The organism is Candidatus Thermoplasmatota archaeon (assembly GCA_038884455.1).
Taxonomy (GTDB): Archaea; Thermoplasmatota; E2; order DHVEG-1; family DHVEG-1; genus JAWABU01.
This window is the reverse complement of sequence record JAWABU010000006.1, coordinates 1-55,814: the sequence shown is the minus strand read 5'-3', so window position 1 is coordinate 55,814 and position 55,814 is coordinate 1. Positions and strand designations below refer to the sequence as shown.

The following is a 55,814-nucleotide window of genomic DNA, read 5'->3' as shown; positions in this document are numbered from 1 at the left end:
AAATATACTACTTATCGATCTTTTTGTAATTTTTTTCGGTATTTGCATAGTCTCTTTCCTCCATAAAATGTTAAGGCGACTGAGTATATAGCTTGATATATATAAAAATTTTCAATAATATAAATTTTTATTTTTTATATAAAAATGGAATGAATAATTTATATAACTAATTTTATCTATATTTATTCACAATAAATAAATTTTTTATATGTCAAATAAAATGAAATTATGTTGTGTATTGAATGAAACAACTTGCCACGATTCTCCCGTGATGTCACTATTTTTGTTGCATAATTTCAGTATGTCGGAGAGGTCACATTGATTTATTTTATCAAACCTTTCTCTCGCATACTTATATATTTTTCTTTTCCAATAATAACATGATCAAGAACATTGATACCAATCAACTTGCCAGATTCAGAAAGCATGTTAGTTATTTCAATATCTGCACTGGAAGGTTCACATTCACCACTTGGATGATTATGAACTAAGATGATTGCATGAGCGCTTGCTTTGATGGCGGGATTAAAAACCTCTCGAGGATGAATTAAACTTGCATTTAAGATACCTATTGAAACCAACACTTCTTCAATAATTCGATTCTTCGCATCTAAAAGAAGAGCATAGAAAAACTCTTTTTTCTTATCGCTGAGGTTATCCATAAAAAATCGATGCACGTCTTCTGCATTCTGTATCTTAGTGGCATATCCATGATGATTCAGACGATTAGTTCGTCGAAAAATTTCAAACATTGCCTGCATTTTCAATGCTTTAACAGGATTACGAAATTCTTTTTCAAGTTCAGCGAAAGAAAGCTGTGCAAGTTTATTAAAATTATATCGTGCAAGCACTCTGTTTGACAAATCAACCGCATTTTCTGTGTAATCACCCCTGCCAAGTACAATTGCAAGGAGTTCAGCATCTGAGAGAACTGAGGCGCCTTTTTTTCTCAGCCGAACACCGGGTTGATTGTACCATGGTATCTCTTTGAGTCTCATAAAATAATATTATAAACATTTGTTTATATAATTTATTCATTAATTTAATATATCAATACAACAGAAAGCATATGCAACCAGAACAACAAACTACAGAACGATCTATGTAGAAATCTGAAATTTTGCATGAGATTTAACTTTTGATCTTAGTGCAATATACCTTTCTCAGTTATATCAACCGCTAGTTTTACCTAGATGACTCAAGATACAAAAAAGTTGTGTTTGTATCATCTTTTCAAAAAAGGTCACGTTTTTGTATTCTGAAAGATACCAAATTCATTATTTCAAACCGTCTCACAAGCCTATTTTTTAAGGTATTTTAGAAAATTCAACGATATTTTTTGCACGAAGTGTTACATTCGTTTTTTTCTGATTCTTGAGAGTATCAAACGGTTTGTCTCCATAGTCATGACCTGGATATACAATAATAGTATCAGAAAGTTTTTTTATCCGTTGTAACGAATCAAACATTTGTTTCAAACTTCCGCCAGGAAGATCGGTTCGGCCGCAATTCCCGATGAACAATGTATCCCCAGTTAATAGAAATTTCTGATCGACTAGAATACATATACTTCCTTGTGTGTGACCTGGGGTAATAAAGAATTGTAGTTCAATTGTACCAACTTTTAAGTGTTCGTCATCCCCAACGAAAATATCAACAGAACCTGGTAAAAGTTTTCCATCGTCAACAGATGCAATAAGTGCTGCTTTTGGAAAGTGCTTCTTTAATGTCTCGATCTCTGAGGTGTGGTCATGATGATAATGTGTTGCGATAATATATCTTACGTCAAGATTAAATGATTCTAGGAACAGTAGGGTTGGCGTCAAATCAAAACTAGGATCGATAACTGCTGCGATGTGTTCTTGCTCATCATAGACAACGTAACAAAAATTATCTACTCCAACTCGAATCTGTTCTAACCCCATAGATGTCCAGAAAAACATATATGATGGTATTTTATAAATAGATATCATCCTCATAACTAATGAGGTTTTGTCATCAGAGGTTACTGAAACATCAAAGATTATATAGCAAACATTTTATCCTCTGTTTAAATCAATCTAGAAAAAAGTAGCCCCGTAGTGTAGCGGTTAGCACCAGAGACTCTGGATCTCTTGACGCCAGTTCGAATCTGGCCGGGGCTGTCTAAAATTAAAAAAATGAGGAGGAAATATTTATGGATGAAGCAACCTCACAAACCAAAGATTTTATTCGAGAAATCATTGATCATGATTTGAAAACAAAGAAATACAACGGCCGAGTGCATACTAGATTTCCTCCTGAACCAAATGGTTACCTTCACATTGGTCATGCAAAATCGATATGTCTTAATTTTGGTATTGCTGAAGAATATCACGGATTGTGTAATCTACGGTTTGATGATACAAATCCTGCAAAAGAGGAAAAAGAATACGTACAATCAATTATTGACAATGTGAAATGGCTTGGCTTTGACTGGGGTGATCGGCTCTTTTTTGCATCTGATTATTTCGACCAAATGTATGACTATGCAGTTGATCTGATAAAAAAAGGTAAAGCATACGTTGATGATCTTACTGCAGAGCAAATCGCAGAGTATCGTGGGACGCTAACAAAACCAGGAAAAAACAGTCCGTATCGTGATCGTACTGTTGAAGAGAACCTGGATCTCTTCAGACGAATGAAAAACGGTGAATTTAAAGACGGAGAAAAGGTTCTCAGAGCAAAAATCGATATGGCACATCCAAATCTCAATATGCGAGATCCCGTGATGTATCGGATACTACATGCTCGTCATCATCGAACAAAGGATAAATGGTGTATCTATCCGATGTATGACTGGGCTCATGGTCTTGAAGATTCAATAGAAAAAATTACACATTCAATATGTACTTTAGAATTCGAAAATCATCGTCCTCTCTACGACTGGTTTCTTGATCAGCTTGGTATTTATCATCCACAGCAAATTGAATTCGCACGGTTGAACCTGACGTATACCGTGATGAGTAAACGATTGCTGTTGCAACTTGTCGAGGGAAACTATGTTGACGGTTGGGATGACCCAAGATTACCCACGATTAGTGGGATGCGGCGGAGAGGATATTCTCCATCAGGAATCAGATTGTTCTGTAAACGAATCGGTGTTGCAAAAGTCAACAGTACCGTTGATTTTGAGTTCCTTGAACATTGCATTCGGGAGGACCTTAATAAAACCGCTCCTCGTTATCTAGGCATTCTAAAACCACTCAAAGTGATCATTGACAATTACCCTAAAGATACAATTGAAGAACTTGAGGCGGTTAATAACCCAGAAGATCCAAATATGGGGACAAGAAAAATACCATTCTCAAATACATTATTTATTGAGCAAGATGATTTCATGGAAGAACCGACGAATAAATTCTACCGACTTGCACCCGGAAGAGAAGTACGTCTTCGCTACGCATATTTCATCAAATGCGTTGATGTTGTGAAAAAAAACGGAAAAATCACAGAGATACATTGTACGTACGATCCCGCAACAAAAGGTGGATATGCTCCAGATGGCCGTAAAGTAAAATCCACCATACACTGGGTGTGTGCACGTCACGCTGTCGATGCAACGATACGACTTTTTAATCGATTATTTACTGTTTCAGATCCGTTAGATCAACAGGGGGAAGATTTTAAAAAATTCCTTAATCCAAACTCTTGTGAGATACGTAAGAACTGTAAAGTTGAACCGATTGTAAAAAAGTTAAAACCCTTCGATCGATTTCAGTTTGAACGTCTTGGGTACTTCTGTATCGATCCTGACACCACAAGGGATCATCTTATTATCAATAGAAGTGTCGAGCTCCGTGGAACTTGGAAGCAGATAGAAGACAAAACTAAATAAAATACAACTAACATTTCCCCCCTCAAACAGTAGATATTACTAAAGAAGTAGCCCCGTGGTGTAGCGGCAACATTTTGGCCTTTGGAGCCAACGTCGGCGGTTCAAATCCGCCCGGGGCTGTTTCCTTTGTAGAGAAAAAATTATAATATGCTGGTATCTTTTCTCATAAAAATAGAACGTATCAAAATAGGCTGCTCCGGAAAAAGCTGTTCACAGGATTTTTGGTGAACAAAACAAAAAAACGAGATTAGTGTTTCGAACCAAACATAGAATTAAAAGAGTTAACTGTATGAAACAGCATAGTTTATATCTCTCGTGGTACACCAACCAAAAAAACCTTGTTTATGATCTTCGATCAAGTGGTATCACTACATGCCCAATCAACCTACAACATCTTTCTTTTGATTTGGGGGTCAATTATCATCATGGAAATCCTGAAACTCTTAAAATTTTATCAAAACGATATCATACAAATCCAAGAAATATTTTTTTAAGTAGTGACGGAACTTCAGGTCAAAATACACGTATCATCCGATATCTTGCTGAGAAATACCCAAAAAAAAATGAAGCGATTATCGAATATCCGATGTATGAGCCACTGTTACGACTTCTCCAAGAATACTATCCAACAGTTCATCAAATTCGACGTGTACCTGATGAAAATTATCGTCTTGATCTTGATGAGTTGGAAAAAAAGATATCAAAAAAGACAGGGTTACTGGTCTTGACCAATCCCCATGCACCAAGTGCTGCAGTTTTTTCAAAAAATGAAATCAGAAAAATTATGACCCTCGCAGGTTCATACAATTTTTATGTTCTCTGTGATGAGATCTATGCAGAGTTTAATCGTGAAACATTTCCTACGATTTTTCTACATGATAAGGAGCATGCGATAGTGACGACAAGTTTTACCAAGGCGTATGGACTTGGTGGTTTGAAGCTTGGCATCGTGCTTGCCCATCATACTCTTGTAGATGAATTGTATCAAGATGCGTTGTTTTCTGTTGGAAACAGTTCAAACCTTGTGGAGTATCTGACTGCAGAGCTTTTTACCAAATATCATCAAAAATTAGAAAATCTGATGAAAAAATATTTTTCTTTAAAAAGAGTGGTAGAGGAATGGCTCATCGATCAAAATATGTTGTTTTATCCAAACAGGTATGGTCTAACCTATTGGATAAAAACATCGATACCTGATACGTATACGTGGGTACAAACATATGCAATTCCACGAATGCGCCTTGCAGTGGTACCAGGTTCATTTTTTCTTTTTAAAAAAGACTATACATTGTATGCAACACCAATGATCCGACTAGGTCTTGGAAAAATTAATCCAGAATCTTCAGAACTTATCAAAGCGTTACAGATGCTAGAACGAGCAGCTCATCAAAAATAAAACAAATTATTCCAGAGTTTATGCTTCTTCTTTGGTTGCTTCTTCAATCATTTTTTCAATTTCTTCATCAACGCCCTGTTCCCGGGCAATCGTCTGCATCTCTGCAATAATTTTTTCCCAGAGAACCTGCTGTGAAAGGGCATAATCCCAAAGGTCAAGCCGCTTTGCACCATCACCCTTTTTGAATTCTTCGATGAATTCTTTTTTATCCTCATCGTTCATAGAGATATCCTCTCGTTGTTATTCATCTTCGGCGAGACTTTTTTTCGGTTGTGCTGCTTGAGCAATTGCAGACATCTCACCTAGAAGTTCCTCCCAGATTGCTGCTTGTTCAACAGCATAAAACCACATATCAACCTTTCGTGCAACATCTGCCTTTTTGAAATCTTCAAGAAATCTTTTGCAATCTTCATCATTCATAGATACTACTCAAAAATCTGATATGCCATCACCCCTTTTTATGTTTATTTTTCTAGATGATGCAAAATTTTATAAAGTATGATATCTATCATATCAGCTTATATCTGGGGGATTTTTATGAAGCGGCAGATAAACGGCACAATTCAAACAATGATACTTTGTGGAATTTGTCTTTTAGTTGTTATGGGGGCCAGTGCGTCTCAAATTCAAAATCATATTCAAACAACAGCGATTTCGTATCACGATGATTTTGATCCGCTGATAAATATCGAGGTAACCGTGACTATTAAAACAATTCGATCTCTTGAAAAATATGATCAGCAAGTCCATTCAATCAAACGAATTGACTTGCTCAGTAAACCTGATTTGTATGTTAAAGTCTACATCAACAATCAAGAGTTTACAAGCCCTGTTTGGCGGAATACTCGATACATTTATACACCAGATTGGTCAGCAACACTTGATGTCCCTGATGATACAGAATGGGTGAATGTCCGTATTGAACTCTGGGATCGACAACTATTGTTTGACAAACAGTGTGACCTCAGTGGTTTAAACACTAATGAGCTACTTGATTCTCGGGGGGTCAATCTCACCTATAGTATCAAAACAGGTCATTGGTATGGAGATGACAACAACAACCCTGTTCATATAAATTGGTGGATGCTTCCTGATGAAAGCGGCTATGGACGATTGAATGGCTGCGATGATCGGAGTTTTTATCAACAGGATCTTGACTGTGAACTATGGTTTGATATAAACCAAAACGACTACGATGGCGACGGGATCCCGTATTGGGCTGAAACCATGGTTACCTTGACGGACCCAACGGTTGACAATCGAGGTATCGATGCCGATGGCGATGGTTGTCCTCTTGAATGGGAATATAAATGGGGTCATTATTTTATTCGACAGTGGCATAGTAATAATTTTTCTCATGCATGGGCATTCAATGATTCACAGTATGATGCTCATCGCAATCTTGATCCTGACCAAGATGGATTATCAAACTATGAAGAATACCTAACCAGTCAATGGGGGTCTGATCCTTTCCGAAAAGATCTTTTTGTTGAACTGGATCAGATGTTAGGGCCTGATGGCGTACCACTTGTCTTTCCTGAAGCAGCAAAAGAGTTGATCTACACCGCATTTAATCGGCGAAATATCATTTTTCATCTCGATGATGGAAGATGGGTTGGAACTGGGTCAGACAATCTTCCTTATCAAACAGAGACATCGTACCAACAATTAAATGAGTTATACCAACAATATTTCCTTCATTTTGATCAGAATAACTGGCGGAGCGGTGTCTTCCATTATGGCATTCTCGTCTACAATTGTACAATTGCTGGTGGGAATGCGTTTGGTTCGAATCGTTTTCAAATCTCTGCAAAGTTTCTTGAGGAAAAAGCAGCGTTACCGCTCTTACGTCGTGATATTGTTTATGCAAGCGCCTACATGCATGAAACCGGACATACGCTTGGCCTGGAACCACTTGGGGGGCATGATGAAAACAGTAAGTATCCCTGGCAGCTTGGCTGGTGGAAATGGCGTCCGTATAAAAGCTGCATGAACTACGGATACATGTATAGAATGGTTGATTATTCTGATGGTTCTCGCGGGAAAAACGATTTCAACGACTGGAGTTCAGATCGGATGGATCTCACTGCATTCCAACAGGGAACCTGGTAGCCTCACCGATCATTTGTTTCTTCATGACGTGACATACCAACCGCAATGAGATAACCTTTTGCTCGTTCTGCAAAACGATAGGTATGTACTTTTTCCCAAAACTGTTTTGAATGATTTGGATACATAAGATGTGCAAGTTCATGGATTAAAATATAATCTTGGACCCACGCGGGCATGGTTGCAACACGATCCGAGATCCGGATTTTTCTATTTCTCGTATCACAACAACCAAACTTTGCTGTCTGATTAGGAACGTAGCTGATGTCAAAAACTAGTTTTCCTTGAAAAAAACGTTTGTTAATCTCCTGAGCACGCTGTTGCAACGCATCATCACTATTCAGAATCTTGGAACGATGTTTCTTCTCATAACGTTCCTTCATAATTTGAACCCATTTATCCTCCTGATGCTGTGTTAAACCTGCAGGTACGTACACATAGAAAACATCGTTGACCATTTTTGCTTGAATGGTTTTTTTCCGGCGATTGCTCCGAATAACCTTGATATTTGTATCCATGTTGTATCGACACCATAATTTCTTTTTATTTGAAAAACATAATGTTATATATAAACCGATTAAAAAAACATCTATATAACCTTCAAGAAATACCCCTTTTTAATAAAACGTACAGCGAAACGGGGAGATGAGTTTTGACTCACGTTGTCATCAATCCAACCATCGAAGATGCATACCATTTCATACGGCATCATCATGTTGCAAAAACTGATAAAACCAATCTTGTACTTATTGGCGACTGTCTTATTGAATATAACGGGCGGGCTCGATCATTACTTGATTGGGGTGAACGAATCGTTCTTATCAAACAAGATGGAAATGTTATTGTTCATCGTCCAATGATGCGAGAGCCAGTCAACTGGCAGCCCGCTGGTTCAACAACGGCATTCAGCATCGACAATTCTTGGTTGATTCTTCGCTCTCGTCATACTCCACCTCCTGAAAAAATGAAGATTATCTTTCGGATGGTAAAAGTTGTTGTTGTAACAACCCTTCGTGACCAAGCAGAATTCGTCATTGCGGGAATGGAAGATGATGTTGTCAAGCAAATTGTTCTCAATCCCAACATTATCGAAGAGGGATTACGCATCTCCCAGAGAGAAAAATATGTGAAATCTGGAGCTATCGACCTTTTTGGATATGATAAAAATCACACCCCGGTCATTATCGAAGTAAAACGCAGTATTGCAACTATATCATCAGTTCATCAGCTTCGGATGTATGTCTGTGATATCAAGAGAGATAATAAAGAAGCAAAAGTTCGAGGCATCCTCTGTGCACCAAAAATACCTGATATGGTACGAAAATTACTCGTAGAGTATAACCTTGAATGGCGCGAAGTTGAACGAACCGTTGTACTACCTGATGATCTACAAAAAACCTTACAAGATTTTTAAAAGAAAGAAGAGAGATGGAGCTTTTTATGTGGTGTAGCCACCAATCATAAGACTTGGATCACCAAGTAAAATCCACTCTTGGACGGTTTTGCAATCTTCTAACTCTCTTTTAACTGGGAAGGTTGTAATGTAATTTGAGAGCGTCTGCCGGTAGATGTCACCAAGGATCAACGGTTGACTAGCATCGATTTTTTGTCCGGTGATCTTGAAAAATTGCGGGTTAATCCAACCACCTAGACCCTGAGTGCATCCAACTCCAAGATATCCATATCCAAGACCGGTACAGCCAATTGTTGCAATCGCACCTCCTTTTGATGATTGTACTGGTGCCCAGCTCCATGCTTCATAGGTTGGAACTCCATGTGTCCAATATCCAGCAATGTCACTTGCAGCAAAAGGGCCAAATTTGTCTGTGAGATTCAGTGTTTTAATCAATGAAATGTTAAACTGGCTGTTATGACAACCACCAACAAGTAAAACTGGGAGTTTGTTGCCATTGGTTAATTTACTCATTGGGAAGTAGGGTGCTTTTTTGATATCAAAACTACTCAGACCGACAATACTTGAATTTGCCCGACCACCAGGAATACCAGGGTAATGATTTGCCCAGACTCGGGGACTGCCATGTCCTGAGAAATATACAAATCCTGATCCTGCGCTTAGTGCAGAAATAACATCATCCTGACTGGTAAATTTACCATTCGATGACCATAACACTTCTTTTGTAAAATCATTAGGCATATAACTCATGGCAAGTTTTGTTTCATGTTCATCTTCGAAATACATTTCAAAACTTTTTTCTGCTTCAAACACAACAGAACCATTACTTGCCTTGATAACAACATGAAGTGTAGTAACAACCCCATCAGGTCGCGGATCATAGGATTTACCTTTTATCTCCATAACACCATTTATGTATCTTATTTTTGCCCATCGAGAACCGATGTATGCCTTTTCTGGTATTTTGTCAACATTAGTATTTCCAAGAATATCTCCTTCAGATGGAGAAGTGATTTCTGCGATGGGAAGCGCAGGATATTTATCAATTTTCAGATGATCATCTTCATTAAATGTTACTTTTGATGCAACTGATTTATCGACAGTAACGTTAATGATATCTACCGGGCCAGCAACATCATCAATATTTTTACTCTGTGCATAAATCGTGTATCGTCCCGTAGGAAGAGAATTTACATCCCAGCTTATCCCAAAATCTGCTTGATCTTGGAAGCCATCGCCAGCAATAACAACCATTTTTTTGAACCACTCCTGACCCGCAGTTTTCTTTTCATACGTTATAATTTTTTTAACAACTTGTTTTACCTCAAGTGTGTTTCGACAGGCAAGTCGACCAACTGCAACATCGGGATCAAGGTCAAGTGTATCTCTTGCAAAACCGCTTTTTCCCCATACAGCATAGGTTCTGTCCTTGTTGGTATCCCATGTTGAAAAACTTCCGTTCGCATTGTAAACATCAGCATAGTAGAGATCGCTGACATACCCTGGATCATAGACATTTGAACTGCTCGGTGGCTGATGGGAGTTATATGATTCGTATAAATTCGTATAACGAACTGGGACGTGCCATGCTTTTGTTCCGGTACTATTGTTCTCTCGGTCATTGGTAAATAGATGATTTTTCAATCCGCCGACGAGCAGAACATACCGTATACCCCAGTTTAATCCTTCTGGGCCAAGGGCATCTTTAATGAAATGTTTAATTTTCTCAGGTTTGTCAAAACCTTGATATTTCGTGTAAATCCATTCAGTTGTTTTGAATATAGTCCTCATACCCATATCGTTTTTATGTTTCACCAATGGCTGCAAGGCACGTGAGAAACGACTGGGTGCAATAATCACTAAATCATAGGTATCACCAAATAGAATTGGTGTGTTTGGTGGTGTATACGAAACCGAGATAGTCATTGTTTTTGAAGTTACTATTTTTCCAAGCAGTGGTGCATATCGAACTGGATAGGTATGAATTGCAACATGAATAACATGATTTCCTGAACCATCGAGACCTGCGGTTGTTTGATAGTCATACCAACATGATGGATATAACTCAGAACTAGTATAAACTTGCATATCTTTGATATCCTCATTTCCTACCTCAACATCAGGAAGTAACGGAAGTGGTTGTGGTGATGGGATGATTTCTTTTGTGACATACATTTCTGAAATATCTGTTGGGACGCAGCTTACTTGAATATTAGTTGATCCAAAGGGGATATCGAACACATGAACCTGTTTTGGCATCATAGGTTTGCCTGCATCTAACACATATGATGTTGTTTCTGGTAGTTCGAGTACGATATATTCACCCTTATCAACAACATTCGGTTGTGATGTGACCATAGTCACACATAAATTTTTGCTTGTTTCATCAATATTCGCACGAACACCTAGTCCTGCGAAAACTAACATTCCTACTAAGATCAATGGTAGTATCTTTTTCATATTTTTCCCCCTAAGATTTTGTATAAAAACCTTTGAGTATATATTTATTTATATTTCGAAGTATATAAATTTTTTTTGGAAAAACTTAAATAGTATTTAAAAAAACCGGTTTTTTCTGATTGTACACTCTGCAGATTCTTTATTCTTTTAATGAGCCTGATGCATGCGTTGTTATACGAGGATCCATGAACGATACTAGAAAACCAGCGAATCCAAGTAAAATTTCTGTGATTACAAAACCTAGAATGGTAAACACAAATATTTTTTCAGCAGAAATCGTAAAAAGTGTGGAAAAAAGAAACACCGCGGTGAACTCACGGGTACCCAATCCTGCAAACGTTATTGGAATAAAGCCAGCAGTATTTGCAATAGGATATAGCAAGAGAAAATACAGGTAAGGTATTTCTGCTCCAACAGCAACAGCGACAAGATACTCTTGGGTAAAAACAATAATCCAGGTAAACACACCTAGGAAACCAGGCAATAAAAGTTTTCGTATGTTAGGAAAATCGAGATAAAATGATTGGGTAAAATGAACAAACTTTTGTTGGTATTTTTTAGGTAGACTATGATGAATCAACCAAGAAAAGAATCGATCACCTCGTTCTTTTCGAATGAAGACAACGATCGAAACACTTACGATCATCAGCCACAATAGAGTAATATAGAGGAGATTTGGAAGCATACTGACGACAAGCAAGGCACCTACAATCATCATAAGGTACAAAGATATATTATGAACAATGACTTCGAGAACAACATTGACAAATAACTTTCCATAGGGTTGTTGGGTCTGCTCTCGCATGTATGGTATCCGCATAACCTGCCCAAGATATCCTGGTGTGATAATGCCGTAAAAAAAACCAATCAGTAAAATTTTCATTGATGATACAAAAGAAAGTTGGATGTTCTGTGCATCTTGGATCAAACGCCAGGCAGAAGTTCTAATACAGAGCAGAGGGATAGTTAAAAACACCGAAAAAAACAAAATAACCAGATTAATTGATGTCAACTCATTTATCACACGGTGAATGTCTAATTGACTAACCAAATACAGCAACAGAATAATACCGATGAGTGGCAAACCTTTTTTAAGATAACGCTTTCTTTGTTTAACCATTTCGTAAAATATACAATTATTTCCGTCTTTTTATGGTTTATTTAACCGCTAAAAAAGTATCATTCGATTCTAGCCATACATTGAACGCTAGTTCATTCGAATAGATATGTCCCGATGTGATTCACATGACTACGGCACAATTTTTGTATAAACAAAAAGTTGTTTTCCTTGGAGGGTTTGTTCAGGAATTGATGTTTGAGGACAGATTGCAACCAGGGTAATTTCAATAGTTCCTAATCCAAAGAACCAGGGATGTGAAATCACCTGAGATGTATTTTCTGGTAGTTGAGCGATCATACCGTTTGTTTGTTTGTGAATACGATTCAGGATACCTCCAGACACACGAATTGCCCAGTTAATATCGGTTGCTTGTGCATCACCGGTATTCATGACAACTGCAGTGATACCAAAACCACCAGTGATATTTCGTATTTCAAGAATTGGTTTTGGTTGAGGTGGATTACTCGTTACCTTCAGTGAAACAGCTGGATCACCAAATAAGTTTGTTTCATAGTACACCCACCGCATGCAGGACCGATCAATCATATATAAATTGTCTTCTTTTGAATCATGATTTACCTGTCCAAGATTTGTTTTTCCTTCATTAAAAACAGCATCCCAAAACTCACGATGGTACCGCTGGGAATCCCCATCAGTACTAAACGACCAGAAGAAACCGTACCGTGCATTCATGATTGCAGCAAAGGCACCATGTGCTGTTTTCGCAGTTAAAACCTCAGCAATACAATCATTTCCCTCAGGATTGTCAAAACCTCCTGCCATACATCCTTGGGAATAGATAAAACAAAACTGCTGATTTGTCAACGAATATACATCATTGGTATTCATTTTCATATTGTATTCATAGTACGAATGGCCAATATGATTGATCACATGAATCCCGTTATCGATCCGGTTCATTATTTCACTTTTTGGCCAGTCATGACCAGGCCAGTCACGATCGTAGAGTTTGTCAATGGTATAATTCTCAGCAGGTATTCCAACTGTTGTATATCCATCTGCTGATGATCCGTTGATCAATTGATCAAGATAATTCCCACCCCAACTTGCAACACCATAATCACCAAGATACTCACCAGCAAACGTAAATACACCAAGATAGGCCCCTGTTGATTGCATGTAGGAGACGGTTTTCTGGACAAAATAGTCAACCTCGTCAATAGTCCCAACACATGCACGCCCAACATACACATCAGCAACAAGATCAACATCTCCACCGTTTTCACCATCGGTTGTTTCACCCCATTTGTCATCACTATCAAAATTATACGGACCATCAAGACAGGCATAGTATAAGTCAGATGGCATCTCAGTACTATAGGGTGTGGTATCTTCATCAAGACCAAACACCCAGAGCTGACGTGCAGGAATCACCTCTTCATCACCTCCAAGTAAAACATACTCAACACCCCATGAGAGATACGCATCTCGAATGTAGTGACGAATATCTTCAGGATCGGTACTCCCAACATCAGTCAGTGTTTTGATAACTGTTGATATACCATCAGCGTCATGTTTGTTTTTTAACGGCAGAAAATCATCTTTAAATTCATCCGTTGTTAAAATTAGCAAATCATACTGATCAAATCCAAGATTATGTTGAACCGCATACGTGCTGATAACCCAAGGGTTGTCAATCTTTTCTTGCAATATTCTTCGATCATCAGACAATCCCCGGTACAAACTTTTCTGCTGACGTATCGGTGTAAGTTGCACGGTAACTTCCAAAGAAGAATAAAACAAGATTTCACCGGATGCAGGGATATACTGAACTGGATACAAGCGAAGCACTAATATTTGGTAACCTCGGAAAGAATACACACCAACAGTTGAAAAGAGTTCACCAGGAACTTCTTCAGTACTCGAATACGTTCCTTCAACAGGAACTGGCATGACAGGAGCATCAATCAGTGGTACAGGTTTTGGTGTTGGGACCACAGTAAATCCTTTTCCCAAACTTGTTTTTTCACCTGAAACTATAATATCTACTACCTGGGTGTTACACGGGAGAAGGATGTATGCTCCACGAACAGGAAGATACGGCTCACCAGGATGACCAAAGCATCCGAGGGATTCGATATGGATCACATCATAGCATTTTTCTCCGAGGTATATCTGAGAAATTGTTGGCGTGACGAATGAATACTGAAGCGTGATGCTATCACTGGTTAATTGTGTTCTCAACGTCGCTGAAACTTCCCCTTGAATAAACATACTTACTCCAAGAAGTATTGCTAAACTATAACAGACACGAAACCAAGAGGTATTATTCATACAGATATCCCCCATATCTAAAACTATACCTATGCAACTTTAAATAATTATCTGTTATTCTTTGGTTTTTAGGAGATTATGCTGGAGAATAATCTCAGCGGTCCATCGTGCGACATTTGCGGCAACACTTGGGCATTTGTCGACATGAGCCCCTGCTTTTTCAAAGGCTGCATATTCATCTTTATCATTGAGGTTGAAACTCCGTCCAAATAATTTCTTCTGAACATCACAACATAACGGTGAGCCATACTCTTCAATAAAACGATCGTAGAGTATTTTTGAAAAGAGAAAAACTCTTCGTTTCTTGCCCCCTGATTGAAAAATAGTATATTCGCGTCCTGCTAATGAACCAAGCGCAAGCATACCCCCTGCGAGAGCACCGCAGGTTCCTTTAGATGTTAGGGAGGTGCCACCAGCAAGTACATCAGCCGCTTGAAAGAGATACTCATCACCGATATTCAATGTTTCTTGAAGTGCGGCAAGCACACATTGAGGGCAGCTCCCACGCGTTGCCTCATAACAATACGCACGTTCGTAAGCCGCATCTAAAACTTCTTGTTCTGATGTCATCGGATCAGGTAACTCTCATTGAGGAATAAATCTTTTCATCAATGGTATCCTCTGGACGAGATGCTGCAGAAGTATGGATCGGAGTGATATAGCATCATCGGTTTTTTCAAGATGAAATGAAAACATCTGATCATCTACAATATTAACATCAAACAGCACGGTATGAAAACCGTCAGCATTAATATGAATTCGATACGTTTCGTCGTATTCTAATGCAAGGATACATTGACCATCATCATCCGTACTGCCTGCCGTGCTATGAGAGGTTGTTCTGCCAACCGCTGAAACGGTAGCATTATAAATCGGAACACATCCACAACCTTCGCCTTCATAGATGGTAAACGTAATCGTTTCATAGCCACCAAGAAGATCACTTGTTTTCTGCCACATGGTATGCGCACCGACGAGTAACGAAAACGCTGATATTCCCACAAGAGCTATACTTCCAAGCAATAATATTTTATTCATGTCTCTATCCTCTCTTTTTTCTTTGATCATAGCGAAGAGAGTGTTAGCTCATTTTTATCGAATGATGATAAACGGTCCAAAAATAAAACCATTGAATTCTTTCACGGTTGTATCAGCAGTCACGGTGATAGCAAGTTTCCCAACGCCAAACAAGGTTTTATCTGTCGAAACCTCGGTCGGTGTGTTCGGTGCAAGATTTATGAGGGTTCCTGTGGATACAATGTCGATTCGACCGAAAATCCCGCCTTTTACCGAAATACGCCACTCAACTGATGGCAAGGTACTCGCACCGGCATTAGTAATCGTTGCGGTAACTATCGATTTACCACCGGCAACCACAATATTAAACTGAGCGGGCTGTATCTGAACAGAGAGAGGTGCTGACCAACTTGTTTCATAGCCGCCGCCACCGACATCTTTTGCTTTCACTTTTACTTGATACGCCCCATCAGCAGTCCATGTGTGTTTTGCAGTTATAGGTTCTCCTGATGTTTTTGGTCCGATCCAATCAGACGACGTTCCATCACCCCAGTCAAACTTATACAAGATCTTGTCATTGTTCGGATCAGTGGTCACTGCAGTATAAGTATACTCAATATTGGAATATCCTTGTGTGGGACCGGTTGGAGCGCTTGGTGTCTCAGGAGGATTAATCATCTCATTGTTCGTAATTGTGAAATGAATCGATAAATCACCATTGCCAAGCCATGCTACTGAAACACTCAGATTGAGTTCATGAACGTTTCGTTTCCCTGAGTTTTTAATGTAATTTCGAGCGGTTGTATCACTTGATTGACCGCCGACAAGCACTTTATATCCGCCATCGAAAAACGCTGTTGGGAAACCATACAAGTTGAACTCATCGTTTCGCTGAGCTGCCTGTGTGTTTTTATCGTCTACAAGCGCAACAAAATAGTATGGATACTCACCCGATTGATAAATACTATACAATACGTCTGCCATTGAGGGACAGTAGCCACACCAGGTTGCTGTACTCTCTTCAACGAGCACCGTATGGGTGAAATTTTCTTGAATTCGGTTATACCCTGTTTGACCTGGCCGAGCACCAGCAGTTGCATCGACATAGTATGCATCAAAAGGATTCTGTGATGGCGGTCGTGCATATCCAGGGTATCGTTCTGGGTTGAAGACCGCAGCGATAACCATGATGTTATTCTCGTTTACAAGAGAGTCACCATCCCAGGTAATTGTCTGATCAAACGTTTCACCATAGTTGATTGAAATCTGATTATTATATGCAAATCCTAAGAAACCAAAATGATAGTATTCTTGATTTGCCATCTTCCACCGAGATACTGGCTCAACAATGTAAATTCGAACGCGGCCAGTATATGGAAGACTATCTGTAAGCTGCGATGATGGTGGTGGTGTACTATTTTGTTTTACTGATTGGTTTATGAATATCTTTTCAGCATTACTTGGTAATGAAAAAAGAAAACACCAAGTAATGACAACAACTCCTACAAAAGAGATGATTTGTTTGTCCTTCATATTTTTCCCCATACGTGTTATTAACGCCTGTTAAGTATTTATAATTTTCTCACGAATAAATTCGACAGTACCACAAAGAAAATCCTTCCGCTCCATCATGCTACCCAAAGCAGCATTTTTTGGAAACCTTTATTAGAGAAAAACGACTATTCATGCGCGGGGAGCAACGAACATATGGAACAAAAAGTTATTCTTTTGAAGAAAGGAGAAGAACAAAGTAAAACACATAAACCAGGGCGACTGTATCGTCTTATGGTGAAATCAAACAACATGGAGGCGATTATTGCTGAACTTGACCCGCAGGCAGAATCACGCTGGTTCCAGCATACCGGCGAGGAATTTCATCTCGTCCTCGAAGGAGAAATGGAATACATGGTGGGAGATCATACCTACAAATTAACCAAAGGAGACCTGTTGTATCATGATTCCAGCCTCAAACATAAAGCTCGAAACAACGGTAGAGAAAAAGTAGTGTACATAACAGTTGGAGTACCACCTACCTTCATGTGGAGTATGCTATAGACCATCAAGATACTCACAATCACCACTTGAAACCTTCATAATTCCATCAGGTGTTTGAACCAGGAGAAAACCAAAGTCATCCACATCAACAGCGACACCATCGATCTCAAGAGCACCGGAACGAACTACAAGATGTTTTCCGATCGTATCAGAATTCAGCTTCCATTCATAAAGAATTTCGTTATATTTCTCCTGAAGAAAAAGAGTATAATAGTGATGAAAACACTCGATAAATTCTGAGAACACGGAAACGAGAGAAACTGGCTTCTGAAGCTGCTGCAATAACGACGTTGCAGGCACCTTTAAGGTATCAGGAAACGTTGAAATATTAACGTTTATTCCAACGCCGACTATCACATAATTCACCGCATTATTTTCAACTTCAGATTCGAGAAGAATGCCTGCGATTTTTCTGCCATGGATATGCACATCGTTTGGCCATTTAATCAATGAGTGAATCTGAAACTTGAGAAGCGTCTTTACGACAGCAAGCGCGGTAAATAACGGGATCAAAGAGGTATTTTTGACTGCTGTTTTTGGACGTAACGATAAAGAACAATATAAACCACCTTTTGGGGAGAACCATACACGATCAAAACGACCACGACCGTGCGTCTGCTCTGCGGCAACTACGACGGTCCCCATAGGAAGAGTACGTCGTTTGAGTCCTTCTTTCAAAAAGACATTGGTCGATGAAACCACAGGTAAAAAAATCAATTGATGAAAAAAACCTTTGGGAAACTCGCTTGCTTTTTTTCTAAATTCAAGTTCTGTAGAATCTCCAACGTTATTCATACAAAAATTTGCTGGCAATTTTTTTAAGATTTTTTCTGACCAGATCCTTGGTTTGCAGCAAGAAGTACTGCTTGCACAGCAGCCATTGCTGCAGCTGTCCTTGGCGTCTGAGATTGAGCTTTCATCGTCTGGACATGCTGGACTACCTGTTCGAGAATATTATATCGTGGGATAAAACTTGTATTATATTCTCCCGAGACAAACTTGGGATGGTTCATCACCACCTGATGAAATGGAATGTTGTTTCGCACTCCACCGATTTGATATTCCCACAATGCACGTTTCACACGAGCAATTGCACGTGATCGATCTTCAGCCCAGACAATCAGTTTTGCAATCATTGAATCATAGAACGGAGGAATTGTAAACCCTTGATATACACCTGCATCAACACGAATCCCTGGGCCACTTGGTTCAGCATATCGAACGATTTTACCAGGTGCAGGCATAAAATTGTTTAGCGGGTCTTCTGCGTTAATTCGACATTCAATCGCATGACCTCTTGGATGAATATCTTCTTGATCGTATTCAAGTTCAAAACCTGATGCAATCCGAAGTTGTTCCCGAGCAAGATCAACTCCTGTAGTCATTTCAGTAATTGGATGTTCAACCTGCAGTCGCGTGTTCATTTCAAGGAAGAAAAACCGTCCATCTTTAAACATAAACTCGCAGGTACCTGCATTATAATAACCAGCGGTTTTTGCTGCAAGTACCGCCTGCCTGCCGATTTCCTCTCGGAGTTCTGGTGTTAATGCACAGGAGGGTGTTTCCTCAATCAGTTTCTGATGGCGACGTTGCACACTACATTCACGTTCGTAACAATGGATTAAATGACCTTTCTTGTCGCCGATAACTTGGTATTCAATATGTCGTGGGTCTTCAATGAATTTTTCAATAAAAACAGAATCATCGCCAAAAGAATTTTTTGCGAGCTGACGAACCGTTGCAAGCGCTTTCTCCATCTGTTGCTCATTGTCAACTTTTTGAATACCAATACCACCACCACCTGCAGATGCCTTCAGCATGATTGGATATCCAATTTCATGGGCAATATCTTTTGCTCGTTCATGATCAGAAATCGCTTCAACAACGCCAGGAACCACAGAAACACCTGCTTTAATCATGGATTTCTTTGAATCAATCTTTGACCCCATGAGTTTCATTGCAGAAACCGGCGGTCCGATAAATTCAATGCCGTTTTTTTTGCAGAGTTCAGCAAACTCAGCATTCTCAGCAAGAAAACCATATCCTGGATGGATCCCCTCAGCACCTGATTTCAAGGCAACATCGATGATTTTATCCTTGTTAAGATAGCTTTGACTTGCAGGACCAGGACCAATGTGATATTTTTCGTCAGCATATTTAACAAATAATGCTGATTGATCAGCATCTGAATACACAGCAACTGTTGCAATCCCGAATTCCTTACAGGCACGCATGATACGAATCGCGATTTCACCGCGATTAGCAATGAGCACTTTGTTCAACATATACTTCACCAAAATTAATCCAATAACTATTAAAGGATCTGCATCAGGAGATCACCACAGGCGACACCAGTGCCCTCTTTGATGAAGATTTCTTTAACTTCACCGTCGACCTCTGATTTGATCTCTTGTTCCATTTTCATAGCTTCAATCGTTGCGATGACATCACCTTTTTTGACTTTATCTCCTTTTTTGACTTTGACTTTCAAAATCGTTCCTTGCATCGAAGTTTTCACGCCACCCTCAACATCTTTGGGTTTTGAACATACGGTGCTCTCTCCAGCTCCGGCAACCATGAAACCGCCCGTGGGTATGACTTTCACCTCAAATGGCTCTCCGTCAACCTCAACAGTAAACTCCGTTGGGATCTGAGCAGGACCAGAACGTTTTTCAGGTGGTTCAATTTCAAGCCAAATCTGTTTATATTCAGGAAATGATTGTTTCACCATTGATCGGGTTAATGGATGATCAATCGGTAGCGGCAATGCATCTGAGGTAAACTCAGCACGCGCTTCTCCTTTTAAAAACTTCAATCCAACTTGAGGATACAAGATATACGTCAGAATGTCTTCTTCTTTTTTGATCAATGATCCTCCATCGATTTCTTGAAGTTCTTTTTTCCGCTGATGCCACAGGGGTTTCAACAGATCAGACGGACGGCAATCTATAACTTCATCTTTCCATTTCGGCCCAAGAACCTTTTTCATAATGTCTGGTTTGATATCAGCAGGTGGTTTTCCATACATCCCACGACAATAATCCTTCGTCTCATTGGTCACAACTTTATATCGACCATGCAGTACATTCATCACCGCTTGAACGCCAACAACCTGACTTGTTGGAGTAACCAATGGAGGATATCCAAGTTCTTCTCGAACCCGTGCGGTCTCCAAGAGTATCTCACGATATTTATCACGAGCTCCTTGCTCTTCTAATTGAAAGATTAAATTTGACAACATCCCCCCAGGAACTTGATGAAGGGTTACACTGGGATCGACTTTTAACGCATCAAACCGATGTAAATGTCGGTATTTCTCCCATACTTTTAAGAAATAATTCCGAATTTCAATGAGGAGTTCTAAATCATACTTCGTATCCCATTCAGTTCCTTGTAGTGCAGCAACGACACTTTCGGTTGCAGGGGCAGCAGTTCCTCCTGAAATCGGTGACATCGACGTATCAAGAATATCTGCACCTGCTTCAAGAGCACGTTGATATGCCATCCCCGTCATACCACTTGTATAATGGGAATGTAAATCCATGGGTAGTTTAATACCTGCATCTTTCACCCCCTTGATGATATCATAGGCTCGTTTTGGAGATATCATCCCTGCCATGTCTTTAATGCATAATGAATCAGCACCCATTTTCTGCAGTTTTTCAAATTTTTCAACAAAATAATCAACGGTATGTACTGGTGAAATTGTATAACTAAGACAGGCTTGAACATGACCTCCGTTTTCTTTGACTGCTTTCATCGGTATTTCCATATTTCGTAGGTCGTTCAATGCATCAAAAATCCTGAAATAATCAACGCCATTTTTCTTTGCAAAGTAAATAAATTTATTTACAACATCGTCAGGAAAATTCCAATAGGCAACAATGTTCATAGCTCGTTCAAGCATCTGCAAAGGCGTGTTTGGCATGGCTTTTTTTAACTTTTGAAGGCGAATCCATGGATCTTCATTCAAATATCGAATACAAACATCAAATGTTGCACCACCCCACACTTCTACCGAGAAAAAACCGACCTGATCTAATTTATCGGCAATTGGTAACATATCTTCTGTTCGCATCCGTGTCGCCAGTAGTGATTGATGTCCATCTCGTAAAACAAGTTCGTGTAGTTGAACCATAATTATATATCCTCCAGTATTTTTATTATTTTTTTGAACATCCTACTTTGAAAAGCCATACAAGTAGCATGTTCAAACGAAAAAGGTATCCTGTTACCCTACTTAATAATATCGGGACTCGCTTATTTAGAGTTCTTCTCGCAAACTTTAAAAAACCTAGGTATATAGTCAGCAGATAACCAGGTGAAGTACTATGAAGCTGATGAAAATCTTGATTCTTGTTCTCATTTTCCTTTTACCGAACGTAGGTTTGAACGTATCATCGATGGCGTTCCCTGCCGGTGATATCCATCGAGGGCAGATTTCTCTTGAATATCGAAATGTAACAGTGTATGCACCAGCAGTTGCGCAGACAAGTCAAGGATATGTTGGTGTTATTTCAACCATCACTGTTACCATCCAAAGTCATGGAAATGGCCGTGTCTTTGTAGATACCCTCCCATTAACACAAATTGATATGCAAGGATCTGCTCGACTTGCAGTTAAAGTTGCGTCAACACTCGTAAAAAACGATCATCGCTGCCAAGTCGACCCCACGACCTATGATTATTTTTTTGTTGTTCGGACCTCATCGCCGATTATTGGAGGTCCTTCTGCAGGAGCAGTCATGACCACAGCAGTCGTTGCACTACTTGAGAATTGGACACTGGATAGTAAAACGGTTATGACTGGAATGATTAATCCTGATGGGAGTATCGGCCCAATTGGAGGAATCATCCAAAAATGTGATGCCGCATATTCGGTGGGTGCAACACGTTTTCTCATACCAAAAGGTCAAAATGTGTATACTGAAACAATCACTGAGACAACTCAGGATGGAATGTGGACACAGATCAGAACACGACAGGTTAAGCGAAACGTCTCAGATTATGCAATGACAAAATACGGTATAGAAGTTTGTGAAGTTGAAGATATCAACGAAGCAATCCTGTATTTCACCGGATGGACGTTTACTACTTCAGAATCAAATCAAAGTATTTCAACAAAGCATTACGTTGAATCAATGCAGCCACTTGCAACACAACTCTTACAAGATGCAAAACAGGCATACCGGAATGCCAGTGCAGCGTTTAACACGACTGAAATACCAAATCGATTCCCATATTACTATAAAAACGAGATTACAGACTATCTCAACAATGCAGAACAAAACCTTAAAGAATCCCAGCAGTGGTACGATCAACAATGTTACTATACAAGTACCAGTAACTCTTTTCAATCACTTATCGACGCACAGTTTGTATCCTATGCTTGCAGGTATTTTAACACGTCAAAAAAAGATGATTTTGTTCAATCACTTCTTACTGAGGTTCAATCAATGTTTGATACGAATAGCCAACAAGCTAAAAACGCAGAGATACGAGGAACGATTTCATTACAATGTGTCGGGGCAGCACAAACCCGTGTTTCAGAGGCAGCATCATATATCACCAAAGCTCAATCGAGTTACTCATCACAAAACCATCTCACCGCATTATATCAAATTTCATTTGCACGGCAACGCATCGAGAGTATCCACTGGTGGCTTGGCATCGGAAAACCGTTCAATGATACTGGAGAAATGAGCATTGAGGATGTTCGAAATCTTGCTGAGGAGTACATCGAAGATGCTCGACAAGCAGTTGTCTATGCAGATGTTATTGTTGATGAAATGGGACAAACCTCTTCGTTTATTTCAGAAGCTGAACAACTGCTTTCATCTGCTGAAAAAAATCGAGATGATGGATATATTGCAGCAGCACTGTTCGAAGCGTTAGAAGCACTGGTGAAAGCGAATCTTGCGCTAGAAACTGTTGATGGCTCAAGTCAAGCAAAGGTTGATCGTGCTCAGGAACAAGCAAGTTCAAGCATTAGCGAAAGCAGAAAACTTGGAATCGAACCAGTACTCGCAGTAAGCTACTATGAATATGGTCAAAGTCTAGAAAATGAATCATCATATGATCTTGCCCTTGTCTATTATAAATATGCAAATCTTATCGCAGGAGCAATCCGTTTTACCAGCACCTACAGCACTCAAAATTCTCGGTACTATGGTATTCCTGAACCCCAGGAACCTTTTACGAATCGACTGCTCTATCAGAATATTGAATATGCAGTATTCTTTCTTTTTGTTGGAGGGATTGGAGGACTTGGTATTGGGTTATTAATCGTTGGTTTAATCTTAATTCGACGATCAGACCAACCTCAAAATCAACATCCTGGTCAATTAAACCATGCAGACCAAGATTTCACTGCGTATTACCGAAAACAAAAAAGCAGTGATTTTCCTGATCGTCAAATCCCCCGCAGCATCCAAGATTATTTTAAGAAACAAAAATAAGGCAGGAAACAATATTTGATTGCTATGCCGATTCATGGGATCCTCAAAAATACTAATGTTCTTGTAACAAATCCAAATGATATTGGAAGATTATACCAAAGAAGCTGTTTTGGAGTCATGAATTCATCCTCGCAGTTGAAACTTGATCTTCTTGAAGCACTTTTTCTACTTGGGGAAAAAAAAATACAAATTTATCAGCAAAACCAAGCAGTATCATTTGATGAACTTATCTCCTATGCTTTCCGGTTCATACCAGATATAGAAACCCAGTATCTCATTTTCAAAGATTTAAGAAGTAGAGGTTTGATGATCAGACCAGATCCAACACATCAGTATCACTTGCTCTATCAAAGTACTCAAAACAAAAAACACATTAAAGCATATATCTCTGTATTCTCTGAACGAGATTCTTTTCAAATTGCAACAACCCAACGCCAGTGTACAGAAGCAGAAAAAAAACATTCAGAACTATGGTATGGTATTGTCGATGAAGAAGGAGATATCACCTACTATACTATTTCAAAGATCAATCCAACTGGAGAAATAACGGAACAGCACTATAAAAAAACACAGGGCATTCTGCTTACCAACCGAGTTCTCCTTTTTGACCAAAAAGCTGCGAGAGATTTGCATCATCAGGAATTCTACGGTAAGCCATTTGAATCAGGATTGCAGCTGTCACTTATCGAAGCAATATATCTCCATCACCGCGGCATCCTCGATATCCAAACAGAACAACAGAAAAAAATCTCCTCAAAGCGTTTGATGAAGCAATTCACAATGCTGCAGCCTGACCTCCATCTTCGGCTCCCTGTTTTTATAGATTTGAAGCAACGGGGGCTTATTGTGAAAACAGGGTTCAAGTTTGGAACTCATTTCAGAGCATATACTAAACGACCTGATGCAACCCATGCTGAGTATCTCATCTTAGTTGTTCAAAATCAGTTTGAAAGCAACTTGTCTGATATCAGCAGAGCAGTTCGACTTGCGCATTCGGTTCATAAAGAAATTCTGTTTGCTGTTGTTCAACAAGATACTATTGAATATATTAGGTTTGGTCGTCTGCGGCCATAATATTTTTAAACCAAATACGTGATTCAGCTAGTCCGGGAGGAAGGTTTTTTGCTTCAAATACGATGGCATGGTCATGCCTGCTTTGAAATAACAAATGCGATCACAATTGTTACCGATCCCCATGACGGAAAATCTATCGGCATCCCAAAACCAAACGTAACTGCTGATATCGTATTAGTTTCTCATGATCATTACGATCATAATAGTGTTAAAACCGTTATGAAGGATTCTACAAAAATTGTTACTGATCCACGAAAAAGAACAATTGATAATGTACAGATTGTAGGCATTGAGGCATTCCATGATGCTGCGGGTGGGGTCAAACGCGGTAAAATCAACATGTACAAGTTTACTTATGATGATATACAGTTTTGTCATCTTGGTGATCTAGGTCATGAGCTTGACGCTAGAACAGTACAACAAATTGGACCTGTGGATATTCTTTTTATCCCTGTTGGTGGAACTTATACTCTTGATGCGGATCAAGCCTGGACTGTTGTCAATATGATCAAACCAAAAATTGTTGTCCCGATGCATTATAAAATCGAAGGATTGTCGTTACCTATTGCAAATGTTGATACGTTCCTTGAAAGAGATGCTTATAAAATCTTGAAAGTTGGCAACGAGATCGACATTGAACAAGAAGATCTCCCAAAAGAACCTGAAATCTGGGTGTTCACGCTGTAGATCTCATCTATGTAAAAACTTCAGGATTTACACAGTTTGGCGGACGAACCCCTTTTAAGCCAGCAAGCATATTTTCAGCTGCCATCACTGCCATGCGTACACGAGTTGTATAGGTTGCCGAAGCTGAATGCGGTTGAAGAACAACATTGGTTAATTTAAATAGATCGATATGAATTTTTGGTTCATGTTCATATACATCAAGACCTGCACCAAAAATAACGTTCTTTTTCAATGCATCAACTAATGCTTCTTCGTCAACAACAGGGCCTCGAGAAGTATTAATGAGTATAGCGTTTTTCTTCATCATGTTAAGTTCTTGTTTTCCAATGAGATGGTATGTGGTTTCAACGAGTGGTACATGAATTGAGATAAAATCAGAGTTTTGTAATAACTCAGGAAGGGATACTTTTGTTGCTGAAAGTTCCTGTTCAAGGATTGTATTCCTTTGAGTATCAACATAGAGTACCTGCATGTTGAACCCTTTACTTTTCAAGGCAAAAGCAGTTCCAATGCGACCAGCACCAATTACACCAAGGGTTTTGTTTGAAATGTCTTGTCCCAGCATAAGTAACGGCGCCCACCCTTTGAATTTTTTTGCACGGGTAAATGTATCTCCTTCAACAATTCTTCGTGCAACTGAAAACAGTAGCGCCCATGCCATTTCAGCGGTTGCATCTGTAAGTACATCAGGGGTGTTGCTCACAGGTATTCCCTTTTCTGTTGCAGTTTTGATATCAATATTGTTATAGCCTGCAGCATAGTTTGCTATCATTTTCAGCTGTGGGTTTGCTTCGAGTACCTCTTTGTCAATTTGATCGGTTAACAAACAGAGCAAACCATCTTTGCCTTTGAGTTCTCGGATGATTTCGTTTTTTGTAAGTATTCTATCAGAGCGGTTGACCGTAACGGTATGGTATTTTTTCAGGAGATCTAAACCCTCCTTCGGTATCTGTCTTGTGATAAAAATTTTCATAATCCTTCATCGCTCCATTTTGATCGATTCCGACATCACCGACAGTCTTATAGCTTTATTTGCAAAAAAAATTGCAAAAAAAATACTTCGTATCAACAACACATTTTTTTTTAAAACGTTAAATCAAAGGTTGATTGGGATTATAGAACGTTATTTTTCCGTGGGTATCGATCGATCCTTCAGCGACTAACGTCCAGCTTTGAATAACTGGAAAAGGTTCAATATCAGGCCGTGCATACACCTTGATGTTCCATTGTGTTGCATTCTTAGCATCATGATGGACAAGAATATAGGTTGTTGAAGTAATCGTATCATATACCTTAAAAGTTGGAAGTGATGATAAAATCTGTTTTTCAGTAAGATTCTCCCATCCAGGTATCTGCGGTAGTATCATTTCATCAAAGAGCTCATAATCCTCAAAATCCTCATCTTCGGTTTCTTCAACAGCACGAGCATCATGGTTAAACGTAGGTAGATAAATATGGAGCCAATCATTCTGATCATACGGTGCACCATTTTTCCCATCAGAAAAATCAACCAACGTTCGATCGGCCCAGATATATTTATAGTTCATAATACTGTGATACTGATTTAGATATCCTTCATAGTCTTCCTTTGACATACTTGGATATCTAACTCCAACAGGTGTGGTGATATCATTTCCTGGAAACGTATAAGGAAGCAAACCAAGTGAATGACCAAGCTCATGCAGAACTCCTTTCGCAACACATACCCGCTGATGCCGAGGGGTAAATGCAAGACGAGTTTTGATAGTAGGTTTCCAACCGTTTCCTACCAGAATCGTATCATAACCGTTGTATTGACTTGGCGTGCACCAACCAAGTTTATTACCAACAATCACGTAGCGAAAAACTCCTTTTCGCTCATCAGCAAAATTATGTAAATAGAATCCTAGTACCTGACCGCCATTGACATCCTCAAATGATTCAATGAAAGGAAGCATTTCGCCACCGCCATTGCTTGGGCCATCAGGCCAACCGTCATCGATATAGACATTGATCCCATGACGTGCAAAAATTTCAATGATCATCTGCTGAGATTCTTTGAAAAAAATATGGGGGAGATCAAACGGTCCTCGTTTTTGCATGAAATCAGTTTCAATATACATATCAGGTCGATAGGGGTCTGCAAAATACTTCCGCAATGCATATTCATTAAGATTGGTGATACCATCGAAATCAGGATCGAGATGTCGATGGTCATCAGGAATAAAAGGATGATATCCCCATTTCCATTCCCATGCTGTCGGAATGCCATCGGTATCAGGATCAAGCACTGAATCATCAACCATAGGATCAGTTCCAAGGATGTTTACTTCGGTCCAATAGGGAATTCCATCACGATCATAATCATTTTGATATAACGTAAACCATAGTTCGTAGTTTTTCCCCAGAAAGTGGCCATACCCATCTGCATCTTGAAACGCATCATCACCCTGCCATCGACCGGTACGATAATCGTAGGTAAGCTCGATGGTTTCCTTCACTGTATCAGAATATCTCCTTTTCAGCAATCCGGAATACGACCGCTCGACAATACTTATGGTCACAGAGGAGGTTGGTTGTTCATCGGTAACTCGAAAGGGAATACGGGTGTCCATCAGGAGTGAATCCCATGCGACAAACAAGCCTTCAGAGCCATACCCAACGGTTCCAAAACTATTTGCTTCTTCTCCATCAACAGTACAAACCCAATAAAACTTTGGTTTTTCCCTCCAACTCGTCCCTAGTTTGAGCATTTTATCGTATAATGCTCGATTGCGAATTCGATTGATTTGAATTGTCAGCTGTTGACCACCTAATGGACTGATACGATCATCTTTTTGATGAACGAGAGACTCATCAGGTTTTTGTTCTTGAGTGCGCATAAAATAACCAGAATACCACAAACCAGCAAGAACAATACCAATGATAACAAGAATAACTGCGATACCGATGACTCGTTGATGCTGCTTTTTGATGTACATTCTGACAATCCCAGTTTTTTATATTAATATTATAGATTATAATTTATATAAAACTATCGTTTTCGAATATTTAAATAATCAGGAGTGTTCTTTATCAGAGATACCATGAATGTATTCAATGGTGTTTCAATCCCATGTCGTCTTCCATACTCAACAAATTTCTGGTTTATCTCATTAATCTCGGTTTGTTTTCCCCGTTGGATACTCTGAACCATAGATGAATAATTATTTTTTGTTTTCTGAAGCACTTGTTTTGTCAGAACCAGCAGCTCCTTGAAATCAACATTGATCTGTTCAGCTTTGGCAACAGCGGCTGCCTCAAGACATATGTGTTCAACAACGTTTTCAATAATCGGGTTCTTCAGCAGATACCCATTTTTACACCTTAGAAAAGCAGTTAATGGATTAATACTGGCATTGATAATTGCCTTCTTCCAAATCTCAGAATAAATATGATTACTTACGACCGTTGGTATTCCTGATTCAGAGAATACCTTCGCCAGCTCGTCTACTCGATCTGTTGTTTCTCCAGAAAGATCCCCGATAAGTGTTGTGCCAAAACCAGTATGAACAACCCATCCTGGTTTTTTATAGAACACTCCCTGTGTTGTAACACCAGCAAGGATGTTCTGTTTAGGAAAATACGACGTCAACACTTCAATATTGCCAAGACCATTCTGAAGGGTTAAAAGAAGACATTCTTTGTTCAGATGTACGGATAACTCCTGCGCAGCATTAAATGTGTCATATGATTTAACCGTAATGATAATCAAATCAGGAGGAAAGGAGACCTCTTTGAGAGATAGAACCGCTTCAAGATGGATCATCCTTCTTGTTTTTCCTGAAATCTTCAGACCATGATGACGAACCATAGTGATATGCTGTTCTCTACCAAGTAAGGCAACCGTGTGTTGTTTTGCAAGCATACCTCCGAAAAATGAACCAAGAGCACCTGCACCAAAAATAACTATATTCATGCATGTACCTCAGGAGTTTTAACCTGTTGTTGAACGTTTTCAACATCCAATGAAATCAACGGATGGAGAACGGGCAGGTTAAGTTCTTTTTTTAACCACTGAATCTTTCGTAGCTCCTCTGCGGTTTTTAATTTGTTTCCTACCACAACTGCATCATAAGTATCTTTTGCTGCTAAATCGTTTAAAAAGTAAGTGATGTTCTGTTCAGAATCTTCAAAGATATAATATTTCGGAGAGATATACCAGGTCCTACAAAAATCTTTTAAGGGTTGTATCAGCGCTTTGTTTACTACAGCAAACTCAACCCGACAACCTCTTCGCAACAAAAACCAAGCAGCAAGCAGAGAATCAGTGTTCTCAAGAAGTGCAAGTACGCATCCCTGACTGCCTACGGGAAAGCCGCCAGGCCCACGAATTTTTTCAAAAAAAATAAATGCTTTTTTGTCCCGAATTTCAATAAACAGTTCAACGTTAGGCTTTTTTAAATCGACCCGTGCTTTTGTTTTTTCACCGATTTGTGCTCCTACGTGTATGGCAACATCTTGGCTGGTAAATGAATGCGTTCCTGTGCGAGTCACGCGAAGCGCAAAGCTTTTTGTAGGATCAAGTAAACTATCAGTATATTGAAAACAAGCTTTCGTGATACTGTCGAAATTACTTGCTGTTTGAATAGCAGGACTAAAGGAGGTGATCCCAAAAATTTTTTCTAACAACTGCACACTCTCTGAAATTTTATCTGTTTCAAGATAAATCCTGCCCCATTCTCGATGGATCCTACAAGAAATATTTTCTAACGTCAGTGCATATTTAATATTGTGAATAAGTTTTAATTCAAACTGATTTCGAACATACCGACTTTTTAACGAAAGTTCTCCGTATCGAATGATGATCAAATCAGCGTCCATGCAACTCAACATATACCTTTGGTATAACTTAACATTTTCGTATGATCCTGATTATATGTGATGAATACCTTCAAAATGAATGGAAAACCTTGAATAGTGGATACTGATTCACGTTTTTTTACACAAAAGATATGTACTCTTTTTTGGGGGTTTTTTTAATGAAGAACATCATCATCAAAGGTGCACGAGAACACAATCTGAAAAACATTCATGTGACCCTACCTCGTGACAAATTTATTGTAATTACAGGCCTATCAGGTTCCGGAAAATCAACGTTAGCATTTGATACGATCTATGCAGAAGGTCAGCGTCGATATGTTGAATCCCTTTCAGCATATGCTCGGCAGTTCCTTGGGTTGATGAATAAACCTGATGTTGATAGTATTGAAGGTCTCTCGCCAGCGATATCAATTGAGCAAAAAACAACCAGCAAAAATCCTCGGAGCACGGTTGGAACAATCACTGAAATTTATGATTATCTCCGTCTGCTTTTCGCTCGGATTGGTGTTCCTCACTGTCCAATCCATGATGTAAAAATTGAATCACAAACCCCCCAACAGATCGCAGAACGCATCGCTACTGAACATAAGCAGATGGTAGTAATTCTAGCGCCATTAGTTCGTCAGAAAAAAGGAACCTACGAGCAGCTTTTCAGAGATTTGAACGCTGAAGGATACCTGCGGGTTCGAGTCAACAAACAGATATGTCGAACTGATGAGGAAATCAATCTTGAGCGATATAAAAAACATGATATCGATCTTGTTATCGACCGTGTTGATCCTTCAGATATTTCACGGTTAACTGAAGCCTGTGAACATGCACTGCAAAGATCAGACGGATTACTTCTGGTTCTTGATGAAAAAAATACTGAATATACGTATTCTGCAACAATGGCATGTCCGCACTGCGGTTTTATCTTCGAAGAACTCCAACCACGAATGTTTTCCTTCAACAGCCCATTTGGCGCCTGTGAAGAATGTCATGGCCTTGGCATTAAAATGGATTTTGATCCAGATCTCATTATTCCAAACAAGGAGCTGTCAATTGCCGATGGTGCAATAGCTTTATACAAAACACTCAGAGATGGCTGGAGGAACCATTATCTCGGTGCAGTGGCGAATCATTACGGTTTTTCGATTTTTACACCAATCAAAGAACTCAATGAAAAACAGTATAATGCACTTATGTACGGATCAACAGAACGAATTATGTATAATTTATCGATGAAAAACGGTGATGTTCACTACTCTCATGTTGGCGGTTGGGAAGGCCTCATCCCCCAATCAGAAAGACTCTACAAACAAACAGAATCAGAGTATCGACGACGCGACCTCGAACGTTTTATGCGAATATCTCCTTGTTCTAAATGCCAGGGAAAACGGCTGAAACAAAAAGTACTTGCCGTGAAAATTGCTGGAAAATCAATTATTGATATCACAGATATGTCGATTCAACAATGTCGGCAGTTTTTTGAAACGCTTATCTTGTCAGAAAAACAAACAGAAATTGCAAAAATAATCCTCAGAGAAATCAAGACACGTCTCTCATTTCTGGAAGATGTTGGTCTGAGCTATCTGACCCTTTCACGAAACGCAGGAACACTTTCTGGCGGCGAAGCTCAACGCATTCGACTTGCTACTCAGATTGGATCAAATCTCATGGGAGTCATCTATATCCTTGATGAACCGTCGATCGGTCTCCATCAGCGAGACAATAAAAAACTGATAACGACGTTGTGCAAACTTCGAGATCTTGGGAATACTCTCATCGTTGTGGAGCACGATGAAGAAACCATTAGAAATGCTGACTATGTTGTTGACATGGGGCCAGGTGCAGGTATACACGGTGGAAGCATTATTGCAAAAGGAACTCCTCAGCAGATTGAAAGAAATCCGAGATCACTCACCGGACAATATCTTTCAAAAAAATTATGTATTCCGATTCCTGAACGACGACGCTCCTCAACATCGATGATACGATTAAAAAATTGTTCTGAAAATAATCTAAAAAATATCACGGTTAACATTCCAACAGGTATTTTTACTGTTATCACCGGTGTATCAGGTAGTGGAAAATCAACGTTGATCTATGAAATACTCTACAAAGGCCTCATGAAAAAACTGTATAATTCAAAAGAACAACCAGGAAAACACGACGCGATCATTTGTGATACACCGATTGATAAAGTTATTGTTATTGATCAAAGTCCAATTGGAAAAACACCGCGGAGCAACCCGGCAACCTATACCAAGGTGTTTGATGAAATCAGAACCTTATTTGCAAGAACTCCTGAAGCAAAACTACGAGGGTACAAAGCAGGTCGATTCTCATTTAATGTACCAGGTGGTCGATGCGAAACATGTCAAGGAGACGGGATGATAAAAATTGAGATGAATTTTCTTCCTGATATTTACATTGAATGCGAAGAATGTAAAGGAAAACGATACAACAAAGAAACACTTGAAGTTACCTATAAAAATAAAACCATAGCAGACATCCTTAGTATGAGTGTTGAAGAAGCACAAAACATCTTCCAAAATATTCCTTCGATTTCGAAAAAACTTGACACCCTCAACCAAGTAGGGCTTGGATATATCAAACTTGGACAAAGCGCAACCACGCTTTCTGGTGGCGAGGCACAACGCATCAAACTTACCAGAGAACTTGCAAAAAAAGACACCGGTCATACGCTCTATCTTCTGGATGAACCAACGACTGGTCTTCATTTTCATGATATCAGAAAATTGATTAACGTTCTCAATAATCTGGTGGACAAAGGAAACACCGTAGTTGTCATTGAGCATAATGTTGACGTGATCAAGTCAGCTGATTACATTATTGATCTCGGACCAGAAGGTGGAGATCTTGGAGGTTACCTCGTTGCAGTTGGTACTCCTGAAGAAGTTGCTGCTAACCCTGAAAGTCACACGGGGAAGGTTATCCGATCAGTACTTTATGAAACACAGACGCTATGATCAATATAAAAAAAATTCCATCAACACCTGGTTGTTATCTCTTCAAAGATGCAGATAACAAAATACTCTACATTGGAAAAGCTGCAGATCTCCGGAAACGAGTTGCAAGTTATATCCAACGATCGTCGAGTGATCAGAAAACAGTTGCACTCATGCAGCATGTTGTTTCAGTTGATTTTATTGTAACAAATACTGAGCTTGAGGCATTTATCCTTGAAAACATCCTTATTAAAAAACATCAACCAAGATATAATATCAATCTTAAAGATGCAAAAACCTATGCGTATATCCACATCACGAACGAAGAATATCCTCGACTACTTGTTGCACGGCAGAAAACCAATGAAGGGAAATATTTTGGTCCTTTTGTCTCTGCACAAGAACGCGATTATATCCTTGCGGTACTTCAAAAAATCTTTCATCTTCGAACCTGTAAAAAACTCCCAAAGAAAGCATGCCTACGGTATCATATTAATCTCTGTGACGCCCCCTGCATTCAGCAGATATCAAAAGACGCCTATAGCCAAAAGATACAGCATGTCAAAATGATTCTCTCAGGGAACATAAAAAAATTAATTGAAAGTCTCACAAAAGAAATGCATCAGTATGCTGCAGATCAAAATTTTGAACAAGCATTACAAATTCGAAAGCAGCTCGAAGCACTCCGTCACCTTCATCAACGACAATATGTTCAAAGAACTGTTACCTATAATGAAGATGTCATCCACTATCAACTAAAAGATGGTACTGTATACCTTATGATGTTTAACGTCGATAAAGGAACGCTTGTCAATAAACAAGAATATATCTTTCCTGAAACTACTGATTTCTTCGAAGAATTTCTTATTCAATATTACTCAGAAAATCCGATACCTTCAAGAGTTATTGTTCCGGTGAAATTATCAGCAACCCTGCATCATTTTCTCGAAACACAAAAAAAGAAAAAAGTACATATTATTTCACCGAAAAAAGGAGCAAAAAAACAGCTACTTGATCTTGTGTATAAAAACATTGACTTTACCTTTTTTGGGGATTCCTTAAAAATCGAAGAACTAAAAAGGCAATTAAACCTACCCGAAACACCCACGGTTATTGAATGTTTTGACATATCACATCTTCAAGGAACACTCATGGTTGGATCCATGGTGCAGTACCGAAACGGTAAACCTGATAAACAAAACTACCGGCGGTTTCGCATACGAACAGTGGACGGTGTCAATGACGTCGCAGCAATCGCAGAGGTTATCAACCGGCGGTACCAGCGATTACAACAAAACATGCAAGAATATCCAAATTTAATTATTATCGATGGTGGACGTGGACAATTGAGCAGTGCATACGCAGAGTTACAAAAACTTGGGATCAACATCCCGATTATTGCTTTAGCAAAACAGTACGAAGAGATCTATCTTCCTGGGAAGCAGCAGCCAATTCGGTTAGACAAAAAAGATAAAGCATTACATTTCATCCAAGAAATACGGGATGAGGCGCATCGTTTCGCACTTTCATATAATCGCCTATTACGGAAAAAAAAGTTGAAAGCATGAACCAATTTAAACTCACTACAAATCTTGTACCTAAAGGATCACAACCTCAAGCAATCCAGCAACTGGTTGAGGGAATCAAAAAAAACTATACCTGTCAAACATTACTTGGTGTAACCGGGTCTGGAAAAACATTCACCATGGCTCATGTTATTCAACAAATTCAACGGCCAACCCTCGTGATCGCACATAACAAAACCCTTGCAGCTCAGTTGTACAGCGAGTTTAAAGAATTTTTTCCAGAAAATCGAGTAGAATATTTTGTTTCATACTATGATTACTACCAACCAGAATCATATATTCCTCAACGTGATTTATATATTGAGAAAGATGCTGATGTGAATCCAAAAATTGAACAGATGCGACTTTCTGCTACAGCATCACTACTCTCACGACGCGATGTTATCGTTGTTGCCTCTGTTTCGTGTATTTATAGTGTTGGTGATCCTCGTGATTTTGCACGTATGGGTTTTGAACTAACCAAAAATCAAATCATTGACCGAAGAGATCTTTTAAGAAAATTACTAGAGATGCAGTATGAACGAAATGATATCGACCTGCAGTCCGGAAGGTTTCGTGTGAAAGGAGACATCATTGATATTGTACCTGGGTACTATCATAATATTATTCGTATTGAGCTCTTTGGTTCTACCATTGAATCGATCAAAGAAGTCGATAAAACAACAGGAAAAACCGTTGATCATTTTGATTATTTATTTATCTATCCTGCAAAACACTTTGTAATACCTGAAGAAAGCAAACAAAAAGCTATAAGATCTATTAAACAAGAACTCGAAGAACGTCTCCCGCAACTTGGTATGTTTGAAGCTCATCGGTTAAAACAACGCACCTTATATGATCTTGAAATGATTGAGGAAACCGGTTTTTGCAAAGGAATTGAAAATTATTCACGTCATTTTGACGGGAGAAAACCTGGCGAAAAACCATTTTGTCTGCTTGATTATTTCCCCAAAGATTTTCTCTTATTTATCGATGAAAGTCATCGGACACTACCTCAGATTCAGGGAATGCAACATGGTGAATATTCTCGGAAAAAAGCATTGATTGACTATGGGTTTCGATTGCCGAGCGCATTCGATAATCGGCCGTTAACCTTCAATGAATTTGAACAATACCTACATACTGTTATTTTTGTCTCAGCAACACCAGCTGACTATGAACTTACTCATTCCCAACAGATCGTTGAACAAATCATCCGACCAACAGGATTGGTTGATCCACCAGTTGAGGTTCGAAAAACCACGGGTCAAATCGATGATCTCATCGCTGAGATTCAACGCACCGTGAAGCGAGGTGATCGAGTCCTAGTTACAACCTTGACGAAAAAACTTGCTGAGGAACTCTCAGAGTATCTTGCTGAAAAAAAGGTTAAAACACGGTATCTTCACTCAGAGATTGATACCCTTGAACGTAGTGAGATTATCAGAGAACTTCGACTCGGGGTTTTTGATGTTCTTGTCGGGATAAATCTCCTGAGAGAAGGTATTGATATCCCTGAGGTTGGTTTTATCGGTATTCTTGATGCTGACAAAGAAGGATTTCTGCGGGATGAACGTAGTCTTATTCAAATCATTGGTCGTGCTGCTCGCAATGTGAACTCAAAGGTAGTGCTCTATGCAGATACTATGACCAAATCTATTGCACAAGCACTGCAAGAAACCAATCGCAGACGAAATATACAACTTGAGTATAATCAAAAACATGGTATTATTCCTACAACAGTTGTAAAACCGATTAAAGAAAAAGTTGTTGAAATAACTGACACAAAACATATTCCACGAAAAGATATTCCAGCACTGATTATTGATCTTGAAATCCAAATGAGAAAAGCATCTGATGATCTTGATTTTGAAAAAGCAATCATGCTTCGGGATAAGATCAATAAATTAAAACAACAAATAAAACAGTAGAGTATTTACTGCCCAAATAAAAAAATATTCTTATATGTCGTCAAAATATGGAGATAAGCAACCCGGTTTTACCAGGTGGATACCGTATGAAAGAAGGAAAAAAAAGAACCATTGCAAAATCAATAAGCTATCGAATCATCTGCATTATCAGCCTTGCTCTTGTCACCTATATTTTTACTGGCAATATTCTTCAGATGACTAGTATCGTAGTTGTTTTTCAGACAATTCAAACAGTAATCTATTATTTCCATGAACGCGCATGGGAGATCATCAAGTGGGGCCATGCATAATTTATTGTTTCCTAGAGTTGTTTTATAAATCAACTCATCATATTTTTTAAAGATGAACAATTTTTTGGTAAATCATACTCTCTTGTTTAAAAAGTGCAGGAGAAGGGATTTGAACACTAATTTACTAGTATGCTTCCTCATTTCTCTGCTGTTGAGTACAAATCATCATCTTTGTTTGGAACATCAACGGCAGAGCTATGTAATATACTAGTAAATTTTCTCATTCTGCTGATCTATGTACATTTTTACTAGTATAATTGATAATCGTTCCCGTCGACTATCCGTTTAGATTATGCCATTCAGCTAGTTGGGAATACTGGAAACAGATCCACCTCGCAAAACGATGTCAAATCAATACTCCTGTCGAGATTTGAGATTCACAGGTATAAATCCCTTAGCATCTATCATGCTGATTATTCTTTGAGAGGTTATAACTTCATTCTATGAGAATTCTTCCGGTACAGATGAATGATTTTTTTGGGTTAATTTATCTCCCCAGTTCCGTTGCATGCTGGACAAGTTCCAGAACCACGAAAACGAGAGCAAACGCGGTCTATAATTACTCCTATTATTTTTTCCGATTCCATGACAACGACTGCGTTCTCCATTTCCTCTACCACTAGCACATTTTTTTGCCATATCTAGAACATCGGTGACAATGATAGTATTTGTCAAGCTGACCGAAAAATCCATACAGGAGTTCTTTGATTACATATCTGCATGGATGGGATGCAACAGCAGATCATAGAACTGACACAACGTATCCACAAATTGGAACAGCACGTTGTAGATCTGGAACAAGAGAATAAAGAACTCAAGGAAAAGATCACCGAACTTGAAAACAAATTACGCCAGTATGAGAATCCTCATACGCCATCCTCTCGACAACGGTTCAAAGGAAACATCGGCAGAAACAATATTTCTTCTGGAAAACATGGGGGAGTAGTGGGCCATCAAGGTGCCAAGCGGCACATACCTAAACCTGATGAAATCATTCCAGTGACTGCAGATAATTGTCCAAGATGTGGTTCTTTTCTTGGAGATCCAATCGATGTAGAATCACGGACGATTGAAGAAATTCCTCCGAAACAAAGAACGAAAGTAACCAGGTATGATTGTTATACGTATGACTGCCCAGCATGCAGATACAGGGTGACTGCTACACACCCTGATTGCCCACAAGTTGGCAATCTTGGTATCAGTTTGATGACCAACATCACCCTTCTGCGCTTTCAACTGCGTGGCGTTATCAGACGTATTCAAGAGTTCTTGTGGTGCCACTGGGGTTTTGATGTAAGTCATACTGGTGTCAACGATGTTCTTCTGAGAGTTGGGCATGCGTTTCAACCAAGGTACGAACAGCTTCTGTGGAAAATCAGAACTGCGCGTTTTGTCTATGTTGACGAAACCGGTATACGAATTCTTGGTCAGAACTGGTGGCTGTGGATCTTCCGAACCGATACCGATGATGTCCTGGTAGTGATCAGGAAATCCAGAGGACGGGATGTCCTTGAAGAAATCCTTGGTGAACGGTTTACTGGAGTCGGGGTGAACGACGGATGGCGCGTATACAAGTGGCTACCTGTGGTGCAACGCTGTTGGGCACATCTCCTCCGTGAGGTGGATGAGTACAAGGATGCTTCAGAGCATGGACGATTGCTGTCTGAAGAGATGCATCGGAAATTCAACCGGTTAAAGGAGTTCCTCGGAACGGATCCATCGATGGAGGAACGACAACGACAGAAAGAAATTTGGGATGAAGAACTTCAGATCTTGGTGGATGAATACATCGAGTATCTGGATGTACGAAAGGTGGTAAAGTACATCGAAAACGGACTTGGCTGTTGGTACACCTGTCTGTTGTACCCCGGTATGCAGCCAACCAATAACTTAGCTGAGCAGTCGATTCGAGAACATGTGATCATGGAAAAGATCATTGGGACTTTTCGATCACTGAAAGGACCGCAGAGTTATCAATATATTGCCTCGTTGCTTGCAACGTGGAAGTTACAAGGGAAAAATATTGCGGAAGAGACTGAGAATCTCCTCAGAAGTGAGCTCTGTCTATCTGGAGCTTGACAAATACTATTATTATAATATATAATAGAAAAATTATGATATTTATCAGTATTATACAACAAAATAATTTTATTTCAATAAAGATGCTTGTTTACACTACGCCGCCAATAAACAAGCAATCTTTTTCATTATTAAATTATATATAATAGTTGTATGATAATTATTAATACTTCAAAACGTGCGGTGTTATATGTATCAACAAAAAATAATCCAAATACTACTCTGTTTCCTATGTGTCCTACTCGTAAGTACAATCCCTATCGCAGAATCACTAGGAACACCACATGCACAATCTGACAATAAGACGATTATACATACTCAAACACAGACGACGACAAATACTATAAAACCAGGAGAAATTATTGATATCTCATTTTCAACTAGATATCCATCACTTGATGAACCAATGTTTATCGACATCACGATCATGGGGAATCCATTCGGTCATCCCTTCTACGAGCTCATTGAAATAATCGACGAATACTATGGTATCATTGCTTCTCCCCAAGGAATCCGGGTGATCTTTGGAGAACTTCCTGTCACTTCCGGAATAATTCTTATCACTAGAATGCCACGACAAACAGTTACTATCGAATATTATCCTAGCATTATCGGCAACCATACCTTAAAATTCAGAGCTGGTTGTCATCCTGAAAAAATCGAATACCTCACCGTTGGCTTCAATCAAGATGGCATCATGTATCCTTCAATTGGATGTCCTCAGATCATCAGCAGAGATGAAGAAAACCAACTCGTCATCCTTCTTTCAGAACAACGAGACAACCATGCAGATGCAATTACGCTTTACGAAGTTCTGCTTCAAGATACCACGACTCATGCCACCTATACTCTGGATCAAAACACAGAACACTATCGTTTCTGGATTCACCGAGGTAACACTCGGAGAGAAGATGAACTTATCATCCATTGCTCAATTGATGCCATCCCTAATGGTTTGTATGATCTCTATGTCCGAACCGAACGAAAACAATACTCCTGGAAACATGCCGTACAAATCCAAAATTCTGAACCCTGTCAATACACCGTCGTACACCTCACCGATATTCACATCGGCAAAGCGTATACCCCGTTCTTCGAACAACTTCGATTCCGGAGAATATTATCGTATATAACTAAAAACATTCAACCAGCATTTATTCTTATCACTGGCGATATTGTTGACTGGGCGAATACCAAAAACCATCATCAGAATTTTTATCAACGATTCCATCATCTGATAGAACAATCAACCATTCCTATCTATACCCTGCCTGGAAATCATGAACGGTATGAACATCGATTCATCCGAGGATATCGTCCCTACATCAACATGCAAGGATACCATCGGTATCTCAACCCCTTTAATGACTACGCTTTTGAATACGGCAATATCACTTACATCTGCCTTGACAGCGGATATGATCTTAGTAGACTCGACCGCGGCATTACTCCCGAAGCAAGCGGTTTAACCACGACACAACTACATCTTCTTACACAATACTTTGGGGATACCCATTTATGTCAAATTATTGCCATGCACCATCCTGCAGTTAATGATAAAAACGACAAAGGATTCCAATCGATACCAAACCCGTATCCCAGTGGAAATAATGAATGTATCACAAAAAATCGACAAGACTTCATTACCTACTGTGTTCATCATAATGTTGCAGTTGTTCTCAGTGGTCATTCCCATAAAAACAAAGTTCTTGACAGTATAGGAAAACCAATCGTAGATCAACAGCAGCATCCTGCTTTTATCCAAACTGCATCTTCTACGAGGAGCAGAAACGGCATTTTGAGAACCATTACAGTTGCCAATGGTACTGTTGTTGACTATGCACTTTCAACACTCTAAAAAAAAGTTTTTTACTTCAAAAAAAATAAACATTGATCATACCAGTTTTTTTCCATAAACAACAAGAATCGGCCCGCCAAAAGTATAGATAAAGAGTGCACCAAGTAACAAAAAAATCATCAGATTATGATACGCAGTATATACGATGAGAACGCCGAGGAGTAACAGTGCTGCCGCACCATTGGTAACAGGCCCTGGTTTTGGAAAACGGATCGGAGATACCAATGCAGCTGCAAGAATACAAAGAATACCTATCATAATTTCTGGTTGGATCTGCAACAGACAGAACCCAAGAATAAAAAGCATACTTGCAGAGGCTGGAAGTCCGTGAAAAAGAGTTGTATCTTTCCATAAATGGAACATTGCCAAACGAAGAACACAGGCGATAAAAACCAGCACGCAAACACCCAGCAAAAGGAAAAACAGAACAAATGAATGAACCGTAACAGGGTAATACAGGTATAAAACAACCGCGAGTGGTGCAATTGAAAGCGATGCCATATCAGCCATAGCTTCTAAGTATTCACCGATACTACTTTTCCCAAAACGCCGCGCAACTATACCATCACAACCATCGGCAAGAACAGCAATAAAAATCAAAGAAATAGAAAGGCGGAGGTGATCAGCAAAAAGCATAATAAGGGAGAGAAAACCACACGATGCATTCAGAAGTGTAATGATATCGGCACGTCCAAGTATATTATCCTTTAATATCTGCAAGTTTGTCAACCCCTGCTTTGACCGTATCTTTTTTCTGAACGCAGACGTTAATCTTATCTCGAGGTAAAAAAACATCGACCCGTGAACCAAATTTTATCAAACCGAAACGTTGTCCTTTCTGCAATGCATCATGATGTTGAACATACACCATGATACGACGTGCAACTGTGCCAGCAATCAGAACGATTTTCAGCACACCAATTGATGTTTGAAGTAATAGTGTCATTTGTTCATTTCGCTCTGATTCTTTTTTAAACGCCGGAATATGTGATCCTTGACAATATCGAATATCAATTACAGTTCCTTCAAGAGGAATGCGGGTAACATGAACATTATGAATATTTAAAAACGTTGAAATCAGGATACAATCACCGATATCAGGATCATGTCGTTCAACAATATCACGAATGATGCCATCAGCAACTGCAACAATACCATCACCAGTTTTTCGCTCAGGATCTCTAAAAAAGACAAAAAGAAGGAAAACAAGCAATAAGAGCACTGCTGCAAAAAAAATAAAAACCATTCTCAGGAGATTTTCAACGAAAAAAGCCCCAAGGATACAGAGCAGGCAACACAGTTCTGTATAGAAAATTGTTCTAAAACCACCTTTCGCAATCTTCATCATATCTTCTCCTTACGTCTACTCCAAACAATCTTAAAAAAATTCTCAACAGGCCCTTGCCTTTTCGGCAGCCTGAGTATATTCATGATCTCGTCATAGAGCTGAGGAGTAATTTTAAAGGTGATGAAGAGAAGAACAACCAAAGCGATCAATGAACCAGCTTTTGCGATAACATTATGAGCAAGATGAAAATCTGTAATATTGTTACCAACGAGAAAAATCACCGAGGCATTTCTCAATAGATTCAAAAAATATATCGGGACAACAGTGATAACGATACCAAGTAACCTGCGTTGAAGTGGTGCGATTGACAAAGCACCAAGCATCCCGATAAAAAGAACCATCGATTGAATCGCAGTACATGCAAAAATAATACTTATCGATGTGTTTTGATAAAGTATGACACTTGGATAGTTTGGATTAATGGTTGCATGCAATCCAAAAAGATTCATAAGGTGAGCGCTCTGCTGCGCAACCAGTTCAATTAAACCTTTTTTAAAAAAAGGGATGATGCTTGAATCAAACATAAAATAAATCAGTCCTGCAATAAAGGTACCTCCAGCAAGCCAATTCAAACATGAAGGATACTGTTTTTGCCGTATGGACACCCATTCATGATATGCGACATACATCAAGAAATACACGCCAACAATACAAACCACGGCATTAAAAATATCTCCATCCTCAGAATAATATAAAAAACTTGGAAGGAACGCCCAAAACATCATAAAAGCAGTCCACCCTAGGATTTTAAGGACACTTGCACAAGATGGTTCTTTCCAGAAATAACCACATCCCAGCAGGAGCAAACCACCAAAAAGAGGAACATACAAGAGAGGATTGGACTCTGGCGAAGCAGGATACGGAAAAACCACAAAACCAAGACACAGCATACCTGTCGGAAGTAGGAAAAAAATCAAGGCAAACAAGTTAGAAGAGACACAACACGATTTTCTCATGATTTCCTCAGACCTGCTCGTCTCTAAAATACGACGATGGTTTAAGACACTTATGTAAGAAAAAGAACAACCCGAACGTTAAGACAATTCAAAGAAAGAAGAAACGATGAAGGTATTATTTCATAAGTTTTGCATATGCTGCTGCATTCAGTAAACTGTCTACTTCTTTTGTGTCTTTGATTTCCAGTTCAACAAGCCAACCCTGATCATAGGGACTGCTATTGATTTTATCTGGGGAGTCCTCAAGATTTTTATTCACAGCGACAACCTTTCCACTTACGGGTGCATAAATTTCTGATACCGATTTAACCGATTCAACTACACACAACTCGTCACCTTTTTTTACTTCTTTTCCAACACTTGGAAGCTCCACAAAAACAATATCGGTGAGCTCAGATTGCGCATGATCGGTGATACCGACAATAGCTTTTTTTCCTTGAATCTTTACCCATTCATGGGTTTGTGTGTATTTCAAATCATCTCGTACTTCATGTCCCATAACTCTTTCACACCTCTCTAGTTATTTTCAATACCTCATATAAATATTTGTTTTAGGTATGCTCAGCCCAGTCTTTTGGTACAAACGGTGGTTTGACCACAACAGCATGTATCGGTTTATCGCGAACAATAATATCGAGCGTTGTTCCTGGTTCACGAAACTCCTTTGCCACATACCCCATCGCGATACCTGTGTTTAAACAGGGTGATAGTGTTCCACTCGTCACAATACCAACTTTTCGACCGTCTTTATATATATCACAACCGTGACGCGGAATACCTTTTTCAGTACATCGAAGACACGTCATCCTCGGAAAATCATTTTTTTCTTTCTGCTTGAGTAATGATTCTTTACCGATGAACTCATGATCCCATTTAATCGTCCAGCCAAGTGTTGCTTCAAGCGGCGTTCGTCCTCCTGCAAACTCATTACCTGCAAGCATGAAACATTTCTCTAACCTAAGGGTATCTCGAGCTCCAAGACCAACAGGTTTAATACCGAACTCATCACCGGAAGAAAGAATTGTTTTGAATACTTTTTCTGCTTTTTTCACAGGTGAAATCTGCAGTTCAAAACCAGCTTCTCCAGTATATCCGGTATATGAAAGAATACAGGATACCTTGTCAACATCAGCGTATTGACAGTCAAACGGTTTCAGAGTATCCAACGACACATCAGTCAGTTTCTGAAGGGTTTGCCGAGCTTTTGGGCCTTGAATCGCAAGAATCGCATAGTTCCTTGAAACATCTTCGATTTTCACCTGATACTTATGTTTTTTTGCCTGTTCCTGTAACCAGGTTGCTACAATCGTATTCATTCCTGCGTTTGGAATCATCATATATCGATCATCCAGATGCATAAAAATCGTATCATCAATAATGGTTCCATCCTCACGTAGGATCACGGTATACTGGCTTTTTTGATCTGGGATTTTTGTTGCATCTTCAACTGTTGTCATACTGATCAATGATTCAGCATCTTTCCCTGAAATCCAAATATTACTCATATGAGACACATCGAACAAACCAACATGTCTTCGAACTGCCATATGTTCCTCACGAATCGATGAATACTGTACCGGCATCTCAAAACCTGCAAATTCAGTGAACTGCGCACCAAGTTTTTGTTGCACGGTATACAACGGTGACCGCAATGCCATAGGAAAAACCCCGTTACACCGTATCGAGAACACCTAATTTAACGTTTCGAAAAAATATTTATCACATTGTATCGGTATACCCTCCAGAGTATGAAGGAAACAAAAATCAAAGGAGTATATCAGGAAAAAGACCGCTTGTTTACGGTGAATCCCCCCCAGTGTCACGGTATGAAAGTGTATAATGAGCGGCTCGTCACCGTTGATGATGTCGAATATCGTTCATGGAATCCCTATCGAAGTAAACTTGCTGCAGCATTACAAAAAGGATTAGTTCTTGATCTTACACCAACAACATCGGTTTTATATCTCGGTGCAGCAACAGGTACAACCGTGAGTCATCTCTCCGATATTATCACTCATGGAATCATCTATGCCGTGGAATATTCACCGATTGCAGCAACAAAGCTGCTCACGGTTTGTGAAAAACGAACCAACATTATTCCCATCCTTGAAGATGCTTTTCATCCTGACCGCTATAGCCCTTATGTATCTCCAGTTGATCTCATCTACCAAGACATCAGCCAGCGGAACCAAGCAGAAATCTTCATTACAAATATCAAGAGATATCTAAAACCTGATGGACGAGCACTTCTTATGGTAAAAGCACGAAGTATCGATGTTGCTTTAAAACCAAAACAGGCCTATGAACAGGTAATAAACATCCTAAAAAAGGATGATCTAATTGTCCATCAAAAAATCGAGTTAGCTCCTTTTGAAAAAGATCATGCAGCACTGCTCGTATCAAGAAAGTAATCTAACCCTTGTCATCATTAAATTTTCATATTAATTTCTTCGAGCATTTTATTAATAATGTACGATGGTGCCTGTCGTAAAAAATTTTTATAATGATTCTCAGGGATAAGCGACGACGAACAATATTCTTGCGCTTTTGCAAGATGTTTTTGAATTTCACTGAGATACAATCTTTGAATTTCCGGTGAATTTTTTTCTAATTTTTTCTTAATTGATCGGGCACGCAATGAACCATTTTTAATTGTTTTTTTATCCAAACGAGACAAAAGTGGAAGCACCACACTATCGATCATTTCACCTTTCGTCAAATCAACAAGATCATCAGCAAGCTGATACGCAAATCCAACTTCACGACCGTATCCACCTAACACTTCTGCAACCGAATCTGATGACTGCGCCCATAAAGCTGCTGCCTTACATCCTGAGGAAAATAACGTTGCAGTTTTCAAATCAATAATTCTACTATAGATTTGGAAAAACTTTGAATCAGCTGAAATCTGACCATTGTTTAACTCTTTACTGTTGAAATTCACCTCGCTGAGCTGACCATCAAGTGTTCCCTGCCATGCATTAAGATACAATCTAGCAAACCGTTCACCATGTCGTAACGCCATATCAAAACCAAGGACCAGCATCTTATGACCGATGAGTATTGCATTATCTAAACCAGCAGTAACATAAAAAGCAGGTTCACCACGACGATATCTATCACCATCAATAATATCGTCATGAATTAATGAGGCACCATGAGCAAGCTCAATACCGACACACCCTTCAAGAAAACGCTCATACACATCAGACGACTCTTCACCTTTGGTACATGCTTTAAAAGCTATCGATGCAAGTAACGGTCGTAACCGTTTACCACCTTTCAGATTGAAAAGGATTTTTTCATCATTAATAATTTCTGATATCTTCCGTTCGATATCTTCCAATGATTTACGAAGAAACGTCTCCAGAGTCACTGATTGCTCATACATCATATCAACCAAACTGATCTGTCTTAAATCGGAAACGACCTTGATATCAATTTCTATATAATATACTCTTCTATGGATCCTATTCATAAAACCTTGCTAAAAAACATCGGCAGCAGGCTTAGCCCTTATACGAACGAGCAATAATATATACCTCTGAGCTACTTTTCCGTGAAGCATCTGGAGAAAATTTCTTGACCAGCTGAAAACGGTGTTTGACTGTTTCAAAAAAAGCAGGGGTATCAGCTCCTTCAAAGATTTTACAAACAAAATGACCTTTTGCTTTCAAGATTTTTTCAGCTACCTGAAACGCATGCTCACACAGCCAAACGCTTCGAGCCTGATCAACCGAATAGTTCCCAGAAATATCTGGTGCCATATCTGAAATAACAACATGTGCTCGCGAACCGCGCATTTCATCAAGAATTGCTTGAACCGTTACCGGATCAGTAATATCACCTTGGATAAAGGTAACATGTTCAAGTGATTTCATCATCGAGATATCAACGCTAATCACTTTTCCACTGCTTCCAACAAGTTCTGATGCAACTTGGCTCCAACCTCCTGGTGCTGCACCGAGATCAACAACAAGATCACCAGGAGAGATAATATGAAAGCGATTATTGATCTGCTGGAGTTTAAACGCAGAACGAGCACGATATCCAACTCGTTTAGCTTCGTTATAGTAAAACTCTTTTTTTTTCTCGCAATACCAACGCGTCATAATTCCTGAGAAAAGATAAAAAAGATTGATTTAAAGAATGATGTCGATGTCAAGTCGTTCAGCAAGCTCTTTGTATCGATTCCGAATGGTTACCTCGGTTACGCCGGCAACATCAGCAACCTCTCTTTGTGTTCGGCGCTCACCACAGAGAATTGATGCAATATAGATCGAAGCAGCAGCAACACCGGTTGGCCCTCGACCACTGGTTAGTTCTTTATCAGCAGCATCTTTTAGGATTTCAATTGCTTTTGCTTGAACATCACCAGATAGTTTTAACTCGCTACAGAATCGAGAGATATAATCCTGCGGTGACGTCGGCATGAGTTTTAATCCAAGTTCACGAGCGATAAAACGATATGTCCGCCCAATTTCTTTTCGAGAGACTCGTGACGATGCAGCAATTTCATCTAGAGTCCGAGGTACGTTGCATTGTCGACATGCGGCATAAAGTGCAGATGCAGATACCCCTTCAATACTCCGCCCGCGGATTAAATTTTTTAACACTGCCTTCCGATAAATCATCGCAGCGGTTTCTCGAACGGTACGCGGAAGACCCATCCCTGACGCCATACGATCAAGTTCAGATAACGCAAAAGCAAGATTCCGCTCAGTAGCATCGCTGATGCGGATACGACGTTGCCATTTTCTGAGACGGTACAGCTGCGCACGATTCCGTGTTGGAATTGACTTACCGTAGGAATCTCGATTTTTCCAACCGATCATCGTTGAAAGACCTTTATCATGGATAGTATACGTCATCGGTGCGCCAACACGAGCACGTTTTTCTCGCTGATCACTGTCAAACGCACGCCATTCCGGCCCATGATCAATGAAATCTTCATCAATGACTAACCCGCAGTCTTCGCAGACAAGTTCTGCTCTGGTATAATCTTTACTTAGATGGGTACTGTTACATTCAGGACATTGAACGATTTCTTCAATACTTTGCCGTTTATCTTTTTTCTTTTTTGATTGAATTTGAACCATAAGCACTCGGCCCCCATTCGTCCATGGTTTAATACTTTTCGATATGCTTTTAAGGCCTATGATGTCACTTCTATATATACTTTTTGCTAATGGTTTTTTTAAATACTCTAGAGAGAAGCTATGGTTTTATTTTTGATTGGGGATCTGGCTTCGCATTTTTAATGCGTTTTGCACTTTTAATCCCAATTCTGCCCTTTTATTCTGCTTCTGATTAAAGATGCAAAGCCACAGTACCTGTAATATTTTTATACATCATCATAATACCAAGTCCCATATACATACCACATGGGGGACCCCGTTGTATGAATCTCTCAATACCACCAGAACCAGTAATGTTTAAACAGCAATCTGCTGAATACCAGAAAAAAAGCTGGGATGTCGATAGTCTCATCCTTTGGTTTGGCAACCGCCTCCCCAGTTATCTCTGGAATGATGGTGGCTGGTCACAACCACTCAAAGCAGAAGGATACACTTGGCAGGGATTTCTCAAAATACTCTCACTTCATAAAAAAGAGATGATCCGATGGGTACACAACACGCTCTCATGGAATGAGTTTCTTAGAAATATCCAAGATACCATCAAAGACCCTGTGTTTAAGGCAGTCATTCAACAAGAATAAAAAAGGAGTTGATCTACACTATGATATCAGAGAAAAAAGATGGATATCAAATCGTGCTCACCGCATCACGCGTTGAAGCAAATGAATTTGACAACAACCCCTTTCAAGCATTTATCTGCACCTTTCCCCATAAAATCTCAGGGCTCGCACTTCGAGAATACCTAACAAAACTTGAACATAATCCAGATGGTACTGCAAAACGAACGATTTATGGTCTCCGAAAAGTCGAAGCAATGCTTGTGGAAGCATTCGGTGAAGAAAATGTTGTCGTAGCCCACTATGATCATCTGGACAAATTTATTGGGAAGGATACAAAAATTGTAGGAATATCCTCCATGGATCCAATGGGGCTTGCCTATGTCTCAACAACGTACAACTCACTTATTGGATTTGGTGGAGAAGCCCTCAATTCTCTTGAGTTTAAAAAACTAATTAACCATCCAGCAATACAAAAATACAAACCAAAAATCATCGTCGGTGGTGCAGGATCGTGGCAGATCAGTGAAACCAACATGCAAGAACAACTTCGAATCGATCTGCTCTTTGACGGTGAAGGAGAAGAAGAACTTGTCACCCTTTTTAAAAAAGTGCTCAACAACGAGCCAACACCATCCTATTTTAAAGCACAAAAACCAGATCGAAAAAAAATTCCACTTATTCGACATGGTGCATGCTACGGTATGGTTGAGATTACCCGTGGGTGCGGACGAGGATGTCAATTCTGTAGCCCAACCATGCGAACAAAATACTCTTTTCCGCTAGATCACATCATGAAAGAAGTAGCAATTAATATCAGAGATGGTGCACAATCAATCTTTACCGTGACCGAAGATATCTTTCTCTATAAATCAAAAAAAGGATTCATTCCAAATCGAGATGCAGTCGTTAAACTATACAAAACTATTGCACAGTATCCTGGCGTCGAATATATCCTTCTGTCGCATGCGTCACTTGCACCGATCATTTATGATAAAAAACTCCTCGAGGAACTGACGCCAATTCTTTTAGAAAAAACACGATGGACACCAAAGAAGAACAGTACTTACAAACAACCTTTTGTTTCGGTTGAAATCGGTATTGAAACTGGAAGTGTTCGACTCATGCAAAAATACATGAAAGGAAAAGCACTTCCCTACAGCGTCGACAATTGGCCCGAACTTGTCGTTCAAGGGATCGGTCTGCTCAATGATTATGACTGGTGGCCGCTCTGCACAATTATGACCGGGCAGCCAGAAGAAACTGACGAAGATGTTATCGCAACACTCAACCTTATTGATGATCTCCGAGCGCATAATGCAAAAATGTTTTACACACCGGTTTTGTTCATCCCGCTCAAAGACGCAGTGCTTGGACATTGCCATAGAACCAATCTCAATAACCTCACCGACCTTCAATGGGAAGTTCTAGCTCGTTGCTGGAAAAACAACATCGACTTCTGGGCTCCAGAGAAAAAATGGGCGTTAAGCCCGGTGTTCTTCTTCAGTCATTGGTTGTACTACCGCTGGAAACATGGTAAAAAAGCAACACATCCCATGATGCATCTCGCAGGGTTCCCGTTAAACCATAAAATTGAAAAACCATGTGATCCAAACTACTGCGTTCAAAAAGAGCTGACACTTGAATCATTTGACGATGAAAATCAGGAGCTCATCCCGCCGCTATCATAAAAATATCTTGTTAGTGAGGATGCATAAAAAACGCTCGATATGCAAGATACGCAGCATAGACATCAACTTTACTGGTAATCTCATACGGGGAATGCATGGAAAGCACTGCTGGTCCTAGGTCAAGCACCTCCATACCAAGCCGGGCGAAAAACTTAGCAACAGTTCCGCCGCCACCTTTGTCAACCTTACCGAGCTCTCCAGTCTGCCAGGGGATCTTATAGGTATTTAACAGGTTTCGGATTTCAGCGACGTACTCTGCAGAGGCGTCATGAGCAGCATATTTACCGCCATGGCCAGTATATTTTGACATCACCACGCCATTGCCTAGTGATGAAGCATTCTTTAATTCAAAAACATCAGTATAATTTGGGGTTACCGCAGCGTTGACATCAGCTGAAATAACTTTTGATTTCAACATCACAGCATCAACATCAACGGTTGAATCAAGACTTTTTATAATTGAACGGAGAAATGGTATCACCTGTGCAGTGACATTTCCCTCGCTGCCGATTTCTTCTTTATCAACAAATAAAGCAACTGAAGTATAAGGAGTTTTGTCCACATCAAGTATTGCTCGTAATGCAGTATATGCACAGACACGATCATCCTGGCCATAACCGCCAATCAACGAACGGTCAAAACCAACATCTCGAGGTTGAAACGCTGGAACTGCTTCAAGTTCAGCTGAGACAAAATCTTCCTCAGTCATACCGTAATCTTCATGTAATTTTTCAAGAAGTGCGGTTTTGATTTTTTCCTTGCCTTGTCCAAGAATCGGTTTACTCCCGATAACGATATCAAGACTTTCTCCTTTAATTGCCTCATCTAGCTTTTTCGTATCTTGAACGTCATGCGAGAGATGCGGGAGAAGATCAGGAACAGCAAAAACTGGATCTTGAGGGTCTTCTCCGAGTTTAAACAACACCTTTTTTTTATCCTTTCGAATCACAATACCATGTAATGCAAGTGGTATTACCACCCATTGAAAGTTCTTGATACCACCATAATAGTGGGTTTCAAACAATGCAAGATTACTATCGCCATCTTCAAAGAGTGGGTTTTGTTTTAAATCAAGTCGTGGGGAATCAATATGTGCGATGATTAACCGTATCCCTTCAGAAATCGACGTGGTCCCTGGAACGACAACTGCTGCTTCTTTTTCTCGATTCACGATACAGTGTTTTTTCTGTTGTCGTGCAGCATCAACGATATATGAGATGACTTCCCGTTCTGTTTTTGCAGTCTGCAAAAAATGTTTATATCCTTCAGCGAAATCAAATGATTTTTTAATCTGTTCTTTAGTAAAGATCTCCCATGCCGATTTTTTTTTCAACGCATATCTACTTTCTTTTTCACTCATTTGAACTCCTCAAAATACAAAAAAGGCATCAACTAGAACCATAAAAAGATACCGAACAATCAAAATACTGGAAAAAAAGATTTGTGTTATCGTCTGAGGATATAGATAATAATCGCGATACCAATCAAGGCAATGATTATTATAGCAGCAAGGAAAATCAAGAGATTATTCGGAGTTCCTTCAGTTGTTGCACCTGTGATTTTGATTGTTCCTGTGTCGGTTGCTGACTGTTGCGGCGTTGAACTATCAGTAATTGTTAAGGTATAGTTATAGGAGCCTGGTTGTTTATAGATATGAATCGGGTTTTGTTCCGTTGCTGTTTCTCCATCGCCGAAATCCCAATGATACGTATACGGTGGAAGCCCAGAAAATGGAACTGCTGTCGCATTAAATTGCACCGGTTTTCCTGCCTCAGCAATATTCGTTGCCTCCGCAATTGCCTCAAGTGGAGCATTAGGCGCCGTGTCAACAAGATAAACAAACGCCGTTTCATCGAGTTCATCCATATCGAAATCATCAAAACTTGTTAGATTCATCTTGATAAAAAGAACTTCAACTTCAAGTGAATCGTAGGTCTCAGTATCTGAACGCAAATTAAATGATATTGTTAATAGATCATTATTCACTGAAAAATCAGCAGATGTTAAATTGATGATCTCTGAGTCAGAATAGATTACTTGTGCTTTTTGATTAATATAAATAAGTTGATAGGAATCATCAGAGGTAATGACAGTGACCCCATATTGAACGTAGTTAAAATTAAGACTGGAAAGATCATCAACATTTTCAAGTGTATTTGCAATGTTTCCCCGATTTTCGATACGTCCATACACTGAAAGTGTGACTGTTGCCCGTGTACCAAGTTGATCATAGGTCACTGTTTTGATATCGATATTTTTCACTTGGATATCAGGATGGGTGGTCACAAGTTTACTTTCTTCAGTCATATAATTAATGGTTACAACATCGTTTGGACCATCTTGGATCACTTCTAATGCAGTCACCGATGGCAGTATCAAACTCAAACAACAAAGACATGTCATAAGTATGCTGGTGATAATTTTCTCTACTTTCATATCTCAATCTCCCTTTTATTTTTCCTACTTAGGCAGCGCAATGATATTGTGATGCCTTTATTGGCTTATGCTATTTAAAAATATTGCTCATCGTCTGAGGATCGTGGCATCGACGAATGCACTCATCAAGAAAAAAAAGAAGGAGTTATTGGAGTTTCTTTTTTATTTCAGTCATTGTTGTAATCATACTTTCCATGGTTGATTGCAACGTTCCCAACGTTTCATGAACTGAATCAGTCACAACTGCTCCTTGTGGTGATGGCCGTATCGCACCACTCTGTTCGAGTGTCCGTAAAGAGTATCTGACCATATGTTGGGGTTGGCCGGTTACCTGGGAGAGGCGGATGATGCCAATCGGTCCATGCTCTTGTACAGTTTTTAAAATCTCAATGTGTCTGCTCAGAAGATCAATTTCTTTTTCTGCGACACTAGTAATTTCAAATTTAGTTTTTGGTCGTTCTTCCAAAAACAAATCACCTCCGGGTTAATTGTTAACACATAGAATGCGCAGTTGGTATTTAATACTTTCTCCGTTGATAAAAATCAAAAAAATGAAAAAAAGGGTTACTGAATTACCAAAGAAGGATCTCCAAGCAATGTCATCTCTTCAACGGTTTTATAATCAGCATCAAAAACCTGTCCACCACCTGCGATAAATGCTGTGGTATATGCAGTGATGCATTCACCCCATACTTTTCCAAGAATTTTATCTTTGTACAATCCTTCGAACAGATGCACTTCCATCCATCCAAAAAGTCGATCATCTTCACTACTTCCGTAACTTCCATATCCAATACCAGACGCACCATAGGTAGCAATAGCGCCACCCATCTTTTTTTGAACCAATGACCAACTCAGACAATTTGCAGTTTCTGAAAACTTACTGCATGAACATGCATTAAAAACTACCACCGGGAGTTTGTAGAAATTATACATCCACGTCGCATCAATAAAGAGAAAACCATTCCATCGATATCCTTGGGGAATCCAGACTGAGTCATCACCTGGTGGATGTGTTGCCCAGCTTGCATAACTCCCATGACCAGAAAAATCAACAAAATCAGCATTCTGATAAAACGCAAGAATGCAGTTCATCTTGGTTAGTTTCCCATTTGAACCCCATAACTGGGTTGTCGTATAACCTGGAAGTTTTTCCATGACACGTTCGTTACAATACTCGCCCTCATTGATGTTTTCAGCATCTCCTGGAAACGTATCACCGCCCATCTGAACTATTTTGTTCGTCATCGTATTTTTTGTGGAGTAACTAATAATTTTTTGAACCACTGTTTTCACCTCAGCAAGATCATGACAGGCTAACCGTCCGAGATACACATCAGGATACAGATCCACCGCATTAGTATCATAGGGAAACTCACCATATCGATGGTTTCCGTTACTATCCCAGCTTGAAAAATCAAGCGCAGCATTGTACAGATCAGCATAGTACAAATCTGAGGGGAAATACTCTTCATACCCTTGCGTTGGAACCCATGTGTTTCGAACCGGGAACTTCTCAGAGCCTTTCACACCACTACCAACAAGAAGGACATACGTGATACCCCAGGTTTCTACAGCTTGTTTAATATAATAGACCTTTTGCGTAATTGTAAAACAAGAATAACTACTCTCTTTTAACCTCCCGATTTACTATTTTTTACTCTGGTTGTATGGTAAAATTCACTAGACCACAGACGATAGACGTCATACGATCGTATCGTGTGAGTCTGTTTCTAAATTCTTGCCCCATGATACGGAACTTTTTCATCCTGCCGATGGTGTGTTCCACGATCACCCGTGCTTTCCTCTGTTTTTTGTTGTATCGTTTCTCCTGTTTGGTGAGCTCTTTTTTCTTTGGTTTTTTAAATGGAATATTCACATTCAACAATGGGTAGTCTGTTTCAATTCCGTAATAACCGAGGTCAACACCGAGTTCGACCTTCGGTGGTAGTGGTGGCGGACCGGTTTTCTTGAACAGATCATAATCGTGTTTCTTTCCGTTCTTGTGTTTGGTTTTATGCAGGATCAGTCCTTTTTTGTTGACCATGATCTGCGTCTTCACCATATGTTTCTTTTTCTTCCCAGAGTAGTAGTTTTTTCTCCGCTTCAAAACCACCAGTTTCACCAGTCCAACATTCTTCATCATCACCAAGGTTTCACAGAACCACTTGTATCGTTTCTCCTCAACCTCGGCATCAATCCTCTGAAACATCTGATGATGCACGGTC

At 39.5% G+C, this 55,814-nt stretch carries 48 protein-coding genes and 2 tRNA genes; 19 read left to right on the top strand and 31 right to left on the bottom strand.

Annotated elements, in window-relative coordinates:
- Nucleotides 1-323 precede the first annotated feature (323 nt).
- Nucleotides 324-998 (bottom strand): DNA repair protein RadC, encoded by a 675-nt coding sequence (gene radC / locus QXL17_02050; protein MEM4257918.1) that lies wholly within the window; start codon nt 996-998, stop codon nt 324-326.
- 309 nt (nt 999-1,307) lie between these two features.
- Nucleotides 1,308-1,925, bottom strand: coding sequence for a hydroxyacylglutathione hydrolase family protein (locus QXL17_02045; GenBank protein ID MEM4257917.1), 618 nt, complete (start codon nt 1,923-1,925; stop codon nt 1,308-1,310).
- A gap of 147 nt (nt 1,926-2,072) precedes the next feature.
- On the opposite strand from QXL17_02045, the gene QXL17_02040 reads away from it, so the two are divergent.
- The 4 genes from QXL17_02040 (at nt 2,073) to QXL17_02025 (ending at nt 5,252) form a co-directional block, all read left to right on the top strand.
- Nucleotides 2,073-2,144 (top strand) — tRNA-Gln (locus tag QXL17_02040).
- 32 nt (nt 2,145-2,176) lie between these two features.
- Nucleotides 2,177-3,856 carry a glutamine--tRNA ligase/YqeY domain fusion protein gene (locus QXL17_02035; protein ID MEM4257916.1) on the top strand — a complete coding sequence of 560 codons (1,680 nt, stop codon included), beginning with the start codon at nt 2,177-2,179 and terminating at the stop codon, nt 3,854-3,856.
- A 49-nt stretch (nt 3,857-3,905) separates the two neighbouring features.
- Nucleotides 3,906-3,976 (top strand) — tRNA-Gln (locus QXL17_02030).
- Between the two features lie 169 nt (nt 3,977-4,145).
- The gene (locus QXL17_02025; protein ID MEM4257915.1) at nt 4,146-5,252 is read left to right on the top strand and encodes a pyridoxal phosphate-dependent aminotransferase; all 1,107 of its coding nucleotides are present in this window, start codon (nt 4,146-4,148) and stop codon (nt 5,250-5,252) included.
- 18 nt (nt 5,253-5,270) lie between these two features.
- On the opposite strand, the gene QXL17_02020 is transcribed toward QXL17_02025, so the two are convergent.
- Both QXL17_02020 and QXL17_02015 read right to left on the bottom strand, forming a co-directional pair.
- A complete protein-coding gene (locus QXL17_02020) occupies nt 5,271-5,474 on the bottom strand; it encodes a hypothetical protein (protein MEM4257914.1) in 204 nt (67 codons plus the stop codon).
- 18 nt (nt 5,475-5,492) lie between these two features.
- A complete protein-coding gene (locus tag QXL17_02015) occupies nt 5,493-5,672 on the bottom strand; it encodes a hypothetical protein (GenBank protein ID MEM4257913.1) in 180 nt (59 codons plus the stop codon).
- A 117-nt stretch (nt 5,673-5,789) separates the two neighbouring features.
- On the opposite strand from QXL17_02015, the gene QXL17_02010 reads away from it, so the two are divergent.
- A complete protein-coding gene (locus QXL17_02010; GenBank protein ID MEM4257912.1) occupies nt 5,790-7,364 on the top strand; it encodes a hypothetical protein in 1,575 nt (524 codons plus the stop codon).
- A gap of 2 nt (nt 7,365-7,366) precedes the next feature.
- Here the strand turns inward: QXL17_02010 and QXL17_02005 are convergent, their stop codons facing one another.
- Nucleotides 7,367-7,879, bottom strand: a complete 513-nt coding sequence (locus QXL17_02005; protein MEM4257911.1) for a M48 family metallopeptidase — start codon at nt 7,877-7,879, stop codon at nt 7,367-7,369.
- 134 nt (nt 7,880-8,013) lie between these two features.
- Here QXL17_02005 and nucS point away from each other — a divergent pair, with 134 nt between their 5' ends.
- Nucleotides 8,014-8,775 (top strand): endonuclease NucS, encoded by a 762-nt coding sequence (gene nucS, locus QXL17_02000; protein MEM4257910.1) that lies wholly within the window; start codon nt 8,014-8,016, stop codon nt 8,773-8,775.
- Between the two features lie 24 nt (nt 8,776-8,799).
- Here the strand turns inward: nucS and QXL17_01995 are convergent, their stop codons facing one another.
- From QXL17_01995 to QXL17_01970, 6 genes are all read right to left on the bottom strand, one after another.
- Nucleotides 8,800-11,235, bottom strand: coding sequence for a C25 family cysteine peptidase (locus QXL17_01995; protein ID MEM4257909.1), 2,436 nt, complete (start codon nt 11,233-11,235; stop codon nt 8,800-8,802).
- A gap of 139 nt (nt 11,236-11,374) precedes the next feature.
- A complete protein-coding gene (locus QXL17_01990; protein ID MEM4257908.1) occupies nt 11,375-12,355 on the bottom strand; it encodes a lysylphosphatidylglycerol synthase transmembrane domain-containing protein in 981 nt (326 codons plus the stop codon).
- A 129-nt stretch (nt 12,356-12,484) separates the two neighbouring features.
- Entirely contained in the window at nt 12,485-14,650 is a 2,166-nt protein-coding gene (locus tag QXL17_01985; GenBank protein MEM4257907.1) for a C25 family cysteine peptidase, read from the bottom strand.
- Nucleotides 14,651-14,704: 54 nt separating this feature from the next.
- A complete protein-coding gene (locus QXL17_01980) occupies nt 14,705-15,220 on the bottom strand; it encodes a C-GCAxxG-C-C family protein (GenBank protein ID MEM4257906.1) in 516 nt (171 codons plus the stop codon).
- A 15-nt stretch (nt 15,221-15,235) separates the two neighbouring features.
- Nucleotides 15,236-15,688, bottom strand: a complete 453-nt coding sequence (locus QXL17_01975; protein MEM4257905.1) for a carboxypeptidase-like regulatory domain-containing protein — start codon at nt 15,686-15,688, stop codon at nt 15,236-15,238.
- Between the two features lie 54 nt (nt 15,689-15,742).
- The gene (locus QXL17_01970) at nt 15,743-17,200 is read right to left on the bottom strand and encodes a hypothetical protein (GenBank protein ID MEM4257904.1); all 1,458 of its coding nucleotides are present in this window, start codon (nt 17,198-17,200) and stop codon (nt 15,743-15,745) included.
- A 174-nt stretch (nt 17,201-17,374) separates the two neighbouring features.
- Between QXL17_01970 and QXL17_01965 the strand changes: the two genes are divergently transcribed.
- On the top strand, nt 17,375-17,722 hold the full coding sequence (locus QXL17_01965) for a cupin domain-containing protein (GenBank protein ID MEM4257903.1): 348 nt from the start codon (nt 17,375-17,377) through the stop codon (nt 17,720-17,722).
- On the opposite strand, the gene QXL17_01960 is transcribed toward QXL17_01965, so the two are convergent.
- Genes QXL17_01960 through QXL17_01950 form a run of 3 tightly spaced genes read right to left on the bottom strand, consistent with a single transcriptional unit; the run spans nt 17,717 to nt 21,860 of the window.
- Nucleotides 17,717-18,517 (bottom strand): biotin--[acetyl-CoA-carboxylase] ligase, encoded by an 801-nt coding sequence (locus QXL17_01960; GenBank protein ID MEM4257902.1) that lies wholly within the window; start codon nt 18,515-18,517, stop codon nt 17,717-17,719. The two genes, QXL17_01965 and QXL17_01960, sit on opposite strands and share 6 nt — an antisense overlap.
- Before the next feature lie 23 nt (nt 18,518-18,540).
- A complete protein-coding gene (locus QXL17_01955; GenBank protein ID MEM4257901.1) occupies nt 18,541-20,007 on the bottom strand; it encodes an acetyl-CoA carboxylase biotin carboxylase subunit in 1,467 nt (488 codons plus the stop codon).
- 29 nt (nt 20,008-20,036) lie between these two features.
- The gene (locus QXL17_01950) at nt 20,037-21,860 is read right to left on the bottom strand and encodes a pyruvate/oxaloacetate carboxyltransferase (protein MEM4257900.1); all 1,824 of its coding nucleotides are present in this window, start codon (nt 21,858-21,860) and stop codon (nt 20,037-20,039) included.
- Nucleotides 21,861-22,053: 193 nt separating this feature from the next.
- On the opposite strand from QXL17_01950, the gene QXL17_01945 reads away from it, so the two are divergent.
- Genes QXL17_01945 through QXL17_01935 form a run of 3 tightly spaced genes read left to right on the top strand, consistent with a single transcriptional unit; the run spans nt 22,054 to nt 25,941 of the window.
- Nucleotides 22,054-24,180: a S16 family serine protease gene (locus tag QXL17_01945; GenBank protein MEM4257899.1), complete on the top strand. Its 2,127-nt coding sequence runs from the start codon at nt 22,054-22,056 to the stop codon at nt 24,178-24,180.
- Between the two features lie 24 nt (nt 24,181-24,204).
- The gene (endA, locus tag QXL17_01940; GenBank protein MEM4257898.1) at nt 24,205-25,254 is read left to right on the top strand and encodes a tRNA-intron lyase; all 1,050 of its coding nucleotides are present in this window, start codon (nt 24,205-24,207) and stop codon (nt 25,252-25,254) included.
- A gap of 48 nt (nt 25,255-25,302) precedes the next feature.
- A complete protein-coding gene (locus tag QXL17_01935; protein ID MEM4257897.1) occupies nt 25,303-25,941 on the top strand; it encodes an MBL fold metallo-hydrolase in 639 nt (212 codons plus the stop codon).
- A 7-nt stretch (nt 25,942-25,948) separates the two neighbouring features.
- On the opposite strand, the gene QXL17_01930 is transcribed toward QXL17_01935, so the two are convergent.
- The 4 genes from QXL17_01930 to QXL17_01915 form a co-directional block, all read right to left on the bottom strand.
- Nucleotides 25,949-26,914 carry a D-glycerate dehydrogenase gene (locus tag QXL17_01930; protein MEM4257896.1) on the bottom strand — a complete coding sequence of 322 codons (966 nt, stop codon included), beginning with the start codon at nt 26,912-26,914 and terminating at the stop codon, nt 25,949-25,951.
- 118 nt (nt 26,915-27,032) lie between these two features.
- Complete coding sequence (locus QXL17_01925) at nt 27,033-28,901, bottom strand: hypothetical protein (protein MEM4257895.1); 1,869 nt, start codon at nt 28,899-28,901, stop codon at nt 27,033-27,035.
- A gap of 53 nt (nt 28,902-28,954) precedes the next feature.
- Complete coding sequence (locus QXL17_01920; GenBank protein ID MEM4257894.1) at nt 28,955-29,878, bottom strand: 2-dehydropantoate 2-reductase; 924 nt, start codon at nt 29,876-29,878, stop codon at nt 28,955-28,957.
- A complete protein-coding gene (locus tag QXL17_01915; protein ID MEM4257893.1) occupies nt 29,875-30,795 on the bottom strand; it encodes a THUMP domain-containing protein in 921 nt (306 codons plus the stop codon). Before QXL17_01915 ends, QXL17_01920 begins: the two co-directional genes overlap by 4 nt.
- Before the next feature lie 146 nt (nt 30,796-30,941).
- On the opposite strand from QXL17_01915, the gene uvrA reads away from it, so the two are divergent.
- The 6 genes from uvrA to QXL17_01885 all read left to right on the top strand — a co-directional run bounded on the left by uvrA (nt 30,942) and on the right by QXL17_01885 (nt 41,460).
- Complete coding sequence (uvrA, locus tag QXL17_01910) at nt 30,942-33,758, top strand: excinuclease ABC subunit UvrA (protein ID MEM4257892.1); 2,817 nt, start codon at nt 30,942-30,944, stop codon at nt 33,756-33,758.
- The gene (gene uvrC / locus QXL17_01905; GenBank protein MEM4257891.1) at nt 33,755-35,305 is read left to right on the top strand and encodes an excinuclease ABC subunit UvrC; all 1,551 of its coding nucleotides are present in this window, start codon (nt 33,755-33,757) and stop codon (nt 35,303-35,305) included. Before uvrA ends, uvrC begins: the two co-directional genes overlap by 4 nt.
- Entirely contained in the window at nt 35,302-37,233 is a 1,932-nt protein-coding gene (gene uvrB / locus QXL17_01900; protein ID MEM4257890.1) for an excinuclease ABC subunit UvrB, read from the top strand. The genes uvrC and uvrB overlap by 4 nt, the downstream gene beginning before the upstream one ends.
- Nucleotides 37,234-37,319: 86 nt before the next feature.
- Nucleotides 37,320-37,523 carry a DUF2061 domain-containing protein gene (locus QXL17_01895; protein MEM4257889.1) on the top strand — a complete coding sequence of 68 codons (204 nt, stop codon included), beginning with the start codon at nt 37,320-37,322 and terminating at the stop codon, nt 37,521-37,523.
- Between the two features lie 729 nt (nt 37,524-38,252).
- Nucleotides 38,253-39,602, top strand: coding sequence for an IS66 family transposase (locus QXL17_01890; GenBank protein MEM4257888.1), 1,350 nt, complete (start codon nt 38,253-38,255; stop codon nt 39,600-39,602).
- Between the two features lie 190 nt (nt 39,603-39,792).
- On the top strand, nt 39,793-41,460 hold the full coding sequence (locus QXL17_01885) for a metallophosphoesterase (GenBank protein MEM4257887.1): 1,668 nt from the start codon (nt 39,793-39,795) through the stop codon (nt 41,458-41,460).
- 36 nt (nt 41,461-41,496) lie between these two features.
- Here QXL17_01885 and QXL17_01880 read toward each other — a convergent pair whose 3' ends face one another.
- The 5 genes from QXL17_01880 to gcvT all read right to left on the bottom strand — a co-directional run bounded on the left by QXL17_01880 (nt 41,497) and on the right by gcvT (nt 45,422).
- Complete coding sequence (locus tag QXL17_01880) at nt 41,497-42,180, bottom strand: CDP-alcohol phosphatidyltransferase family protein (protein MEM4257886.1); 684 nt, start codon at nt 42,178-42,180, stop codon at nt 41,497-41,499.
- On the bottom strand, nt 42,161-42,808 hold the full coding sequence (locus QXL17_01875; GenBank protein MEM4257885.1) for a phosphatidylserine decarboxylase: 648 nt from the start codon (nt 42,806-42,808) through the stop codon (nt 42,161-42,163). Before QXL17_01875 ends, QXL17_01880 begins: the two co-directional genes overlap by 20 nt.
- Complete coding sequence (artA, locus tag QXL17_01870) at nt 42,805-43,764, bottom strand: archaeosortase A (GenBank protein ID MEM4257884.1); 960 nt, start codon at nt 43,762-43,764, stop codon at nt 42,805-42,807. The genes QXL17_01875 and artA overlap by 4 nt, the downstream gene beginning before the upstream one ends.
- A gap of 115 nt (nt 43,765-43,879) precedes the next feature.
- Complete coding sequence (gene gcvH / locus QXL17_01865; protein ID MEM4257883.1) at nt 43,880-44,263, bottom strand: glycine cleavage system protein GcvH; 384 nt, start codon at nt 44,261-44,263, stop codon at nt 43,880-43,882.
- A 52-nt stretch (nt 44,264-44,315) separates the two neighbouring features.
- Nucleotides 44,316-45,422 carry a glycine cleavage system aminomethyltransferase GcvT gene (gcvT, locus tag QXL17_01860; protein MEM4257882.1) on the bottom strand — a complete coding sequence of 369 codons (1,107 nt, stop codon included), beginning with the start codon at nt 45,420-45,422 and terminating at the stop codon, nt 44,316-44,318.
- A gap of 90 nt (nt 45,423-45,512) precedes the next feature.
- Between gcvT and QXL17_01855 the strand changes: the two genes are divergently transcribed.
- On the top strand, nt 45,513-46,175 hold the full coding sequence (locus QXL17_01855) for a fibrillarin-like rRNA/tRNA 2'-O-methyltransferase (GenBank protein MEM4257881.1): 663 nt from the start codon (nt 45,513-45,515) through the stop codon (nt 46,173-46,175).
- A gap of 17 nt (nt 46,176-46,192) precedes the next feature.
- Here QXL17_01855 and QXL17_01850 read toward each other — a convergent pair whose 3' ends face one another.
- The 3 genes from QXL17_01850 to QXL17_01840 form a co-directional block, all read right to left on the bottom strand.
- On the bottom strand, nt 46,193-47,158 hold the full coding sequence (locus QXL17_01850; GenBank protein ID MEM4257880.1) for a polyprenyl synthetase family protein: 966 nt from the start codon (nt 47,156-47,158) through the stop codon (nt 46,193-46,195).
- A gap of 115 nt (nt 47,159-47,273) precedes the next feature.
- On the bottom strand, nt 47,274-47,876 hold the full coding sequence (locus QXL17_01845) for an RlmE family RNA methyltransferase (GenBank protein MEM4257879.1): 603 nt from the start codon (nt 47,874-47,876) through the stop codon (nt 47,274-47,276).
- Between the two features lie 30 nt (nt 47,877-47,906).
- Nucleotides 47,907-48,863 carry a transcription initiation factor IIB gene (locus QXL17_01840; GenBank protein MEM4257878.1) on the bottom strand — a complete coding sequence of 319 codons (957 nt, stop codon included), beginning with the start codon at nt 48,861-48,863 and terminating at the stop codon, nt 47,907-47,909.
- Between the two features lie 302 nt (nt 48,864-49,165).
- On the opposite strand from QXL17_01840, the gene QXL17_01835 reads away from it, so the two are divergent.
- Both QXL17_01835 and QXL17_01830 read left to right on the top strand, forming a co-directional pair.
- Nucleotides 49,166-49,483, top strand: coding sequence for a hypothetical protein (locus tag QXL17_01835; GenBank protein MEM4257877.1), 318 nt, complete (start codon nt 49,166-49,168; stop codon nt 49,481-49,483).
- 20 nt (nt 49,484-49,503) lie between these two features.
- The gene (locus QXL17_01830) at nt 49,504-51,150 is read left to right on the top strand and encodes a radical SAM protein (protein ID MEM4257876.1); all 1,647 of its coding nucleotides are present in this window, start codon (nt 49,504-49,506) and stop codon (nt 51,148-51,150) included.
- A gap of 10 nt (nt 51,151-51,160) precedes the next feature.
- Here the strand turns inward: QXL17_01830 and QXL17_01825 are convergent, their stop codons facing one another.
- The 5 genes from QXL17_01825 to QXL17_01805 all read right to left on the bottom strand — a co-directional run.
- Nucleotides 51,161-52,510, bottom strand: coding sequence for an aminopeptidase (locus tag QXL17_01825; GenBank protein MEM4257875.1), 1,350 nt, complete (start codon nt 52,508-52,510; stop codon nt 51,161-51,163).
- An 86-nt stretch (nt 52,511-52,596) separates the two neighbouring features.
- Entirely contained in the window at nt 52,597-53,586 is a 990-nt protein-coding gene (locus tag QXL17_01820) for a PKD domain-containing protein (protein MEM4257874.1), read from the bottom strand.
- 145 nt (nt 53,587-53,731) lie between these two features.
- Complete coding sequence (locus QXL17_01815) at nt 53,732-54,052, bottom strand: hypothetical protein (protein MEM4257873.1); 321 nt, start codon at nt 54,050-54,052, stop codon at nt 53,732-53,734.
- 98 nt (nt 54,053-54,150) lie between these two features.
- Nucleotides 54,151-55,173: a C25 family cysteine peptidase gene (locus QXL17_01810; GenBank protein MEM4257872.1), complete on the bottom strand. Its 1,023-nt coding sequence runs from the start codon at nt 55,171-55,173 to the stop codon at nt 54,151-54,153.
- 70 nt (nt 55,174-55,243) lie between these two features.
- The coding region (locus tag QXL17_01805) for a transposase family protein (GenBank protein ID MEM4257871.1) at nt 55,244-55,814 on the bottom strand (571 nt) is incomplete at its 5' end.

Excerpts from the sequence above, each read along its gene's own strand:
- radC (MEM4257918.1), bottom strand. The coding sequence starts at position 998 with ATGAGACTCAAAGAGATACCATGGTACAATCAACCCGGTGTTCGGCTG.
- QXL17_01855 (MEM4257881.1), top strand. The coding sequence starts at position 45,513 with ATGAAGGAAACAAAAATCAAAGGAGTATATCAGGAAAAAGACCGCTTG.
- QXL17_01970 (MEM4257904.1), bottom strand. The coding sequence starts at position 17,200 with ATGAAGGACAAACAAATCATCTCTTTTGTAGGAGTTGTTGTCATTACT.
- QXL17_01825 (MEM4257875.1), bottom strand. The coding sequence starts at position 52,510 with ATGAGTGAAAAAGAAAGTAGATATGCGTTGAAAAAAAAATCGGCATGG.
- QXL17_01845 (MEM4257879.1), bottom strand. The coding sequence starts at position 47,876 with ATGACGCGTTGGTATTGCGAGAAAAAAAAAGAGTTTTACTATAACGAA.
- gcvT (MEM4257882.1), bottom strand. The coding sequence starts at position 45,422 with ATGGCATTGCGGTCACCGTTGTATACCGTGCAACAAAAACTTGGTGCG.
- QXL17_01820 (MEM4257874.1), bottom strand. The coding sequence starts at position 53,586 with ATGAAAGTAGAGAAAATTATCACCAGCATACTTATGACATGTCTTTGT.
- QXL17_01830 (MEM4257876.1), top strand. The coding sequence starts at position 49,504 with ATGATATCAGAGAAAAAAGATGGATATCAAATCGTGCTCACCGCATCA.
- QXL17_01995 (MEM4257909.1), bottom strand. The coding sequence starts at position 11,235 with ATGAAAAAGATACTACCATTGATCTTAGTAGGAATGTTAGTTTTCGCA.
- QXL17_02035 (MEM4257916.1), top strand. The coding sequence starts at position 2,177 with ATGGATGAAGCAACCTCACAAACCAAAGATTTTATTCGAGAAATCATT.
- endA (MEM4257898.1), top strand. The coding sequence starts at position 24,205 with ATGCCGATTCATGGGATCCTCAAAAATACTAATGTTCTTGTAACAAAT.
- QXL17_01850 (MEM4257880.1), bottom strand. The coding sequence starts at position 47,158 with ATGATGTATGAGCAATCAGTGACTCTGGAGACGTTTCTTCGTAAATCA.
- QXL17_01960 (MEM4257902.1), bottom strand. The coding sequence starts at position 18,517 with ATGAATAACGTTGGAGATTCTACAGAACTTGAATTTAGAAAAAAAGCA.
- gcvH (MEM4257883.1), bottom strand. The coding sequence starts at position 44,263 with ATGGGACATGAAGTACGAGATGATTTGAAATACACACAAACCCATGAA.
- QXL17_01975 (MEM4257905.1), bottom strand. The coding sequence starts at position 15,688 with ATGAATAAAATATTATTGCTTGGAAGTATAGCTCTTGTGGGAATATCA.
- uvrC (MEM4257891.1), top strand. The coding sequence starts at position 33,755 with ATGATCAATATAAAAAAAATTCCATCAACACCTGGTTGTTATCTCTTC.
- uvrB (MEM4257890.1), top strand. The coding sequence starts at position 35,302 with ATGAACCAATTTAAACTCACTACAAATCTTGTACCTAAAGGATCACAA.
- QXL17_01980 (MEM4257906.1), bottom strand. The coding sequence starts at position 15,220 with ATGACATCAGAACAAGAAGTTTTAGATGCGGCTTACGAACGTGCGTAT.
- QXL17_01885 (MEM4257887.1), top strand. The coding sequence starts at position 39,793 with ATGTATCAACAAAAAATAATCCAAATACTACTCTGTTTCCTATGTGTC.
- QXL17_01925 (MEM4257895.1), bottom strand. The coding sequence starts at position 28,901 with ATGTACATCAAAAAGCAGCATCAACGAGTCATCGGTATCGCAGTTATT.
- QXL17_02045 (MEM4257917.1), bottom strand. The coding sequence starts at position 1,925 with ATGGGGTTAGAACAGATTCGAGTTGGAGTAGATAATTTTTGTTACGTT.
- artA (MEM4257884.1), bottom strand. The coding sequence starts at position 43,764 with ATGAGAAAATCGTGTTGTGTCTCTTCTAACTTGTTTGCCTTGATTTTT.
- QXL17_02025 (MEM4257915.1), top strand. The coding sequence starts at position 4,146 with ATGAAACAGCATAGTTTATATCTCTCGTGGTACACCAACCAAAAAAAC.
- QXL17_01920 (MEM4257894.1), bottom strand. The coding sequence starts at position 29,878 with ATGAATATAGTTATTTTTGGTGCAGGTGCTCTTGGTTCATTTTTCGGA.
- QXL17_02005 (MEM4257911.1), bottom strand. The coding sequence starts at position 7,879 with ATGGATACAAATATCAAGGTTATTCGGAGCAATCGCCGGAAAAAAACC.
- QXL17_01895 (MEM4257889.1), top strand. The coding sequence starts at position 37,320 with ATGAAAGAAGGAAAAAAAAGAACCATTGCAAAATCAATAAGCTATCGA.
- QXL17_01875 (MEM4257885.1), bottom strand. The coding sequence starts at position 42,808 with ATGATGAAGATTGCGAAAGGTGGTTTTAGAACAATTTTCTATACAGAA.
- QXL17_01945 (MEM4257899.1), top strand. The coding sequence starts at position 22,054 with ATGAAGCTGATGAAAATCTTGATTCTTGTTCTCATTTTCCTTTTACCG.
- QXL17_01955 (MEM4257901.1), bottom strand. The coding sequence starts at position 20,007 with ATGTTGAACAAAGTGCTCATTGCTAATCGCGGTGAAATCGCGATTCGT.
- uvrA (MEM4257892.1), top strand. The coding sequence starts at position 30,942 with ATGAAGAACATCATCATCAAAGGTGCACGAGAACACAATCTGAAAAAC.
- QXL17_01890 (MEM4257888.1), top strand. The coding sequence starts at position 38,253 with ATGCAACAGCAGATCATAGAACTGACACAACGTATCCACAAATTGGAA.
- QXL17_01985 (MEM4257907.1), bottom strand. The coding sequence starts at position 14,650 with ATGAATAATACCTCTTGGTTTCGTGTCTGTTATAGTTTAGCAATACTT.
- QXL17_02010 (MEM4257912.1), top strand. The coding sequence starts at position 5,790 with ATGAAGCGGCAGATAAACGGCACAATTCAAACAATGATACTTTGTGGA.
- QXL17_02015 (MEM4257913.1), bottom strand. The coding sequence starts at position 5,672 with ATGAATGATGAAGATTGCAAAAGATTTCTTGAAGATTTCAAAAAGGCA.
- QXL17_01965 (MEM4257903.1), top strand. The coding sequence starts at position 17,375 with ATGGAACAAAAAGTTATTCTTTTGAAGAAAGGAGAAGAACAAAGTAAA.
- QXL17_01950 (MEM4257900.1), bottom strand. The coding sequence starts at position 21,860 with ATGGTTCAACTACACGAACTTGTTTTACGAGATGGACATCAATCACTA.
- QXL17_01915 (MEM4257893.1), bottom strand. The coding sequence starts at position 30,795 with ATGTTGAGTTGCATGGACGCTGATTTGATCATCATTCGATACGGAGAA.
- QXL17_01835 (MEM4257877.1), top strand. The coding sequence starts at position 49,166 with ATGAATCTCTCAATACCACCAGAACCAGTAATGTTTAAACAGCAATCT.
- QXL17_02020 (MEM4257914.1), bottom strand. The coding sequence starts at position 5,474 with ATGAACGATGAGGATAAAAAAGAATTCATCGAAGAATTCAAAAAGGGT.
- QXL17_01930 (MEM4257896.1), bottom strand. The coding sequence starts at position 26,914 with ATGAAAATTTTTATCACAAGACAGATACCGAAGGAGGGTTTAGATCTC.
- QXL17_01840 (MEM4257878.1), bottom strand. The coding sequence starts at position 48,863 with ATGGTTCAAATTCAATCAAAAAAGAAAAAAGATAAACGGCAAAGTATT.
- QXL17_01990 (MEM4257908.1), bottom strand. The coding sequence starts at position 12,355 with ATGGTTAAACAAAGAAAGCGTTATCTTAAAAAAGGTTTGCCACTCATC.